Origin of the sequence: Mesorhizobium sp. B2-4-14 (genome assembly GCF_006442155.1) — a bacterium.
Classification (GTDB): Bacteria; Pseudomonadota; Alphaproteobacteria; order Rhizobiales; family Rhizobiaceae; genus Mesorhizobium.
The window spans coordinates 165939-222576 of the sequence record NZ_VFVA01000004.1; the positions used below are offsets into that span (position 1 = coordinate 165939).

The 56638-nt window shown below is 62.3% G+C and carries 52 protein-coding genes, 1 tRNA gene and 1 pseudogene (2 of these 54 only partly in view); 31 read left to right on the forward strand and 23 right to left on the reverse strand.

Annotation, left to right across the window (positions count from 1 at the left end; translation table 11 throughout):
* Together FJ938_RS05590 and FJ938_RS05600 are read left to right on the forward strand one after the other, a co-directional pair.
* Positions 1-337, forward strand: partial view of a 2,3-bisphosphoglycerate-dependent phosphoglycerate mutase gene (locus FJ938_RS05590; RefSeq protein ID WP_140691892.1) — the 3' portion only. Its footprint begins 284 nt before the window's first position; the window shows 337 of its 621 coding nt (coding positions 285-621); the start codon falls outside the window, past its left edge; its stop codon occupies positions 335-337.
* A 285-nt stretch (positions 338-622) separates the two neighbouring features.
* Positions 623-707, forward strand: a tRNA-Leu gene (locus FJ938_RS05600).
* Positions 708-1079: 372 nt separating this feature from the next.
* Here FJ938_RS05600 and FJ938_RS05605 read toward each other — a convergent pair.
* Positions 1080-1688, reverse strand: coding sequence for an SHOCT domain-containing protein (locus FJ938_RS05605; RefSeq protein ID WP_140691893.1), 609 nt, complete (start codon positions 1686-1688; stop codon positions 1080-1082).
* A gap of 85 nt (positions 1689-1773) precedes the next feature.
* Here FJ938_RS05605 and FJ938_RS05610 point away from each other — a divergent pair, with 85 nt between their 5' ends.
* On the forward strand, positions 1774-2001 hold the full coding sequence (locus tag FJ938_RS05610) for a helix-turn-helix transcriptional regulator (protein WP_140692078.1): 228 nt from the start codon (positions 1774-1776) through the stop codon (positions 1999-2001).
* Between the two features lie 79 nt (positions 2002-2080).
* Here the strand turns inward: FJ938_RS05610 and FJ938_RS05615 are convergent, their stop codons facing one another.
* The gene (locus tag FJ938_RS05615) at positions 2081-2464 is read right to left on the reverse strand and encodes a hypothetical protein (protein ID WP_140691895.1); all 384 of its coding nucleotides are present in this window, start codon (positions 2462-2464) and stop codon (positions 2081-2083) included.
* Positions 2465-2618: 154 nt separating this feature from the next.
* Here FJ938_RS05615 and FJ938_RS05620 point away from each other — a divergent pair, with 154 nt between their 5' ends.
* Both FJ938_RS05620 and FJ938_RS29325 read left to right on the forward strand, forming a co-directional pair.
* The gene (locus FJ938_RS05620) at positions 2619-4124 is read left to right on the forward strand and encodes a TadE/TadG family type IV pilus assembly protein (protein WP_140691898.1); all 1506 of its coding nucleotides are present in this window, start codon (positions 2619-2621) and stop codon (positions 4122-4124) included.
* 312 nt (positions 4125-4436) lie between these two features.
* Positions 4437-4577 carry a hypothetical protein gene (locus FJ938_RS29325; RefSeq protein ID WP_181169010.1) on the forward strand — a complete coding sequence of 47 codons (141 nt, stop codon included), beginning with the start codon at positions 4437-4439 and terminating at the stop codon, positions 4575-4577.
* Between the two features lie 153 nt (positions 4578-4730).
* Here FJ938_RS29325 and FJ938_RS05625 read toward each other — a convergent pair whose 3' ends face one another.
* A complete protein-coding gene (locus FJ938_RS05625) occupies positions 4731-5618 on the reverse strand; it encodes a hypothetical protein (RefSeq protein ID WP_140691901.1) in 888 nt (295 codons plus the stop codon).
* A gap of 26 nt (positions 5619-5644) precedes the next feature.
* Here FJ938_RS05625 and FJ938_RS05630 point away from each other — a divergent pair, with 26 nt between their 5' ends.
* Positions 5645-5995, forward strand: coding sequence for a hypothetical protein (locus FJ938_RS05630; RefSeq protein WP_140691904.1), 351 nt, complete (start codon positions 5645-5647; stop codon positions 5993-5995).
* Between the two features lie 556 nt (positions 5996-6551).
* Here FJ938_RS05630 and FJ938_RS05635 read toward each other — a convergent pair.
* The 3 genes from FJ938_RS05635 to FJ938_RS05645 form a co-directional block, all read right to left on the reverse strand.
* The gene (locus tag FJ938_RS05635; protein ID WP_140691907.1) at positions 6552-7643 is read right to left on the reverse strand and encodes a hypothetical protein; all 1092 of its coding nucleotides are present in this window, start codon (positions 7641-7643) and stop codon (positions 6552-6554) included.
* Positions 7644-7648: 5 nt separating this feature from the next.
* The gene (locus tag FJ938_RS05640; protein WP_140691909.1) at positions 7649-7927 is read right to left on the reverse strand and encodes a helix-turn-helix domain-containing protein; all 279 of its coding nucleotides are present in this window, start codon (positions 7925-7927) and stop codon (positions 7649-7651) included.
* Positions 7928-8473: 546 nt separating this feature from the next.
* Positions 8474-9667: a site-specific integrase gene (locus FJ938_RS05645; RefSeq protein WP_140691912.1), complete on the reverse strand. Its 1194-nt coding sequence runs from the start codon at positions 9665-9667 to the stop codon at positions 8474-8476.
* Between the two features lie 481 nt (positions 9668-10148).
* On the opposite strand from FJ938_RS05645, the gene FJ938_RS05650 reads away from it, so the two are divergent.
* The 3 genes from FJ938_RS05650 to FJ938_RS05660 all read left to right on the forward strand — a co-directional run bounded on the left by FJ938_RS05650 (position 10149) and on the right by FJ938_RS05660 (position 12941).
* Positions 10149-10691 carry a cytochrome b gene (locus FJ938_RS05650; RefSeq protein WP_140691914.1) on the forward strand — a complete coding sequence of 181 codons (543 nt, stop codon included), beginning with the start codon at positions 10149-10151 and terminating at the stop codon, positions 10689-10691.
* A gap of 179 nt (positions 10692-10870) precedes the next feature.
* On the forward strand, positions 10871-12568 hold the full coding sequence (locus FJ938_RS05655; protein ID WP_140610636.1) for a cyclic nucleotide-binding domain-containing thioredoxin-disulfide reductase: 1698 nt from the start codon (positions 10871-10873) through the stop codon (positions 12566-12568).
* Positions 12569-12632: 64 nt separating this feature from the next.
* Positions 12633-12941, forward strand: coding sequence for a UBP-type zinc finger domain-containing protein (locus FJ938_RS05660; protein WP_140691917.1), 309 nt, complete (start codon positions 12633-12635; stop codon positions 12939-12941).
* Between the two features lie 36 nt (positions 12942-12977).
* Here the strand turns inward: FJ938_RS05660 and FJ938_RS05665 are convergent, their stop codons facing one another.
* Both FJ938_RS05665 and FJ938_RS05670 read right to left on the reverse strand, forming a co-directional pair.
* A complete protein-coding gene (locus tag FJ938_RS05665) occupies positions 12978-13154 on the reverse strand; it encodes a hypothetical protein (RefSeq protein WP_181169011.1) in 177 nt (58 codons plus the stop codon).
* A gap of 97 nt (positions 13155-13251) precedes the next feature.
* Positions 13252-15240 (reverse strand): BTAD domain-containing putative transcriptional regulator, encoded by a 1989-nt coding sequence (locus tag FJ938_RS05670; protein ID WP_140691920.1) that lies wholly within the window; start codon positions 15238-15240, stop codon positions 13252-13254.
* 255 nt (positions 15241-15495) lie between these two features.
* Here FJ938_RS05670 and cysK point away from each other — a divergent pair, with 255 nt between their 5' ends.
* The 9 genes from cysK to FJ938_RS05720 all read left to right on the forward strand — a co-directional run bounded on the left by cysK (position 15496) and on the right by FJ938_RS05720 (position 26174).
* Positions 15496-16584 (forward strand): cysteine synthase A, encoded by a 1089-nt coding sequence (gene cysK, locus FJ938_RS05675; protein ID WP_140691923.1) that lies wholly within the window; start codon positions 15496-15498, stop codon positions 16582-16584.
* A 13-nt stretch (positions 16585-16597) separates the two neighbouring features.
* Positions 16598-18085: an aspartate aminotransferase family protein gene (locus tag FJ938_RS05680; RefSeq protein WP_140691925.1), complete on the forward strand. Its 1488-nt coding sequence runs from the start codon at positions 16598-16600 to the stop codon at positions 18083-18085.
* A gap of 71 nt (positions 18086-18156) precedes the next feature.
* Complete coding sequence (locus FJ938_RS05685; protein ID WP_246673194.1) at positions 18157-18510, forward strand: hypothetical protein; 354 nt, start codon at positions 18157-18159, stop codon at positions 18508-18510.
* Between the two features lie 128 nt (positions 18511-18638).
* Complete coding sequence (locus tag FJ938_RS05690; protein WP_140691930.1) at positions 18639-19010, forward strand: hypothetical protein; 372 nt, start codon at positions 18639-18641, stop codon at positions 19008-19010.
* Positions 19011-19122: 112 nt separating this feature from the next.
* On the forward strand, positions 19123-19749 hold the full coding sequence (locus FJ938_RS05695; protein ID WP_140691933.1) for a CDGSH iron-sulfur domain-containing protein: 627 nt from the start codon (positions 19123-19125) through the stop codon (positions 19747-19749).
* Between the two features lie 95 nt (positions 19750-19844).
* Positions 19845-20240: an endonuclease domain-containing protein gene (locus tag FJ938_RS05700; RefSeq protein ID WP_140691935.1), complete on the forward strand. Its 396-nt coding sequence runs from the start codon at positions 19845-19847 to the stop codon at positions 20238-20240.
* Positions 20241-20401: 161 nt separating this feature from the next.
* A complete protein-coding gene (locus FJ938_RS05710; RefSeq protein WP_140691940.1) occupies positions 20402-22444 on the forward strand; it encodes a hydantoinase/oxoprolinase family protein in 2043 nt (680 codons plus the stop codon).
* Between the two features lie 278 nt (positions 22445-22722).
* The gene (locus FJ938_RS05715) at positions 22723-24894 is read left to right on the forward strand and encodes a malate synthase G (RefSeq protein WP_140691943.1); all 2172 of its coding nucleotides are present in this window, start codon (positions 22723-22725) and stop codon (positions 24892-24894) included.
* Positions 24895-25205: 311 nt separating this feature from the next.
* The gene (locus FJ938_RS05720) at positions 25206-26174 is read left to right on the forward strand and encodes an FkbM family methyltransferase (protein WP_246673196.1); all 969 of its coding nucleotides are present in this window, start codon (positions 25206-25208) and stop codon (positions 26172-26174) included.
* 1080 nt (positions 26175-27254) lie between these two features.
* Here FJ938_RS05720 and FJ938_RS05725 read toward each other — a convergent pair.
* From FJ938_RS05725 to choX, 3 genes are all read right to left on the reverse strand, one after another.
* The gene (locus tag FJ938_RS05725; RefSeq protein ID WP_140691946.1) at positions 27255-28787 is read right to left on the reverse strand and encodes a YifB family Mg chelatase-like AAA ATPase; all 1533 of its coding nucleotides are present in this window, start codon (positions 28785-28787) and stop codon (positions 27255-27257) included.
* 226 nt (positions 28788-29013) lie between these two features.
* Positions 29014-29343 carry a hypothetical protein gene (locus FJ938_RS05730; protein ID WP_140691949.1) on the reverse strand — a complete coding sequence of 110 codons (330 nt, stop codon included), beginning with the start codon at positions 29341-29343 and terminating at the stop codon, positions 29014-29016.
* A gap of 433 nt (positions 29344-29776) precedes the next feature.
* A complete protein-coding gene (gene choX, locus FJ938_RS05740; protein ID WP_140613573.1) occupies positions 29777-30715 on the reverse strand; it encodes a choline ABC transporter substrate-binding protein in 939 nt (312 codons plus the stop codon).
* Between the two features lie 99 nt (positions 30716-30814).
* On the opposite strand from choX, the gene betI reads away from it, so the two are divergent.
* The gene (gene betI / locus FJ938_RS05745) at positions 30815-31414 is read left to right on the forward strand and encodes a transcriptional regulator BetI (RefSeq protein ID WP_140613574.1); all 600 of its coding nucleotides are present in this window, start codon (positions 30815-30817) and stop codon (positions 31412-31414) included.
* Entirely contained in the window at positions 31411-32787 is a 1377-nt protein-coding gene (locus FJ938_RS05750; protein ID WP_140691957.1) for an amidase, read from the forward strand. Before betI ends, FJ938_RS05750 begins: the two co-directional genes overlap by 4 nt.
* Positions 32788-33158: 371 nt before the next feature.
* On the opposite strand, the gene FJ938_RS05755 is transcribed toward FJ938_RS05750, so the two are convergent.
* The 8 genes and pseudogenes from FJ938_RS05755 to FJ938_RS05790 all read right to left on the reverse strand — a co-directional run bounded on the left by FJ938_RS05755 (position 33159) and on the right by FJ938_RS05790 (position 42322).
* Positions 33159-34496 carry an HlyD family type I secretion periplasmic adaptor subunit gene (locus tag FJ938_RS05755; protein ID WP_140691960.1) on the reverse strand — a complete coding sequence of 446 codons (1338 nt, stop codon included), beginning with the start codon at positions 34494-34496 and terminating at the stop codon, positions 33159-33161.
* The gene (locus FJ938_RS05760; RefSeq protein WP_140691962.1) at positions 34493-36217 is read right to left on the reverse strand and encodes a type I secretion system permease/ATPase; all 1725 of its coding nucleotides are present in this window, start codon (positions 36215-36217) and stop codon (positions 34493-34495) included. Before FJ938_RS05760 ends, FJ938_RS05755 begins: the two co-directional genes overlap by 4 nt.
* Positions 36218-36368: 151 nt before the next feature.
* Positions 36369-37121, reverse strand: coding sequence for a hypothetical protein (locus FJ938_RS05765; protein ID WP_140691964.1), 753 nt, complete (start codon positions 37119-37121; stop codon positions 36369-36371).
* A gap of 600 nt (positions 37122-37721) precedes the next feature.
* A complete protein-coding gene (locus FJ938_RS05770) occupies positions 37722-38360 on the reverse strand; it encodes a hypothetical protein (protein ID WP_181169012.1) in 639 nt (212 codons plus the stop codon).
* Between the two features lie 217 nt (positions 38361-38577).
* Positions 38578-38955 (reverse strand): annotated as a pseudogene (locus FJ938_RS05775) (magnesium chelatase domain-containing protein); the annotation flags it as partial.
* 184 nt (positions 38956-39139) lie between these two features.
* Positions 39140-40084, reverse strand: a complete 945-nt coding sequence (gene gshB / locus FJ938_RS05780) for a glutathione synthase (RefSeq protein ID WP_140612624.1) — start codon at positions 40082-40084, stop codon at positions 39140-39142.
* Positions 40085-40259: 175 nt separating this feature from the next.
* The gene (locus tag FJ938_RS05785; RefSeq protein ID WP_140691968.1) at positions 40260-41339 is read right to left on the reverse strand and encodes an AraC family transcriptional regulator; all 1080 of its coding nucleotides are present in this window, start codon (positions 41337-41339) and stop codon (positions 40260-40262) included.
* A 23-nt stretch (positions 41340-41362) separates the two neighbouring features.
* Entirely contained in the window at positions 41363-42322 is a 960-nt protein-coding gene (locus tag FJ938_RS05790) for an AraC family transcriptional regulator (RefSeq protein WP_140691970.1), read from the reverse strand.
* A gap of 221 nt (positions 42323-42543) precedes the next feature.
* Here FJ938_RS05790 and FJ938_RS05795 point away from each other — a divergent pair, with 221 nt between their 5' ends.
* The 4 genes from FJ938_RS05795 to FJ938_RS05810 all read left to right on the forward strand — a co-directional run bounded on the left by FJ938_RS05795 (position 42544) and on the right by FJ938_RS05810 (position 45907).
* On the forward strand, positions 42544-43338 hold the full coding sequence (locus FJ938_RS05795; RefSeq protein ID WP_140691972.1) for an SDR family oxidoreductase: 795 nt from the start codon (positions 42544-42546) through the stop codon (positions 43336-43338).
* 117 nt (positions 43339-43455) lie between these two features.
* Positions 43456-44016: a TetR/AcrR family transcriptional regulator gene (locus tag FJ938_RS05800; RefSeq protein WP_246673198.1), complete on the forward strand. Its 561-nt coding sequence runs from the start codon at positions 43456-43458 to the stop codon at positions 44014-44016.
* 320 nt (positions 44017-44336) lie between these two features.
* On the forward strand, positions 44337-45104 hold the full coding sequence (locus tag FJ938_RS05805; RefSeq protein WP_140691977.1) for an alpha/beta hydrolase: 768 nt from the start codon (positions 44337-44339) through the stop codon (positions 45102-45104).
* A gap of 119 nt (positions 45105-45223) precedes the next feature.
* Complete coding sequence (locus FJ938_RS05810) at positions 45224-45907, forward strand: alpha/beta hydrolase (protein ID WP_140691979.1); 684 nt, start codon at positions 45224-45226, stop codon at positions 45905-45907.
* A gap of 211 nt (positions 45908-46118) precedes the next feature.
* Here FJ938_RS05810 and FJ938_RS05815 read toward each other — a convergent pair whose 3' ends face one another.
* Positions 46119-46493 (reverse strand): GtrA family protein, encoded by a 375-nt coding sequence (locus tag FJ938_RS05815; RefSeq protein WP_140691981.1) that lies wholly within the window; start codon positions 46491-46493, stop codon positions 46119-46121.
* 3 nt (positions 46494-46496) lie between these two features.
* The gene (locus FJ938_RS05820) at positions 46497-47498 is read right to left on the reverse strand and encodes a glycosyltransferase (protein WP_140691983.1); all 1002 of its coding nucleotides are present in this window, start codon (positions 47496-47498) and stop codon (positions 46497-46499) included.
* 161 nt (positions 47499-47659) lie between these two features.
* Here FJ938_RS05820 and FJ938_RS05825 point away from each other — a divergent pair, with 161 nt between their 5' ends.
* From FJ938_RS05825 to FJ938_RS05855, 7 genes are all read left to right on the forward strand, one after another.
* Positions 47660-49453: a GtrA family protein gene (locus FJ938_RS05825; protein ID WP_140691985.1), complete on the forward strand. Its 1794-nt coding sequence runs from the start codon at positions 47660-47662 to the stop codon at positions 49451-49453.
* Between the two features lie 210 nt (positions 49454-49663).
* Positions 49664-51013: an EAL domain-containing protein gene (locus FJ938_RS05830; RefSeq protein WP_140691988.1), complete on the forward strand. Its 1350-nt coding sequence runs from the start codon at positions 49664-49666 to the stop codon at positions 51011-51013.
* Between the two features lie 256 nt (positions 51014-51269).
* A complete protein-coding gene (locus FJ938_RS05835) occupies positions 51270-52037 on the forward strand; it encodes an SDR family oxidoreductase (RefSeq protein WP_140691990.1) in 768 nt (255 codons plus the stop codon).
* Complete coding sequence (locus FJ938_RS05840) at positions 52034-52978, forward strand: 2-dehydro-3-deoxygalactonokinase (protein WP_140691992.1); 945 nt, start codon at positions 52034-52036, stop codon at positions 52976-52978. The genes FJ938_RS05835 and FJ938_RS05840 overlap by 4 nt, the downstream gene beginning before the upstream one ends.
* Positions 52975-53616 (forward strand): 2-dehydro-3-deoxy-6-phosphogalactonate aldolase, encoded by a 642-nt coding sequence (locus FJ938_RS05845; RefSeq protein WP_140691994.1) that lies wholly within the window; start codon positions 52975-52977, stop codon positions 53614-53616. Before FJ938_RS05840 ends, FJ938_RS05845 begins: the two co-directional genes overlap by 4 nt.
* The gene (locus FJ938_RS05850; protein ID WP_140691996.1) at positions 53613-54488 is read left to right on the forward strand and encodes an SMP-30/gluconolactonase/LRE family protein; all 876 of its coding nucleotides are present in this window, start codon (positions 53613-53615) and stop codon (positions 54486-54488) included. Before FJ938_RS05845 ends, FJ938_RS05850 begins: the two co-directional genes overlap by 4 nt.
* Before the next feature lie 138 nt (positions 54489-54626).
* Positions 54627-55709, forward strand: a complete 1083-nt coding sequence (locus tag FJ938_RS05855; protein WP_140691998.1) for a D-alanine:D-lactate ligase-like protein — start codon at positions 54627-54629, stop codon at positions 55707-55709.
* A 176-nt stretch (positions 55710-55885) separates the two neighbouring features.
* On the opposite strand, the gene FJ938_RS05860 is transcribed toward FJ938_RS05855, so the two are convergent.
* Both FJ938_RS05860 and pyrF read right to left on the reverse strand, forming a co-directional pair.
* Positions 55886-56173: a DUF1330 domain-containing protein gene (locus FJ938_RS05860; RefSeq protein ID WP_140692000.1), complete on the reverse strand. Its 288-nt coding sequence runs from the start codon at positions 56171-56173 to the stop codon at positions 55886-55888.
* A 29-nt stretch (positions 56174-56202) separates the two neighbouring features.
* Positions 56203-56638, reverse strand: the 3' portion of a protein-coding gene (gene pyrF / locus FJ938_RS05865; RefSeq protein WP_181169015.1) for an orotidine-5'-phosphate decarboxylase. 248 nt of this gene lie beyond the right edge of the window; 436 of the gene's 684 nt are visible here — the last part of the coding sequence; the start codon falls outside the window, past its right edge; it ends in the stop codon at positions 56203-56205.

Sequence of the window (56638 nt, forward strand, 5' to 3'; positions counted from 1 at the left end):
CGGCCTCAACAAGGACGATGCGCGCAAGAAGTGGGGCGAGGAACAGGTGCATGTCTGGCGCCGCTCCTACGACGTGCCGCCGCCCGGCGGCGAGAGCCTGAAGGATACCGGCGCCCGCGTCTGGCCCTACTACCTGCACGACCTGCAGCCGCATGTGCTGCGCGGCGGCACCGTGCTGGTGGCGGCGCACGGCAATTCGCTGCGCGCGCTGATCATGGCGCTGGACGGCAAGTCCGGCGAGGAGATCGTCAAGCTGGAGCTCGGCACCGGCGTTCCGGTCATCTACACGCTGAACGCCGATTCGACCGTGGCTTCGAAGGAAGTGCTGGAGGGCTGACGGTCAGTCGCATCCGCCAATTATGGACGTGGCGCTGCCTCATTGCCCTGCCGGGCATTTCTCCCCGTGAACGGGGAGAAAGAAGCTGGCCGCGACGCTGGCGCCATTTCTGCGACGCTGGCGATTGGCGAAATCGCCGGTGAGAGCGCCCCTCGCCCCGTTTACGGGGAGAGGATGCCGGCAGGCAGGTGAGGGGCAGCGCCGACGTTAACAGCGTAGGAGCCGGCTACCCTTGAAAAAAGCGCGTTGACAGCAATCGCTTGCCCGCTTATTGAGCCCGCACCAGCCCAGATGGCGGAATTGGTAGACGCGCACGGTTCAGGTCCGTGTTCCGCAAGGAGTGGAGGTTCGAGTCCTCTTCTGGGCACCATTTTTCTCCTGAAAACGCTTTGTTTTCAGCTATATAGGCGAAGAGGGTGGACGAGTATCCACCCACCAACCCACCTTAAATGCTTCGTTGGGGTCGTTTTTCCTGTGCGGATTGCTTCATTATCGGATGCACCTCCCATTTGCCTCAACACAAGTTTTCCCATTGTTTGGTCTTGATCAGGTCACTAGTACCAACTTGGACGGCCGATTCCGACGGGCGGGTCCTTCCGCCTTCTGGCGGTGCTTAAGATCGTCGCCCTTGGCTTGAACACAACTAGATAGGTTTGTTTTCGTTAAAAATTGAAAGAGCAAATCCTGTCCGGCTCCTCCTGGGAATCGAATTGACGAACGCACATTCAGCGAGCCAATTCACCTATTCAGTGAAGCACCTATCGCTTGCTGCCATTTCAGGGAATCTCCTGCAACTCCAGAGGGAACGGCCTAGTGACCAGGAGTAAATCTGCGACCTTGCTTGCTCCGGGGTCATAGGAAGGTCTTTCCCCATGTTTCTATCGTCGTCCCAAATCCCCACGATGCAACCGTTCACCCCGTACGGACTACGTACTTTGCAAATCCGTTTAGCAATGAGTTCATACCTCATCGGATCAGCGACTTCTTTCGTTACTGTGAGAAAGAAAGTGGCCCCTCCAACCTTAAGCACGGTTTGCACGTCATCAGTCGCGTCCTCAGACTGGTGGCCCTTGTTCCTGTCTCCACCCGACAGAGTGTAAAGACCGAAAGCTATAGTGAGGCAGATAATAGCGGCAAGCGTGATCACCCCACTTAGCATACTGCCTTTGGAACAAGCCGTGTTCCTGTAAGTGACCGGTCGCGTTCTTCCTGGACCGGCGCCCTGCCGCTGATCGATCGCGTGCTTTTCAGCAACGATGCGGCGCGCCATGTCGAATTCGGTCTGATTTATCTCACCCCGAGCCTTCATAGCGGCCAGCTCCGCCATCGCTTCTTTCGGCGTGTTCGGCATTGCATGGTCCCCCCACTGACGCGCTTCCGGTCTTACATACTATAGTTGATAACCTTGGAGGATGCGAATTGCGAACTGGTTGCGCATGGATATGCGTCGGCTGGTTGGCAGGAACTTCGCCCGCTTGCGTCGGGAGAAGAACCTGACCCAAGAGGAGGTCCAGGCGCGTTCTGGCTTCAGTCAGCAGTATCTCAGTGGCCTGGAGCGCGGCCAGCGCAATCCGACTGTCATTACGCTATACGAATTGGCTCGGGCGCTTGGTGTCAGCCATGTGGAACTTGTAAAGCCGGACGACCAAACGCTCCCAAAGTAGCAATGCGGCCTTAGACGACCCTGTCGTTGCGGAGAAAGCCCGACAATGGCCAATGAGCGATCTGCCGTTGGGGGAATGCCTACAATCGGTCATGCCGCTCAGCGGTCAAATCTCCTGCGATTAGCCGGTGTGAGAAGTCAGAAAAATTCTGGCGCGATTTCGAAGCAAGGTCACTCCAGAAGGGTACCCCTCCCCAGCCGCAGATCGGGATCTGCCCCTCCCGAGTTGGCGGCTCGGCACGCGCGTGTGCCGCACCAAAGTTGTCCATGTAACCACCGCAAGCATGATCTACGGCTGTGCCGATGTCGACGCGCTTCGGGCTGCTTAGGTTCTCCGCCATAGTCTTCACGGTACAACTGCGGTAGTCCTTGATTGCGCCGGTGATGATGGCGCCGGTACCTTTGTCACCGCTGGCAGTTGAACAACCAGCAAGCGCACCTAGGCCGAAAAGTGCGGAGAGCAATCCCGTATCCAGGACGAGAGAACGAAGGCGGCGCTTAAGGACGTACTGGGCAGCAATTAACCGCTTCCCACCGGCACACTTGCCTATACCAGCAACTCATATTATCGTTCGAAGACGAGGAAATATCTGCGGCATTGGCAAGGGGGGCGCTGCGATGTTTCGTATTCTTCGGAATTTCTGGAATGATCAGCGCGGGATGGCGCTGATCCTAGTGAGCATAATGCTGCCGGTCATCATCGGCTTTTCGGTTCTGGCGATCGACATGAGTCGAGCCAACAATCTTCACAATGATTTGCAAAAGGGCGGCGATGCAATGGCGCTCGCCTCGGCCGCCGAACTCGATGGCAGACCAGACTCCATAACCAGAGCCGATAGGGCGTTGGCGAATCTGGTGGCTAATCACTATCGCTTCTCGGGGCCTACTGGAGAGGATCAGGTTCTCCAAGCCTCCGGCGTGACAAGGCGATATCTTCGCTCGCTTCCCGCCTCCGACGATATGCCAATCACCAGCGCCAATGTCATCACCGATGAAGTAGCCGGCGCTGTAGAGGCGCAGTATATCGAGGTTACAGTGATACCAGTCGGCTTTTCGTCGATGTTCCCGATCTCCTTCATAAGTGGCAACTCAGGCGATAACTCGTTCAACGTTGGAACGGTGTCTGTTGCTGGCTTATCGCGCAGCGTCTGCGATTTCACGCCTGTCTATATCTGCAACCCATACGAGGGTTCGGCGGACAGTCTCTATGACGTCGCCGCCGATCCGGCGAAGCGCCGTCGGCTGATCGAATTGCGCCAGCAAGGCGGCAACTCGGCTCAAAACTCTCCAGGTAACTACGGATTCCTGCAACCGCCAGATGGTTCCGGTGGCGCAAATGGGATCAGAGACATGATCGCCAAGACGAAATCGCAAGCCTGCTACAACTCACGCGGCGTGTCCCTGCGACCGGGTTTCATCGCGACGGTTCGCGACGCGCTCAATGTTCGGTTCGATGTCTATAACGGATCGATGAACGGCAACAAGAGCGACCCAAACTATGCTCCCGGCGAAAACGTTCGCAAGGGCTACAAGAGCCAGGGCAACGCCTGCAACGCCGACGTCGTCAGCCCGGCGGACCCCAACAATTTCGAGGCCTTCCCGCGCGACGACTGCTCTGCTGGATGTCCCATAGCCAATGGTCGCGTCGGCAACGGCAATTGGGATTTCAATCAATATTGGAGCACCAACTTCGCGACCGCGACCAACCCCGTGTCAGTGCCGAAGCCGCTTGGAGCGGACGGCGCGGGTCCAGCCAGCAATACCAACCAGCCGACCCGTTACAGCGTCTATCGCTATGAGATCGCACAGGGGATCGTCGGTCACCCATCAAACGGAGGGGAAAGCGGCACGCCAGCCTGCTCGCCAAATAGAGTCTCCAATCCAGATCGCCGGCTCATCTATGGTGCCATCCTGAACTGTCAGGCCCTGGCGGCGGCAGGCTTGATGGGCGGCGGTAATTCATCGCCGCCCCTTCCGGTCGAGGCCTTCGGCAGTTTCTTCATTACTGAAACGGTGGAAAGCGGATCCGATCAGACCATCAGGGTAGAACTTGTCGATGTTACCGGCGGCGGACAGGGCACGCTTGACAATTTTATCCGTGATGAGGTCCAGCTTTACCGATGAGAACTCTGCTTTCCGCCCTGCTTATTGTCACAAGCCAGGCAGCGGCTCAGACCGTGAGCCCTGTGGGCTGCGACGCGCTCAGCGCTTCATCTCAGAATGCCGCCGCAGCGATAGACAAAGCACTTGATCAAATGCAGGGCGAGGCCTTCCGACAGGCAATGCCAGTCATGCCAGCGAAGGTGAAGCCGGCGGCGGACGACGTCGAGGAGGCTAGGATTTCTGCCGTGGCGGCGATGCGCGAGTATACTCATTCCCTGCGGGACTTTGCAGCCTTGATCAAGAACTGTGGCCAGTAGTGTCGGAATAGGAGACTTGGTCGCAATCATCGCCACGGTGATCAAGCGCATCGATGACCGGGTGACGCTGCACATCCCCGGCTACAAATTCCCCATCTCCATCATCGACCCCGCAGCAAAGCCGAAGACAAGATTCGCCTCAAGTGCGAGGTGGTGAGGGTTGACGATGAGGATGACATCGTCACCGTCAAAGGAGACTGAAAGGAGTACCCCCCTCCCTCCGCAAATCGGTACCTCCCCTCCTCGCCCAGACACGGCCGCCACCAAGAGCAACGGTGCTGCCGGCTATTGCCACTGGTTAAGTGCCGCACTAAGATCCGCTGTCCAGGGGCCAAGCGGGTAGTTCTCGCGCGCTCCAGCCCCGCCCCCCATCCTTAAGCGCGATCGACGCAGAACCGATCGCGACCGCCAATAGGGTATATGCCAAGAACTCTATCACCCTATGCGGCCAAGGTGATGGTTGTGGTTGCGGTTTCTGAACCCACTCGCCGTATGGGAACTGGCTATTTGGCGCTCGTGCCGCAGCACGTCTTTCCGCCCTCCGGGCTCGTTTCATGTCCAGGCGTTGCTGCGCGTACTGCTGCCGGGTCTGTTCTGACGAGGTAAGTGAATTCGCCTGCAACCAAGCCTTGAATTTACCTGCGTGGACCCGGACTCTAGTGGCGAACAAGCCCTGGAGTCGCCAATGAGTTTCAGATTCTTTGAAATTGGCCCACCATTCCTCCCAGGTTGGCGGCAGATCGGCCACTTCTGAAAGCTTGAGCAGGAGGGGATAGTCATGGTGAGCGTAAATAGGGTTGGCCGGCCATTTGTCGGCAACCGCTGTGTTACCAGAGCGCTCGACGTAAGCTGCTCGTGCGGCAACGCGCGCATCCAGGATCTCTTGGGCATAGATCTGTCTGGATCGCTCTGAAGCCACCTGTGATTTGGCGTCGAGCCAAGCTTGGAACAGGTCGGGTCGAATGCGCACCCGCTGGTACCTACCCCTTCGGGCCCTGGCGCGCTCGATCATTGTTGCATCAAAGAGCCTGGCCCATTCATCCCAGGTCTCGGGCAAATCGTCGGCGCCAGCAAACCTCCTGATGAGGGAATAATCTTTCTGGGTATAAACTGGAATTGCCTCACGGGGGGCGGTCAAAGCCTCCTGTTGTCTCTGCCAGCGCTCAGCTTGGCTGGTACCTTCGCTGTCTTCCTCCACGACGGGTTCCCTCCCCGACAGGGAAAATGCGTCTGCAGGATCAAAGAGTCCAGATGCGTGAAAAGCAACGTGGTTTCTACCACCAACCCCTTTATTGGAGTCCACCCGGCAATGCGCTTGTGGGTTCGGTTGCTGATGAGCTCGATTTCAGCCAGGTAATTTCCGGGGCCAACGGTGGCGCGATTCAACGTCACGGCAAAGCCAGTCTTGGTCGCGAAATCAGCGTTGACGAACGTTTCTTCATCTACAGTGGCGGTGGGAGTTCCATCAACCGTTCCAACACCAAAGACGATCCCCCGCCTTTTCTGCCTCTAACCATTTGGCCATGCATTCGTCTTGCGTCTCCGCACATGCAGCGGTCGACGCAAGAACCATAGTTGGCAAGCGTTACCGGTGTAGGCGCACCCGTCAAGCGCGCAGCGGCATTGTCCGGTCATTTTTGTCGGCCCATGACACCGCCAACAGTCAGCAAAGCCACCAGTGCTATACCGGTCCTTTCTGAAGCGCGGCGCAGCAGAGCAGGGCCTAGAAGCCCGAAGCGGTTGGCTAGGGCATTGCCGGCTGGCATGCCCCGTTTGCAGCTGTATGGCCGTTTCTCGGCTTTGTTAACACTGATCCGTCGGCAAACTAAGGACACCGGCGAAAAGAGCACTGTTCCACAAAGGACTGAGCGTCAGGCTGACAACGGTGGTTTGCAAGCCAGACCTCTTTCGTTGCCGGCATCATCATTTTCACAGGATGATTCTTTTCTTTCTTGGAAGGGGAAATTCCATGCGCCACGGTGGTCGTGGTGACGTTTAGCAGGTTTTGGTCGGTGTCCTAGTGGTGGTCGTTTCTATGGGTGTCGTAGTTGTTTTATCTTACTGACAACTCGTACGAATTTGGTTGTAGCGGTGTCTATGCCATACATTAGGGTACGTTTTGCCGCCATTTTCACAGCCCTATGCGGTTCTTTCCCACCAGACGCACGCGGTTCTTTCTCAAAGGAATCGTCGTGAAGCATTCTGCCAGCTTCTTCGTGGTGAGCGCGTGTCGCCTGCGGCGTCGCTTCGTGGTGTTTTTTGAGGGGCGCTTTGCCTTCATCGTCCGAATGGCATCACGAAGCCTGCCTTTTATCTGAGCCGGCGATGATTGCCAAATTTCTTCAGGTACATCACGACGTGCTTTTATCTGTCGCCCTCCACGCTGTTCCAGCACCTTGAGCGCAAGGTGGGCCACTCGGCCTGCTCGGAAGTCCACTTCGCGGAAAAGCGCGGCTACAGGAGGGGTGTTCGCCCGGGTGGTGATCGAAGTACGCTTTGATGGCCGCATGACGGTCTTCGGTGCAAGCAGCTTACCGAGTTTGACGTAGTCGATCTGCTCCAGAACCAGGAACCGGTGAAGGTAGCTTTCCAAGTTGGCGTTGATCAGATCGGAAATTTGGTCGCCGCCAAAATGAGCCCTGACAGCACGGCTGCGCTTCGATGTCCATTCTAGGCGAACAACGGGCGATCCAAACTGTCCCTGTGCCAGCTTCCTTCGACGAATGTAGATTTTCAGGTTGTGGGCCGATTTATCGTGCTCAAAGTAGATCGTGGGGTGCCTGAAAAGCCCCCGGTTCTCTAATTCTTTGTCCGTTAGCGGCCGCCCCTTTTTGCTCTCGCTGACGAAGGTGATGTACCCGCGCTCATGATTTACCTTGCCAAGCTGACGGAGTAGGGAGTCTCGTCCGACAAGGGCGGATTTCTCCGAACTAGCGTCTATGTCAAAGGCCGCTTCGACCTTGGTCGCCCGATAGGGCCCAAGGGCATGTTCGTGTTGTTGCAGGAGTTTCAGCGCCTCTTTGTCGGGCAGGCAAACGATCTTAAGCCGGCTGCCTCGTTTCCCGCGCCGCTTCTCAAGTTTGAACGCGTGACTACATCGCTCCAGTTCCTCAATCGGTAAGAGTTGCCGTAGCTGAGCCTTGGGTACGTCGGTGCAAATGCTGATTGCGTCGAAGGTCGGCTGAAATGTCCCAGTTTCAGGTATGGTCAAGACCGCTGCCATAGCCCTTACCTCCCACCGCTTCTTTCAAGCTGCACACGGGTACGCTTGCTTTCGGTCGTCGATGCCGATGCCGGCGGCTCTGACACATTTACGCGCGTCAGGCGGGTCGCCATTTTCTTCTCAATCACGGCAAGCACTTCCGCCTCGATCCACCAAGTGTGGCCATCGATCCTTATCGGTTCCGGCAGCGTGCCGCGCTGCGCATAGCGCCAGACGGTCGCGACTGACACGTGCATCATCACCGCTACTTCCCTGACGCTCAGAAATTTCACGGGCTGAGCCATCACCTAACTCCTGTGCCACGGCCACGGGGCAGGTCCGCTTTCATGAGTAGCACGTCGCGGGTCAGAAATAGGCGTCGCCCCTTTATCTCCAGTAGGTCTATTTCTGGCGCGTGTTTTCGGATGAGCTTGCGGAATTGGGCGGTGCTGACGCCCAGCATGTTGGATGCCACGCTTGCCGGAACATACCGGTGCTCCCAGCCGAAGCTCGGGAAGCCTAACGCGCCGCGCTGGCTCGGGGACAGGTGTTCGTCCCGCTCGCGGTCTGTCAGTTCTTGCCAAGTTCCTGCCCGGTCAGAAGCCGAGTAATGCAACCTTACCCGTGGTGCCTTCGCAATCTTTTTGTCCATCGGCGCAACCTTTCAATTTGAAAGATGCCGGGCACTATCACCTCATGGGCAGATCGACCAGAAATGCGAATCCTGCACGTTGGCACTCAGCTCTGTCGCGCGCACGCCCACACGCGCGCGCAAACAGCCAGAGGAAAAATTTTCTACGTTTTTCTTCAAATAAACCTTACGGCGCTTATCCGGCCTGCTTCTCGTGTACTCAGAGCCTCACCCGCCTGCGGTAGTTTTTCCCAACGTGGCTTGTGAGATGGGTAGCCCAACGATCCATCAACTCACGCCTTTGGTCCAAAAAGTCGGTTCGGCGATAGGCCCTCTCAACGCTTGAGCCTATCGTGTGGCCAAGTATAGTTTCCGCAACTTCGTGCCGTGCGTCGGTCGCTTCCGCGAGCCAGTCCCGCAAAGACGACCTGAACCCGTGCGGTCTGTACTCGAACTTGGCGCGTTTCATATGTTGGCTCATGGACATGTCGCTGATGACGCCTTTCTTCGGATTGGCGAAGAGGTAGCCGTCACGTGCAAACTCCTGGGCCTTCTCAATCACACTGAGCGCTTCCGCTGACAACGGCACTCTGAAGTCCGTCGTGGCGTCTCGCCGCCCCTTCATCGCCTCAGCCGGCACCGTCCATACATCACCTTCAATCTGGTCCTCGTGAATGAATCTGATAGGTGCCGACCTCACTCCCGTGAGAATGAGCAAGCGCAAGGCCAAATGCGTGGGGCTGTCATCCTTAAGCGTAGCGTAGAATGCCGGGATATGAGACCAAGGCATGGCTGGAATGTTTTCGGCTTTGTGCCGCTGCTTCCCCAGCAAGGCCCTTGCCTTATCGGTAGCCTGTAGGTCCACCTCCAGACCAAGCGCGGCGGCATGTCTCAAGCATATGTTCAGCCGATTCATCGCCTTCCGTGCCGTGTCGGCCTTGGTGTGCCAAATTGGGGCGAGCGTATCGCGAATGTCTCGCTGATCTATCTCCCCGACCGGGACCTTTCCTAGTTTTGGCAGAACATGCAATTCTAACGGCGTGAACCACCGGCCAGCCTTCCCGTCGCCTTTCAGTTCTGCCTTGCGCGACTCAAACGCATCTTTGGCGATGTCCACCAAAAGGTGGAGGTTGCGCGCGGCTTCCCGCTTTTCGTGGTCGCGTACCCGGATGGGGTCTTTTCCGGCCCGCGTCACCGCCCGCCATTTGTCGGCACCTTCGCGCGCCTCTTTGAGACTGACGTCCAAGATAGAGCCAAGGCCCATTTCCCGCCGCTTGCCATACGTCGTGTAGCGGAAGAACCATTGGCCTCCTCCATCGTCGCGCCTGAGCAACCAAAGCCCACCTCCATCGGCGTATTTCCCTGGCGTCAGCTTCCTAACTGCAACTGCACTTAGACGGTTCAGGGCGCGCATCGGATCACCTTTTCCAACTGTCAAAACCGATTATCACAATCCACCATAGAATCCACCTATTTATCTATGATAGGTTGCAACAGATTGCGACAGCGTGAGGCACGAGGACCTATTAAGTGTCTGCAAATGATGCGATTCTGATATGACGTGATACACGCTGAGGTCGTACGAAAATGCCTCTTCTGGGCACCAAATTCCCGTTTCGAATCGTTCGACGGTTCAGAGACCCAAAGAGAAAACGCCCGGTTCGCCGGGCTTTTTCTTTGTCTGAAGCGTCGTTGCCGGACCGCCACCGACTGTCAGCGAACTGACAGGTCCCCTGTTCCAATGTTCGTCCGACCGCGATCACGGTTTCCGATCCTGCAACACTCGCAGGCAGGATCGCCGCTCGTCGTTCAAGTACGGCCAAAGGGCTCGGCACGACAAAGCTTTGACATGATCGCGGCTAGTTTGGAAACGATGCAGAAATCGGAAGGCTCGAATGAACCCTACCTACACAAGCGCGCAGAAGGCCATGCATTGGGCGGTGTTTCTGCTGGTCATCGGCCTTTATGGCCTGACCTATGTGGCGGACGTCTTTCCACGCGGCGATCCCGGCCGTGCGCTCGTCTGGTGGCTCCATATCTCGTTCGGAATGTTGCTGTTCGCGCTGGTGGTGATCCGCCTCGGCCTGCGCCTGGCACTGGGAACGCCCGGGTTGCCGGGGGAAATGTCAGAGCTGGAACGATGGGCGGCCAAGGTCGCGCACCTGCTGCTTTACGCGCTGCTGGTGGCCATTCCGGTCCTCGGCATCCTGCTCACCTGGTACAGGGGTGACGCGCTGAGCTTTTTCGGCCTTTTCACCGTTCCGGCTCCGGTTGCGCCCGATCGCGACACGGGCCGGTTCATAAGAGAGTTGCACAGCCTGTGCGCCAATCTCATCCTCATTCTTGCCGGACTGCATGCGGCGGCGGCGCTATGGCATCATTTCATCCGCAGGGACGATGTGCTCAAGCGCATGCTGCCGGAGACGGCGGGCTCCTGAATGCGGCGTCAAATCCCGGGCGATTGTTCTTCGGCTGCGAATCGCGACGTTGGTTTCAAGTCTCCCCGATCTCGTCATCGCGGCGCGACGGCTTGGCGGCCAGCAACCAACCTCCCCTCCCGGCTAGGCGCTGAACAAACCGCTTCAAACCGTCCTGGCGAGGCGCTACGCTCGCGGCCATGTCGCAAGCCACCAACCCGATCTTCTCGACCCGTCGCGATCAGGCGTTTCCGACGCTGGCCGAGGCCGACATCGAACGCATGCGCCGGTTCGGCGAGGCCAGCGCCTATGCCGCCGGCGAGCACATCGTCAAGGCCGGCGACGTGGCGCCCGGCCTGATCGTCGTCCTGTCGGGCAGTGTTGACATCACCCAGGATGGCGGGCTCGGCCGGCGTGAAACGCTCATCACCCACGGTCCAGGCAGCTTCGTCGGCGAGTTGGCGCAGCTTTCGGCCCGCCCCTCGCTGGTCAATGCCGAGGCCGCCGAGCCGGTCGAGGCGTTCGTCATCCCCTCGCGGAGGCTGCGCGACCTGATGGTACAGGAGGCCAATCTTGGCGAGCGCATCATGCGGGCGCTGATCCTGCGCCGTGTCGGACTGCTCGAAAGCGCCACCAGCGGGCCTATCATCATCGGACCGCTCGACAATGCCGACGTGTTGCGGCTGCAAGGTTTTCTGCGCCGCAGCGGCCTGCCACACCGGGTGCTCGATTCCGGCAGCGACCCCTGCGCGAAAACCCTGGTCGAGCGCTTCAACGTCGATCCGCATCATCTGCCGGTCATACTGTGTCCGAACGGCAGGCTGCTGCTCAACCCCGGCGAGAAGGACCTCGCCCGCTGCATCGGCCTGGTCAGGCCGATCGATGCCGACACGGTGTATGACGTGGCCATTGTCGGCGCCGGGCCGGCCGGGCTCGCTGCCGCGGTCTACGCGGCGTCCGAAGGGCTGTCGACAATCGTGCTCGATTGCCGTGCCTTCGGCGGACAGGCCGGCGCGTCCTCGCGCATCGAGAACTATCTCGGCTTCCCGACCGGCATTACGGGCATGGCGCTGATGGCGCGTGCCTACAATCAGGCGCAGAAGTTCGGCGTCGAAATGGTGATCCCCGACGAGGCCAAGCTGCTGAGCGCCGCGCCCGACATGTCGGGCGCCCGCTACCTGCTCGATGTCGGCGACGGCGAGACCGTGCGGACGCGCAGCGTGGTGATCGCCAGCGGCGCGCGCTACCGCCGCCTCGATGTCGCCAACCTGTCGCGGTTCGAGGGAACGTCGGTGCATTATTGGGCCTCGCCGATCGAGGCGCGGCTTTGCGCCGGCCAGGAGGTGGCGCTGGTTGGCGCCGGCAATTCGGCCGGACAAGCGGCCGTCTACCTAGCCAGCCATGCGCGCAAGGTGGCGCTGCTGGCGCGCGGCGGCAGCCTCGATGCCAGCATGTCGCGCTACCTGGTCGAGCGCATCAAGGCGCAGCCGAACATCGAGGTGCTGACCGAGACCGAAATCGAGGCGCTGGAGGGCGAGGAGGGCAACCTTGCCAGCGTGCGTTGGCGCAACCGCGTCAGCGGCGAGGGAACGACGCGCCCAATCCGCCATCTCTTCCTGTTCATCGGCGCCGACCCGAACACCGACTGGCTCGCGCAATGCAACGTGGCGCTGGATGCCAAGGGTTTCATCCGCACCGGGTCGGAGTTGGGAGATGGGCACGGCCTGATGGAGACCAGCCGCAGCGGGGTGTTTGCCATCGGTGACGTCCGGTGCGGCTCGGTCAAGCGCGTCGCGGCGGCTGTCGGCGAGGGTGCCCAGGTGGTCGCGGCCTTGCATGCTTATCTGGCGCGAGACGGCAGTCATGCCACTGAGAGCAATTCCAGGGAAAGCGCGTAGCGCCGCTTTCCCTGGGGATTTGCGCAAAAGAAATGATTGAGCCTCAACTGGCCAGGAGAGTGTGATGGCGGACGAATGCAAACATGCGGCTGGGATCAAGGACGTGACGCCGAGCGCACTCGGTTGCGAGGAGTGCCTGAAGAGCGGATCGTGGTGGGTGCATCTGCGGCTCTGCCGAACCTGCGGCCATGTCGGCTGCTGCGACGATTCGCCCAACCGCCACGCCACCAAGCATTTTCATGCCACCAGTCACCCCGTCATCGAGGGCTATGATCCGCCGGAAGGCTGGGGATGGTGCTATGTCGACGAGATCTTTCTTGACCTGGGCGACCGCACCACGCCGCAGAACGGACCGATCCCGCGGTTTTACTGAGGTTTCGAAGAGCCAGGAAAAACGGTTCGGCCTGATTTATCGCACCGAGCCGGTGACCGTGCGGTCGACGTCGGGAACGGATTTGCGGTCGTTGCCGGCAAGGGCCGCGATGAGCAGCAGGCTGGCCACGACCGGGACGAACAGGACGGCGATTCGGGCCTGGACATGAAGAATGGCACGCCATTCGTTGCGCTTTTCGGGGCTGTTGCTCATCATACTCACTTTGTCATGCCCCCAAGGCGTCACATAACCGTGAACGGTTAAGCAACTCCTTCCGGCTTTGTTAACTGGTTGGGACTCAAGCCCGGTCTCAGCCCAGCCCGATCCGCCTCGCGCCCTGCCGGAACAGCGCTTCCGCGTCGGACTCGAAACGGAACGTCCCGATAAAATCCTCGCTCGAATAGTGCGGCAATGCCTTGCGGATTGCGGCGGCAAAGCCGCGCGCCTCGTCGAGCCGGCCGGCCAGCGCCAGGCAGTGCGCGGCGATCGCCAGGATGATGGTGTGCGCATTGGGCCGCGCCGCTGCCTTTAGCGCCCATTCGGCCGCTTCCCCGAACTGGCCGAGCCGGACATGCGCCATGGCTCTTGCCCCCAGCATGCCGAACAGAAGCGGGTCGAAGGGGCTCAGATGGCGCGAATGGTCGGAGGAGCCGATCGCCGCCCGCGGATCGCCCGACTGCGAGTGGACGAAGGACAGCGCATAATGGCCAAGCGCGAAATTGGGGCTGAGATCCACCGCCCGTTGCAGTTCGACGAGCGAGCCGTCCTGCGCACCGCGCAGCCATAGCGCTCGCCCCATGGCCCAGTGCGCGGCCGGATTGTGGTCGTCGACCAGCAGGCTGTGGCCGGCGCTCTCGAAGGCCAGCGCGCTCTCCCGGTCGCGGTCGCCCCAGTGCTGGAACGCGTTCTGCCAGTGGGTGAAGGACAGGCCGGCATAGGCGCGGGCAAAGGTCGGGTCCAGTTGCAGCGCCCGGGCGAAGAAATGCCGCGCCTGCTCGTTTTCCGCCTGGGTGAAGCGGTACATGTGCCAGAGGCCGCGATGATAGGCTTCCCACGCGTTGAGCGAATTGGGCGCCTTCAGCATGGCGCGGTTGCGCTCGACCGTTTCGATCTCGGCCGATATCGACGAGACGATGCTGTCGCCGATGTCGTCCAGCACCGCGAAGATGTCGTCGAGCCGGTGCTCGAATGTCTCGGCCCAGACGATCCTGGCCGTGCGCACCTCGACGAGCTCGACGCCGACGATCACCCGGCCGGCCAGGCTGCGCACCGTGCCGGTGGCGACATAGTCGACGTTCAGTTTTCTGCCAGCCTCCTCGGGCGCGATGGCCTTCTCGGCCAGTGCGAACACCGATCCGCGCGCGATGACGAAGAAATCCCTGAGCTTGGCGAGACGGGTGATGATGTCGTGTGTGAGGCCATCGGCCAGTCCGCCGCGCGCGCCGCTTTCCTCGGCAAACGGCATGACCGCCAACGACGCATGGCTTGGTTGGACAGGGCCATCATCACCTGGAGTGGCGACAAGCTGCGATGCCGAGGACAGGCAGGCCGGCTGCGCTTGCTGCGCGGCGCTTGCCCGTTGGTCACGGATCGCCCGCCAGGCCGCGCGAAGCGGTGCGAAATCCAGTTGCTCGGACCGGAACAGCTGTTCTGTTGCCGCCAGATGCTGCTCGGCCGCGCCGATCTCGCCACGTCGATGCAGGCTGGCCAGCAGAGCCAAATGCGCGCGCCCGTCGAACGGCGCCAGTTCCACCCACCGGTCGAGATGGCCGATCGTCTCGTCGCAATCCGGCGGCAGGGTTTCGACGAGCTGTTCCAGCACCGCCGCGTGGCACGAGTTGAAGCGGCGGCGCTGGGCGATCAGCCAGCTGTTGAAAAGCGGGCTGCGCTCCAGCTCCAGGCCGTCGAGCAAATCGCCGGCGAAGAGCCCGGCCAGCGCCCGCAGCCGCTCCCGACCAAGCGTGCCGATTCCTTGCGCCGTGGCCCGGCTGATCTCCAGCGCGTCGACGAGGCAACCGTCCAGATCGAGCGCGACCATGTCGCCCTGCGTAGACACCCGGCGCCGCTCCGGCGCGTCGAGCACACCGCGCAGCTTGCTCAGGCACCAGCGCAGCTCGCCGCGAGGATCGTTGGGCACATCCCAGAACAGCTCGCACAGGCGGCTGCGCCCGACCGGATGCGGCGCCAGCGCCAGATAGGCCAGCAGCGCCCGTAGTTTGCGCGATGCCGGCAGTGCCACCGGCACGCCGTTGCGGGAGATCGTCAGCGATCCGAGCAGGCGCACGGACAGGTCCGGCATCTCGCCGTCCTGCCTCGACCGGGCGGATTCCACGTGCGTTTCCACGCCTGCTCCCACGCTGGCCTGTCGGCCTCTTGTGTATCACTGAAACCGACAACGCGCATCCGAAGGCGGGTTTCCCCGCTGGCTGCGGCCATTGCCGCATCGCCGGCACGTCAGTCCTAGCGTGGCAAGGTCTCGAAAACTCGCCGCCCAAACCGCCGGTCTGTAACCGGCCCGTGAAATTGAAGACGATCAGGATCGAGGAGATCAAAGATGTTGAATAAACAAAAGATCAGGACCACCGCTGGGCGCGGCAGGCTGTTCGACAGCATCCTGGACACGGTCGGCGACACGCCGGTGGTGCGCATCAACAACCTCGCACCGGCGCACGCGACGATCTACGTGAAGGCCGAGTTCTTCAACCCGGGCGCCTCGGTGAAGGACCGGCTGGCGCTCAACATCATCGAGGAGGCCGAACGCAGCGGCGCGCTGAAGTCTGGCCAGACGGTCGTCGAGGCGACCAGCGGCAACACCGGCATCGGGCTTGCCATGGTGTGCGCACAGAAGGGTTATCCGTTGGTCGTCACCATGGCCGACAGCTTTTCGGTCGAACGCCGCAAGCTGATGCGCATGCTGGGTGCCAAGGTGGTGCTGACGCCGCGCGCCGAAAAGGGTTTCGGCATGTACAAGAAGGCGGTCGAGTTGGCCGAGGCCAATGGCTGGTTCCTCGCCCGCCAGTTTGAAACCGCCGCCAATGCCGCCATCCACGAAGCGACGACGGCGCGCGAGATCATCAATGATTTCGCCGGCTCGCGGCTCGACTGCTTCGTCACTGGCTATGGCACCGGCGGCACCGTCGTCGGTGTGGCGCGCGTGCTGCGCCGCGAGCGGCCCGACATCCGCATCGTACTCGCCGAACCGGCCAATGCGCAGCTGATCGGCAGCGGCAAGGCGCAGCAGCGCGGCGCCGATGGCGCCCCCGCCGCCAGTCATCCGGCTTTCGAGCCGCATCCGATCCAGGGCTGGACGCCGGATTTCATCCCCAACGTCCTGCAGGAAGCGATCGACGCCAGCCTCTATGACGAGGTGATGCCGGTTGCCGGACCCGAAGGCATCAAATGGGCCAAGGCATTGGCGCGGAAGGAAGGCATCTTCACTGGCATTTCCGGCGGCGCCACCTTCGCCGTGGCGCGGCAGGTTGCGGAGAAGGCGCCGGCCGGATCGGTGATCCTGTGCATGTTGCCCGATACCGGCGAACGCTACATGTCGACGCCGCTCTTCGACGGCATCGAGGCGGAAATGGACGCCGAGGAGACGGCGCTGTCGCGCTCGACGCCCGGCTGCCAGTTCCCGGCGGCGTGACAGGAGGCCGGTCATGGATGTCGCGCGGCAATCGCTCGAAATACTGGACGAGGAAACGCTCGATCCCTCCGACTGGACCGAGGCGCAGGCTCTGTCTCACCGGATCATCGACGATGCTGTCGATTATCTGCGCGGCGTGCGCGATCGCCCGATCTGGCGGGAGATGCCGGCGGATGTGCGAGAGGTCTTCGCGGCAAGCCTGCCGCGATCGCCGGCGCCGCTGGCCGCTGTCTATGACGAGGTCTCCCGCACCGTGATGTCCTACCCGATGGGCAACATCCACCCGCGCTTCTGGTCCTGGTATATGGGGTCGAGCAACTTCACCGGCGCGCTCGGCGACTTCCTCGCGGCAATCCAGGGCTCCAACCTTGGCGGCGGCAACCATGCCGCCGCGCTGATGGACAGCCAGGTGGTCAACTGGTGCAAGGAAATGCTGGGCTTTCCCGCGTCCGCTTCCGGCACGCTGGTCAGCGGCGGCTCGATGGCCAACATCATTGGGCTGACCGTGGCGCGCAACACTAAGGCCGGCATCGATGTGCGCGAGCAGGGCGTCGCGGCAATCGAGAAGCCCCTGCGCTTCTATGGCTCGGACCAGATCCATTCCTGCCACCGCAAGGCGATGGAAGCACTCGGCCTTGGCAATCGGGCATTGCGCCGAGTTCCGACTGACGCGAGCTTGCGCATCGACATCGATGCCTTGCGCGCGGCGATCGCCGAGGACCGCGCGGCGGGTTTCGAACCGGCCTGCGTCATCGGCAATGCCGGCACGGTGAACACCGGGGCGATCGACGACCTGCGCACGCTTGCCAAGCTGGCGCATGAGGAAGGCCTCTGGTTCCATGTCGACGGCTGCATCGGCGCGCTGATTGCCATTGCTCCGCAAAACGCGCATCTGGTCGCGGGCATCGAATGGGCCGATTCGGTCGCGCTCGATCCGCACAAATGGCTGCACGCCCCGTTCGAGGTCGGCTGCGCGCTGGTCAGGGATGCCGCCGCGCATCGCAAGACATTCGCGGTGACGCCCGAATATCTGGAATCGACGCCGCGCGGCCTAGCCTCCGGCGAATGGCTGCACGATTACGGCCTGCAGACGACGCGCGGCTTTCGTGCGCTGAAAGTGTGGATGGCGTTGAGAGAACATGGGGTCGACAAGTTCGGCCGCCTGATCGACCAGAACATCGCGCAGGCCCTCTATCTCGCCGGGCGGATCGAGGCCGAGCCATTGCTGGAGCTGGCCATGCCGCCAACCATCAACATCGTCTGCTTCCGCTATCAGCCAGGGATTGCCGGCGAGCCGCTGAAAGCGCTCAATACCGAGATCATGCTGCGGCTGCAGGAACAGGGTATTGCAGCACTCTCCGACACCACCGTGCACGGCGAGCACTGGCTGCGCGTCGCCATCGCCAACCACCGCACCCGGCGTGACGATCTCGATCTTCTGGTGCGCGAAACGGTGCGGTTGGGACGCGGGATCGCGGCGGAAGGGTCATCCGGGGATTAGCTCCAAAACGCGAGCGACAGGCATGGGCGGCCATGCGATTCTGTGGCCGTGATTCGGGAGATCCGACCGTGATGCTCTTTCGTATGGCCGTGCTCGCGGCCCTGGTCTGTGCCACCTCGGCCGAGGCCGCCGAAATGGCCTTCTTCGTCAAGAACCTGCGCAAGCAGGCGGTCGCGGTCGAGCTGTTCAGCCGCGACCGCGAGACGGTCTGGCCGGGCAACGACCAGGTGTTCCTGATCGATCCGGGCTCCCGGAAATCGGTGCCCATCTCCTGCAATCAGGGCGAGCGCATCTGCTATGGCGCCTGGGTCGACGGCGACGACAGCATCTCCGCCGGCGTCGGGCCGGATAACGACCAGCCTTGCGATACCTGCTGTTTCATCTGCGTCGAACATTCGACCGAAACCATCGACCTGGTGCCATAGGGAGCAGGCAAGGACCCGTCGGACCCAAATTAAGTCGGGGGTCGAGGCACCAGCCCCACTTTCGCGACTCAACACAGCGTGCCATGGTCGCGTCGCGGCCGGGTGGGCCGCTTATCCAGGGGGTTACCATGTTCCACGCCTACGCGCGCCGCACCTTGGCCGCGCTTTCACTTGCCATGCTGATCGCGCCGTCGGCGCATGCCGGCGATGTCACCTTCGCCATCAAGAACAGCCATCCCAACGCCATGCGCGTCGAGCTCTACAGCCAGGACCGCGACTATGTCTGGCCGGGCAACGGCAAGGATTTCTATCTCGATGACGGCGAGACCAAGTCGCTGCCGATCTCCTGCAACGAGGGTGAATCGATCTGTTACGGCGCCTGGGTCGATGGCGACGAAGGTACCTATTGGGGCGTCGGCCCCGGCAACAAGGAGAAATGCGAGGATTGCTGCTACACCTGCAGCGGCGGCGAAACCGAGGAGATCAACCTGGTCCCCTGACCGGTTTGCCAGCTTGACGGTTTTCCCGTTCGAGCCATAGCTTGCCCAAACACCCAATGCGCGCCGCGTCTGTCGTTCGGACGCGGCGCGCTCCAGGCAAGGGAGCCCAGCGATGGCCGACATGGTCGAAAGCGACGAGATCGATGTCGGGTTTTCCGGCAAGCGCTGCATCCATTCGCGCAATTGCGTGCTCGGCGATCCGCATGTCTTCGTGCCCAATGCGCCGGGGCAATGGATCCATCCCGAGGCCGCCAGCGTCGAGAAGATCGTCGCCATCGCCGAGAGCTGCCCCTCGGGCGCCATCACTTACATCAGGAAGGATGGCGGACCGCAGGAGCAGCCGCCCGTGGTCAACACGGTGCGCGTCCGGGAAAACGGCCCGCTTGCCGTTCACGCCCAGATCGTGCTCGACGGCGAGACGTTCTTCCGCGCCACGCTCTGCCGCTGCGGCGCGTCGGAAAACAAGCCGTTCTGCGACGGCAGTCACACCAAGGCAGGGTTCACCGCCACCGGCGAACCGGCGCTGAAGGACACGCCGGCCCTCGAAGCGCGGAATGGCCCGCTCAATGTGACGCCGACGACAAACGGTCCGCTCAAGATCGCGGGCAATCTCGAAATCGTCACCGGCACCGGCCATACAATCGACCGCACCACGGTCGCGTTCCTGTGCCGCTGCGGCCATTCCGCCAACAAGCCGTTTTGCGATGGCAGCCACAAGAAGGTGGGGTTTGCGGGGTAGGTGAGTAGCCATCTCCCCCCTCGTGGGGGAGATGTCCGGCAGGACAGAGGGGGGCGCCGTCGAGCGCTAACTTCAACACCCAGCGAACAGTGACAATGCCTCATACGCCATTGCCTCCAAGACATCGCGCAAACGCCAGATCGATGCGCAAGGTCATGACATTAGCCGAGTTGAAGCTCTGGAACGAGCTTCGCGCACACCGGTTGATGGGGCTTGGCTTCCGCCGACAATTTCCAATCGCCGGTTACATTGTCGACTTCGCTTGTCCGGAGAGGAAACTTGTCATCGAAGTCGATGGCTCCCAGCATGCGGAAGCCGATGTGGTCGCCAGCGACGAAGCAAGGACGTCGCGCCTGGAGCAAGACGGCTGGACCGTCCTGCGCTTCTGGAACGAGGATATCATTCGCGACATCGACAATGTCTGCCAGCATATTGTGATTGCGGCCGGGCTTGATGGCCCGTCTTCAACAAATCGGCTGGAGGTGCTGTAGTCGCGGTGAGGCTGGCGGGACAGCGCCCCCCTCTGGCCTGCCGGCCATCTCCCCCACGAGGGGGGAGATTGGCTCTCCTGCCCTTGGCCTATCTCTCTCGTCTTTATCGTCAGGGCCGTATCGGCTAAGGGGCGTGGCAACAGAATTGCCCGGATCCAACCATGACCGCAAAATCCAAACCCAAACCTCTCTTCCTCGGGATCGACACCGGCGGCACCTATACCGATGCCGTGCTGTGGTCTGAAACCGAAGGCCCGCAACACGGACCCAACAAGGGCAAGGTGCTGGCCAAGGCCAAGGCGCTGACCACGCGGCATGATCTGGCCGTCGGTATTTCCGGCGCCGTCGACGCGGTGCTGCAGAAGGCCGGCACCGATCCGACCGCCATCAAGCTGGTCTCGATGTCGACGACGCTCGCCACCAATGCGCTGGTCGAGGGCCAGGGCGGCCGCGTCGCGCTGGTCATGATCGGCTTTTCCGAGGCCGACCTCGCCCGCGATGGGCTGAAGACGGCGCTCGGCACCGATCCGGTGGTGTTTTGTCCAGGCGGCCACGATGTGCATGGCAATGCCGCTAGGCTCGACCTGTCCGGGCTTGAGGCCGCCTTGCCGGAACTGGGCGCCTCCGTGTCCGGCTTTGCGATCTGCGCCTATTTCGCCACCCGCAATCCAGCGCACGAGGTCGCCGCCCGCGAGCTGATCCGCGAGAAGACCGGTCTGCCGGTCACATCAAGCCATGAATTGTCGGCCAAGCTCGGCGGCCCGCGCCGGGCGCTGACGACGCTGCTCAACGCCAGGCTAATCTCGATGATCGACCGGCTGGTGGCGGCGACCGAGGGCTTTCTCGATCAACGCGGCATCGCCGCCCCTTTGATGGTGGTGCGCGGCGATGGCGCGCTGGTCTCGGCGGCGTTTGCCCGCCAGCGGCCGATCGAGACCATACTCTCCGGCCCCGCGGCCAGCCTGGTCGGCGCCCGCCACATGACCGGGCTCGACAATGCCATGGTGTCCGACATTGGCGGCACCACCACCGACGTGGCGGTACTCGACGAAGGCCGGCCCAGGCTTGATCCGGAAGGCGCCACGGTTGGCGGCTTCCGCACCATGGTCGAAGCCGTCGCCATGCGCACCTTCGGGCTCGGCGGCGATTCCGAAGTGACGCTGGAGGACGGCGCGCTCAACCCGAGGGTCCTGCTCGGGCCGCGACGCCTGGTGCCGCTGGCGCTTGCCGGCATGGCGCATGGTGAAGCGGTCAAATCGGAGCTCGAACGCCAGCTGCGCGCGCCCAACACCGGTCGCATGGATGGCCGCTTCGCTGTCCGCACCGGCGTGCCGGACAGGCTTGCCGCGGGCCTGACCGCCCCGGAAGCACGGCTCTACGAGGCGATCGGCCCGACCCCGCTTGCCCTCGACCGGCTGCTGACGTCGAATGCCCAGAACGCCACCTTGAACCGGCTGGTCTCGCGCGGGCTGGTGCACATTTGCGGCTTCACCCCGTCGGACGCGGCACATGTGCTTGGCAAGCAGGCGAACTGGGATGCCGCCACCGGCCGCCTCGGCGCCGAGCTGTTCGCCCGCAGGCGCGACGGCCGTGGCCAGCCTATCGCAGCCTCGCCGGAAGCCATCTCGGAGCGGGTGCTGGTGACGCTGACGCGCTGGTCGGCCGAATACATCCTCGAAACCGCCTTTGCCGAGGACGGGCTCGACGGCGCCGCGACCGTGGCGCATGCGCTGGTCCAGCGCGCCGTCGACGCGCACCCCGGCATCGCCCGCCTCACCGTCGCGCTCGACCGCCCAGTCATCGGGCTGGGCGCTTCCGCGCCGCTGCACTATGCCGGCCTGGCGCCATTGGTCGGTAATGACTGCGTGGTGCCTGAGGACACCGATGTCGCCAACGCGCTTGGCGCCGTTGTCGGCCAGGTCAGGGTTTCGGCGGAGGCGCGGGTCAGCCAGCCCAAGGAAGGACTGTTCCGCCTTGCCTCCGGAGAAACCGTGCGCGACTTCCTCGACGAGGCGGCGGCGATCGCGGCGGCCGAAGCCGATGTGCGGGCGATAGTCGCCCAGCGGGCCCGGGATGCCGGCACCGACAGCGCCGAGATCGACGTCGCGACCGAGTTTCGTGTCTCGACCGTCGAAGCCCAGCGCCTGTTCATCGAGGCGCATGTGGTGGCGGTGGCCTCGGGCAGGCCAAGGATCGCGGTATAGTGCGACGGTCGAGAGGCTAATCTCCCCCCTTGAGGGGGAGATGGCCGCGAAGCGGCCAGAGGGGGTCGGTTCGACCGGACGCCGACGTCCTGCGGCAGATGAAGGTTGGCGCCCCAGGCGCGGCGACCCCCTGTGGCCTGCCGGCTATCTCCCCCTCAAGGGGGGAGAGACGCAGTTCCGCGGCGGCAAAATGCGGCACCTTCACCCTTAGCCGAATTGACCCTTGCGCCCTGACATGCCAAAGGCCCGCCCAAGCCTTTCGCCTGGAGAAAGCCCTGATGACTGATCGCGTCGAAATCGCCGGATTGCGGATTGCCCGCGAGCTTCACGACTTTGTCGCCAACGAAGCAGTGCCGGGAACCGGCATAGATGCGGACACATTCTGGAACGGCTTCTCGGCCATTGTCCACGATCTCGCGCCGAAGAACCGGGCGCTGCTGGCAAAACGCGACGCCATACAGGAGAAACTCGACGGCTGGTATCGCGACAATGGCGCACCCGTCGACATGGAAACCTACAAGGCCTTCCTGAAGGAGATCGGCTATCTCGTTCCCGAGGGACCGGCCTTCAGCGTGTCGACCGAGAATGTCGACCCCGAGATCGCGGTCGTCGCCGGGCCGCAGCTGGTCGTGCCGGTGATGAACGCGCGCTATGCGCTGAACGCCGCCAATGCGCGCTGGGGCTCGCTCTATGACGCGCTCTACGGCACCGACGCCATCCCCGAAACGGATGGCGCGCAGAAGGGCAAAGGCTTCAACCCGGCGCGGGGTGCCAGGGTCATCGCCTGGGCCAAGGATTTCCTCGATCAGTCCGTGCCGCTGACTTCAGGCAAATGGGCCGGCGTCAACGGATTGTCGGTGGCGAACGGCGCGCTGAAGCTCGGCGAAGGCGCCGGCTCCACCACGCTCGCCGACCCGAAACAATTCGTTGGCTATCGCGGCGACGCCGCCAATCCGCAAGCCTTGCTGCTGGTGAAAAATGGACTGCATATCGAGATCGTGATCGACCGCGACAACCAGATTGGCCGCACCGATCCGGCCGGCATCGCCGACGTCATCCTGGAATCGGCGCTGACCACCATCCAGGACTGCGAGGATTCGGTTGCGGCCGTGGATGCGCAGGACAAGGTCGTCGTCTACCGCAACTGGCTCGGTCTGATGAAGGGCGACCTGGCCGAAGAGATCACCAAGGGCGGCAAGACCTTTACCCGCAAACTCAATCCCGACCGTGCCTACACCGCGCCTGCCGGCGGCACGCTGACCGTGCCAGGCCGCTCGCTGATGCTGGTCAGGAATGTCGGCCACCTGATGACCAATCCGGCGATCCTGGACCGCGACGGCAAGGAGGTGCCGGAAGGCATCATGGACGCGGCCGTCACGGCGCTGATCGCACTGCACGATGTCGGGCCGAAGGGCCGCCGCGCCAATTCCCGCGCCGGCTCGATGTATGTGGTGAAGCCGAAGATGCACGGGCCGGAGGAAGTCGCCTTCGCCGTCGAGATTTTTGATCGGATCGAGGCCCTGCTCGGCATGGCGAAAAACACCATCAAGATGGGCATCATGGACGAGGAGCGGCGCACCACCGTCAACCTCAAGGAGGCGATCCGGGCGGCAAAAGACCGTGTCGTCTTCATCAACACCGGTTTCCTCGACCGCACCGGCGACGAGATCCACACCTCGATGGAAGCCGGCCCGATGATCCGCAAGGGCGACATGAAGCAGGCCGCCTGGATCTCCGCCTACGAAGCCTGGAATGTCGATACGGGCTTGGAATGCGGGCTCGCCGGCCACGCCCAGATCGGCAAGGGCATGTGGGCGATGCCGGATCTGATGGCGGCGATGCTGGTCGAGAAGATCGCGCATCCCAAGGCCGGCGCCAACACCGCTTGGGTGCCGTCGCCGACGGCGGCCACGCTGCATGCCACGCACTACCACAAGGTCGATGTGCACGCCGTGCAGGCGGCGCTGAAAAACCGGCCGAAGGCCAAGCTCGACGACATCCTGTCGGTGCCGGTGGCCGTGCGGCCCAACTGGACGCCCGACGAGATCCAGCGCGAGCTCGACAACAACGCGCAAGGCATTCTGGGCTATGTCGTGCGCTGGATTGACCAGGGCGTCGGCTGCTCCAAGGTGCCCGACATCAACGATGTCGGCCTGATGGAGGACCGTGCCACGCTGCGCATCTCTTCGCAGCACATCGCCAACTGGCTGCGCCACAAAGTGTGCTCGCAAATCCAGGTGATGGATTCCCTGCAGCGCATGGCGGCCATCGTCGACCGCCAGAATGTCGGCGATCCATTCTACCAGCCGATGGCGCCGGATTTCGACAATTCCATCGCCTTCCAGGCAGCCTGTGATCTCGTGTTCAAGGGCACCAGCCAGCCCAACGGCTACACCGAACCGGTTCTGCACGCGCGCCGGCTGGAACTGAAGGCGAAAGAGCGGGCCTGAAAGGATCGGGCGGTCGGGAGCTCCGGCGCCCCTTAAGGGGAGGCCCGGGGTCAGGCGTGAAGTGCGCCGACTCCCATTCCAACCACGCGCCCTGGAAAGCGACGCAGGATCAGGTGTTTTTGCGCCTCGGATTTGCCCTCGGGCCCGGTTTGCCGGCCACGCGCTCGGCGCCGAGAAGGGCGCACTCGCCGATCGCATGGACTTCACCGTCAGTCGTGAAGTTGACGGGCCGTTGCGCCTGTCACAGCACATTCATTGTATCGGCGTAACCTAATGGAACGTCGGGTTTCGACCGCTATGCAGGAAGCGCCATGCCTGTTTCCCCCGAATATGATGCCGGTTGCTCCAAAACCTCCGTGGAACTGTCGGAGGGCTTTGAGGGCTGGTTTGCCCGCGTATGCGAGGGCGGCCAGGAAACGTTCCATGAATTCAGGCGCGAGCGCGATGCAATTGCCTTCGCACACACCCAACGCATGCGCCTCGGGCTGCCCTGTCCGCCATTGGAGCGCACGGCATACGGCTCCGGTAAGGCGATCAGCAAGATCAACCAGATAGCAGATGTGCTGAGAACCAGGAGGCTCGGTCGGTTCCTCCAGTTGTCGGCGCTAGCGCTAAGTGAGCCGATTCGGTCGCAAAGGCTCCGGCATCGCGTCGCGAGCGATGCAAGGCAGGCATTGTCCAAGCTCAAGGCGGCAACGCGAAGTCGCGGATTGTTTATCGATTGCGGATCTAACATCGGCCAGGGGTATAGGTTCTTTTCCCGGTACTACACGCCCGACCACTTTGATTACGTTCTTGTCGAGCCAAACAAGAATTGCCTGGAGTATCTTCAGGGTTTGCGCTCGGAAAACGGAGCCATGGAGATCGTGGCCAAGGCTGCGAGCGTGAAAGATGGCTATGCCGAACTGCTCGGTCCCCCGCCAGAGCACTCGGACCCTACCTACGAAGGCTGCTCTATAATTCCCGGCCACAACGGAGGCTTGTACCAGTCGCAGCGATTTGCGCCGGAGCTCGTCGAAACGTTTTCGCTGTCACGGATGATCCAAGCCAAGCGCAGCCTTTACGAAGTGATCGTTCTCAAACTCGATGTCGAAGGGGCGGAGTATAAGATTCTGGACGACATGATCCGTTCGGGGCTGCATCGTGATCTCCATGCCGCTTATGTCGAGTTCCATTCCACCTACATGAGGAACTCGGAAGGACGAAGGACTGCTGCCATGGAACGCGAAATTGTCCGTGAGTTCCTGGAGGTGGGCACGCGTATAAGCAGATGGATATAAGCGTCCGCTATCGGAATGGACTTGTTCCGCGGATCCGCCCCGGCCTCAACATGAGGATCAATTCCAGTCCGGAGTTACTCGACGCCCGCTCGCCTGACGCGGAACAGGGTTCAGTGGTTGACCTGGAATGACCACCCGACTGGATTCGAGCCCGCAACTTCTGCCTTGCGAGGTGGGCGACGACTGTCATCTTTGCGTCACTGCGCCACCGCTATATTAGATATTAGCAATGTCTTGATGAGCCCATCATCTTGATGGTGCGTCGGAGTGGTCGAGCATGTGTGAGCATTCCAAGCTACACCCTCCCAATTGCCATTGAGCCTCCGAGGAAAGCGAAGCCCGGCGAAAAGGTGGCGATAACGGGGTACGTGACGCGCGTTGATGATGAGGCAGGTAAGGTGACAGTCAAGATTACCGCTCGGGTCATCGTTGAGATCGACACCGCCACGGCCCAAAGGAAATCGTACCCATCCGAGCGACAGAAACCGTTTCGCGACGGATGGGAGTGAACAGGGGTCCGAGACCGCACAGACACTTTGGCGCGGGGGACCACACAACAGGCTGCCAATGCCAGGGAAGCGTTGTTTTCCGACACGCGCGCGTGGGTGGAGATGGGTTCCAAACGGAATATATCGAATCATTTTTCCGACGATCCTATAATCGCCGACGATATCGCGTATAGGGTCTCAAAGGCGCTCGAGAGCGGCACAATTCAACGGCTTCATAGGGTGGGCAGATCGCCACGAATTGCAGAAACAAGATGCAGAATCGGGACGGTTGCTGGCTCAACCTGTCAAGATCGTGGCCGACCTCGCCGCCGACCTCCTTCCCGCCCCTCTGCTTCTTGGATTTTGTTCGTAACGTTGAGCCGGCCTTCTATTCGGACTCTGGCAGGATACTCCATCCTCACGGCGCTGGTGGGGGCCGCTATATGGGCTGGCGTTCGCAACTACCCCAGGTATCTTCTGAGACGGCTTCTCCCACGCCGCCAGCGGGACTTCTCGACGGTTGAAGCCCGGAAGGCAAATCCGCCCTTCAATTCCTTCAATGTGGACGGATCTGTGTTGCAACGGCTGCTTGCTACGCCGCCTGCGCCATCCGCTCCGAACTCATGCGATAGGAAATCGCCTCGGCCAGATGGATGCGGCCGACGGTTTCGCTGGCGTCGAGATCGGCCAATGTCCGCGCCACTTTCAGCACGCGGTGATAGGCCCGCGCGGAAAAGGCGAGTTTTTCGCTGGCATCCTTGAGCAGCGACAAGGCCGCGGCATCCGGCATGGCGATCTCCTCGATCATCGCCGGCGCGCAATGCGCGTTGGTGGTGGCGCGGGTGGCGCCGAGCCGCTCGAAGCGTTCGCGCTGCAGTGTGCGGGCACGCGCCACGCGCAGCGCCACATCGGCACTCTTCTCAGCGCGGTCCGGCCGGATCAGGTCGCTGGCCGAAACGGCCGGCACTTCGATCCTGAGATCGATGCGGTCGAGCAGCGGACCGGAAATGCGCGCCTGGTAGTCGGTGCGGCAGCGTTCGCCGCGCAGGCAGCGATAGCCGGGTTCGCCGGCCATGCCGCAGCGGCACGGGTTCATCGCCGCCACCAGCTGGATGCGCGCCGGATAGGTGACGCGATGGTTGGCGCGCGCGATCATGCAGTCGCCGGTCTCCAGCGGCTGGCGCAGCGCGTCGAGCGTCTGCGGCGTGAATTCGGGAAATTCGTCGAGGAACAGCACGCCGTGATGCGCGAGCGACACTTCGCCGGGCCGCGCCCGCAACCCGCCGCCGACCATCGCCGCCATCGAGGCTGAATGATGCGGGGCGCGGAACGGCCGCCGGTCGGTCAGCTTGCCTTCGCCGAGTTCGCCCGCCACCGAGGCGATCATCGAGACTTCCAAAAGTTCCTTCGGCGCCAGCGGCGGCAGAATCGACGGCAGCCGCTGCGCCAGCATCGATTTGCCCGAGCCCGGCGGGCCGACCATCAAGAGATTGTGGCCGCCGGCCGCCGCCACTTCGAGCGCGCGCTTGGCCGTCTCCTGGCCCTTGATGTCGGCGAGGTCGGGCAGGTCGCGCGCCGAGGCGTGGATGCCGGCTTCGGGCCGCGACAGCACCTGCGTGCCGCGGAAATGGTTGGCGATCGCGATCAGGCTGCGCGGCGCCAATATGTCGAAATCGCTGCCGGCCCAGGCGGCTTCCGGTCCACAGGCGAACGGGCAGATCAGGCCCTTGCCTTCGGCATTGGCGCCGATCGCCGCCGGCAAGGCGCCGGCAACGGCGGCAATCGTGCCGTCGAGCGACAATTCGCCGAGAACGACGTAGCCGGCCAGCATGTCGCCCGGAATGGCGCCGAGAGCAGCCATCAGGCCAAGCGCGATCGGCAGGTCGTAGTGGCTGCCCTCCTTCGGCAGGTCGGCGGGCGCGAGATTGACCGTCACCTTCTTCGACGGCATCGACAGGCCCGACGCATGAAGTGCCGCCTGCACCCGCTCGCGGCTTTCGGCTACCGCCTTGTCGGGCAAGCCGACGATCTGCATGCCGACCTTGCCCGGCGCGACCATCACCTGCACGTCGACCGGCACAGCCTCGATGCCCTGGAAAGCGACCGTGCGAACCCGCGCCACCATCGTGTTGCCCCCGGATACGGGCTGGCCTCAGCCCGTGCGATCAGGCCCGAAATGGCCTCTTCGGCAGACAATCACAATTTCTTGATCAAATCAAGAACATTACAGGAACAAGCCGCCGTGGAAGTTGCAACGGACTTGTAGCCGATTGGCTAGATGCTAGACGGCCAGTCCATCGTTGCGGCATGCTCCCCTGCGTAGCGCAACCTCATGCGCGAGGCATATTTCATCACATCGGCCATCCCTTGGTCACACCTTCAGCCTGTATTTCGAGCAGCTGCTGCTCACTGATTCCTTGCTTGGCAACTAGATCGGCTTTGAACTTCTCGGCCAGATCCACTTCGAGCTTGGTCTGCGCCATCGGTTCGGTGTTCGGGACGCGCTCCATGGCTTCACGAGTCGCCCTGGCTTCCGCCTCGCCGCTTTCCTTAAAGATCGCTCTCCGCATTTCCTCGGAAAAGCCAAAGCGGTCCTCCGGAGCAGCGGAGAGCGCGGCGAGACGGCCTTCCTCGATGACTACCTTCGGATCTCCTGTGTCGCCATAGTTTTTCGCGAGCATCGCAATCCACAAACCCTGCCCGGCGCGGGCCTGTTCCTCGCTTCCATACACATAGAGGTAAATGTTGTTGGGGAGCTGTGATACCGGAAAGCTGTGCGTTGTTCGGCGGCCCGATACCGCTTCAAAATTTCCGCTTCCAATTCTTCCTTTGTGGGAACACCCGAGGCAACGATGTTCTGTGAAATCTGGGTCTTGATAGGCGCGTCGTAAATTTCCTCATCGATGAGCGAGAACTTTTCACTTTTGGCTGCATCGTCAGGCCCACATTCGGTCAGGAATGCAAGGACGGCCAAGTCGAGGGAAGGGCGGCGGCACCATTTGCTGATATTCCAGTCACGCATGGTTCCCAGAGCTCCCCCGTCGGCACTTGGGCGGGGGAGGTATCGTCCCGAGGCTCGTCAATGCCCGCAGATCACCGATCAGGCGATGATGGTCAGTTTGTGATCACAGCTGCCTTGACTGCAGCATAACCGTCCTTGCCGTCGAACGTCTTCACACCATCCAACCATGCGGTCAGCTTGTCGGGGTACTGCTTTATCAATTTGCGCGCTGCGTCTACCGGCTCGACGCTGTTGGTCATGATTTCGTTCATGCCATTGTTCTCATAGTCGATGTCGAAGTGCAGGTTTTCCAGGAACTTGGTCACGTTCGGGCATTCCTGGCGGTAGCCCTTGCGCGTCAGCGTCCGAACCGTCGCCCCACCAAAGTTGGGACCGTATTCCTTGTCGCCGCCACTCAGGTAAGTCAGATCGAACTTGAGGTTCATGGGATGTGGCGCCCAAGCCAGGAAAACGATCCATTCCTTTCCCTTGGTCATCTTGTCGACCTGGGTCAACATAGCCGCCTCGCTGGACTCGACGACATTCCAGTCCTTGAGACCGTGCCTTCCGGCGGAAATCATATCGAGCAGCGGCTGGTTTGAGCCCGCTTCGATGCCGTAGATCGTTGAGTTGAATTTGTCAGAGAATTTCGAAAGATCATCGTACGAGGTCACCCCCGCCTTCGCGACATAGGTCGGCACGGCCAGCGTGAACTTGGCGCCCGTCAGGTTGGTGGTGAGGACATCGACATCGCCGTTGTCGATGTATGATTTGAATTCCTGTTCCTGGACGGGAAGCCAATTTCCCAGGAAAACGTCGATATCCTTGTTTTTCAAGCTTTCGAAGGTCACCGGCAGACCCAGAATGGTCTGTTCCGGTTCATAGCCCAAGGAAGTCAGTATGACGGACGCCGTCGCATTCGTCAGCGAAAGGTCCGTCCAGCTGAGGTCGGAGAATTTCACCTTCCGGCAGCTCTCGGGATCGGCGTGCGCAGGTGCGGCGGCCATGAAGATGGTCAGCGCGGCGCTTGCATAAAGGGCAAAGGCTTTCATCGGAGTTCCCCTGTTTTTGTTGAACGCTCCAACAATCATATCTTTTTTGTTGGCGTGTACAATAAAAAAATGCAAGATGGCGCTAACAGGAGGGAACCGATGCCAAAAGTGGGAATGCAACCTATTCGGCAGAAGCAGATCATTGAGGCTGCCATTGACACCATTCACGAGCTTGGCATCGAGCAGAGTTCGATCCGCCAGATCGGTATGAAGGCGGGAATCTCGCCTAGTCTTATCACCCACTATTTCGGCAGCCGGGACGAGCTCTACACGCTTGTCCTGCGTCACCTGAACCGTGAGTTGTCACGCGTCACGATCGCCAGGCTGCGGACGGCTTCGACGCCGATGGAGCGCCTTCTGGCCATCGCCTCAGCGCAATTCGATGCCGAGCAGTTTCAGCCGGCGGTGGCAACGGCGTGGTTCGCACTTTGGGCCGCTCTGCGCGGCAATCACGAAATGATGCGCTATCAGGCAATTTACGAAAAGCGTCTGGCGAGCAATATCGCCTACTGCCTTCGCTCGCTCATTCCAGAAGGGCAGGTGGACTTTGCGGTCAACTGTCTCCTGGCAATGATCGACGGGCTCTGGGTCAAAGCGGCTCAACCAACCAGCCGAGTGACCACTGAGAATGCCCTGGCCATTTTCCAGAACTACGTCGTCCAGCTGGTCAGTCAGTTGGCGCGTGGGGGTGCCGAATGAATGTGTCGGACTATGTCGCTCAAGACGGCGTTGGTTTGGCGTGTCTGATCGAACGAAAAGAGGTTTCTCGGCGCGAAGTGATCGAGGCTGCGATCAGCGTCATTGAAAGCAGGGATGCCGCTCTCAATGCAGTGATCATGCGTAATTTCGACCCGAGCTGTTCGAGGTCCGATACCGGTGCTGCCAGTGCATTGCGCGGTGTGCCCCTCCTTCTGAAGGACGTGAACCTCTATTCGTCAGACATGCCGACGACCTTCGGTTCGGCGTTCTTCAAGGGTGCGCCAGCAAAGCCTGACAGCATCATGGTCGATCGGTGGCGCCGTGCTGGCCTCGCTATCTTGGGCAAGACAAACACGCCGGAATTTGCTGCCGAGTTCGTCACGGAGCCTCGGGCGTATGGCACAACGCGCAACCCACGGGACCTCAATCTGACGGTGGGCGGAAGCAGCGGGGGGGCGGCCGCTGCGGTTGCTGCGGGAATGGTGCCGATTGCCCACGCAACGGACCTAGGTGGCTCGATCAGAATACCGGCTGCGTGCTGCGGCGTGTTCGGGTTCAAGCCGACCGGGGGTTTCAATCCCACAGGGCCGTACTTTGATGAGATTGCAGGTGGGCTGAACTCCGATCACGTTATCACGCGCACCGTGCGCGACAGCGCGGCATCGCTCGACATCACCGCCGATTTCTCTCCACAGCGCCATTCCTATCTCGAAGGCCTCGATAGACCTGTACGGCAGATAACAGTCGGGGTCTGCTGCACTGACCCGGCAGGCAGACCTTGTGGTCCGGACCAGCAGGAGGCAGTGAACCGGGCGGCTCAGGTTCTGGAATCATTCGGGCACCGCATTGTTGAATATCGCTATCCAGAGGGTCTCGACGCGTCCAATTGGTTCGATCACCTGTGGATTTTCGACCTCGTGCGCCTAGTCGAGGAACGCTCACGCGAACTCGGCAGAGCCCCGGCAGCCGAGGAGCTTGAGCCGTTGACGTGGCATCTTCTGGAAAAGGCCAAGGCGGGGGGAAATGGCGAACATGAGCGGGCACGCTCCGCCCGCGAGATCTATACCTCACGCTACCTGGGTTCGATGGAATCGATCCATGTCTGTTTGACGCCGACGCTGGCGACCGACCCTCCGAATGTCGGATCCTTGAGCTTCAGGGCATTTGGAGATGTCGAGGCCTGGAACGCGGCGGGTTACAGGTTCGCTCCCTACTCCATCCCATCGAACATCTCAGGACAGCCGTCCGCGTCGTGTCCGTATTTCAAAAATAGTTCAGGGCTCTCGGTCGGTGTGCAAATCAGCGGCAAGCCGGGCGATGATCTCCTCGTCTTGCAACTATGTGCCCAGCTGGAGCTATGTCACGCGGCATGAAGGTTTCCGCCAGGCCGCACTTGGATTGCCGCTTCGAGCGTAAATTGCCATGGCAGGTCGAATGTCCGCAAGGATCGTTCCCTGCCAGATGCTCGCCCATTCAACAGGCGATCAAACACGCCGCCATTGCTCGCTAATTAATGTAGCACAATGTCAACCCAAAGGACCCGCCAGACATTAGAGAATATTGATGGCGGCAATGGGCGCAGCCGATTTCAGTCTGAGCCCGAATGTCAGCTGTCGAGAGCTGGCGGTTTCTCCTGTTCGGTCAAGGAGACGAGACGCTTCGAAGCTGTGCGGACGGCATCAGTCTGTCAGTGATGATCCCGTCCAGGACTGGTGGCCTACGCGCCATGTCGCATTATTCCGACTCAGTCCTCCCTGAAGGCGTGAGCAAAGCTTTCGGCCAAAGGCTGATAGAGATATTCGAGCATCGTGCGTCGTCCCGTCACGATGGAGACATCGACGGGCATGCCTGGATAGAGCTTCACGTTCGGCAGCTCCTTCAGCTGATCGGCGTTCACCTCGACGGTGGCGCTGAAATATGTTGCTCCACTGCGTTCCTCGACCAAGGCATCGGCCGAGACGCGGGTGAGGATGCCTTCGACCGTCGGCGTCACTCGCTGCTTGAAGGCGACAAGGCGCACAGTCGCCGGCAGACCCGGGCGGACGACGTCGATATCCAGCGGCTGGACTTTCACCTCTAGGACCATCTTGTCCTGGACAGGCACCAGGTCGAGAATGTCGCCGCCCGGCGCAATTACCCCGCCAGGCGTGAAATAACGAAGGTTCATCACCACGCCGTCCTCTGGGGCGTGTATGTCCCGGCGATCAGCACGGGCACCAATCTTCGCAAGCGTCTTTTCGAGTTCGAAGCGCTTGGTCTGAACGTCGCGAAGGTCATCGGAGGCAGTCTTGACCTGCGAGGCCTTGACGTTCTCGATCTGCGCGTCGGCCTCTGCGATCTGCTGCCTGAGGCTTTCGATGCGCGCCCGGTTTGCCCCGGCATCGCCCTCGCTGGCAGCGATCTGCCGCTCCAGGCCGAGCGCACGGGACTTCACGCCGAAGCCCTTCTTCAACAATATCTGGGCACCGTCCAGCTCCTCCCGAAGCGAGGGTATCTGGCGCTCGGTCGCGTCGATCTGCGAAACAAGCGCCGAGATCTGAGCTTCGTACTGGGCACTCCGCTGTTGCCAGACCTCGACCTGTGACTTCAGCACTTCGGCCTGGTCCGAAAAAATGCGCTCCTGTCCGGCGAGCGCCTCGGCGACATTCGGTTCGCCCCGCCGGGCGAGCAGTTCCGCCGGGAACGCGATCTGAGCCAGGCTGTCGCGCTGGGCGGTGAGGCGGGCTTCGCTGGCCAGCAGTGCATCAAGCTGGTCGCGTATGGTATCACGGTCCGACCCCGCATCAAGCCCGTCGAGCCGAACCAGCACCTGCCCTTTTTTGACCGCATCTCCCTCGCGAACAAGGATTTCCCGAATGATACCGCCTTCCAGGTGCTGGATGGTCTTGCGGTTGCTGTCGACCTTGACGACGCCTGGAGCAACTGCGGCGCTCGTCAGCGGAGCGGTCGCCGCCCAGCCGCCGAAGCCGCAGAACATCAGTCCAATCACGGCAAGGCCGCCCACCACATGGCTGCGAATGGGCGGATATGCCGGCGGTGCCGCTAGTTCCAGTATTGCAGAAGGCAGGGCAGCATTCCTCACGACGCACTCCTTTCTGAAGACACCACCCTGACCTGCGGCGCGGCGATTGAAGGCTCGGGACGACGCAGTTGGGCAAGCACCGCATCGCGCGGGCCGAACATCTGGGTCTGGCCCTCGTTGAGCACCAGCAGCGAATCGACATGTGCCATCAGCGACGGCCGATGGGCAATGATGACAACCGTCGAGCCGGCCTCCTTCACCGCTGCGATTGCCTGGTTCAGCGCCTCTTCCCCGGCCGCGTCCAGACTGGAATTCGGCTCGTCGAGCACCACCAGCGCCGGGCGGCCGTAAAGCGCCCGCGCGAGGCCGATGCGCTGGCGCTGACCGCCGGACAGGATGGAACCGTGCTCTCCGATGTCGGTGTCGTATCCCCTGGGGAGCCTGAGAATCATCTCATGCACCCCGGCCATCTTGGCAGCGATCACGACCGCCGCCGGATCGCCTTCCTCCATACGGGCGATGTTCTCGCGAATGCTCCCCGGAAAGAGCTCGACATCCTGCGGCAGGTAGCCGACGTGGCGGCCGAAATCGGTCCGATTCCAGGAAAACACGTCGGCACCGTCGAGGCGAACCTGGCCGTGCTGCGGCGAAGCCATGCCGACAATGAGCCGAGCGAGCGTTGATTTGCCAGCCGCCGACGGGCCGATCACCGCAAGCACATTGCCGGGCGAGAGCGAGAAGGTGACGTTCCTTAGTACTGCTCCCCTGGAGCCCGTCGGCGAATAGGTCACTGCTTCGACGGCAAGCTGCCCCTGCGGTCTTGGCAATTCCATACCCGCCGGGCGCAGCTGCGGAGCCTCGAACAGTCGGTTGAGCCGCCCCCATGCCTCGCGCGCCCCTGTCGTCTGTTTCCAGGTGGCGATCGCCTGTTCGACCGGAGCAAGCGCCCGTGACATGATGATCGACGCGGCGATCATGGCACCGGGCGAAACCTCGTGGCGCAGAGAAAGCCAGGCGCCAAGGCCCAGCACCGCGACCTGCAGAAACATCCGGAACGGCTTTGTGAAGGCGCTGATCAGGCCGGCGCGGTCGCTGGCGCGCGACTGCAGCGAAAGCACATGGGCATTGGCCGTGTCCCAGCGCTGCATCAGTGCGCCGCCCATTCCCATGCCGTCGACCACCTCGGCGTTGCGGAAGGCGGCATCGGCCCCCTGGTAGGCGCGCGCCGAAGCCATGTTGGCCTGCTTGAGCGTGACGGCCGTCAGTGCGTTGTTGGCGAGCGCGAGGCAGAAGAGGACGACGGCGCCGCCGAGCGCCAGGAGCCCTAACAGCGGGTGGAGCAGGAAAATAAAGACAAGGTAGATCGGCATCCATGGCGCATCGAACAGTGCCATGATGCCGCCGCCGCCGAGATAGCCACGCAGGGTGGCGAGGTCACGCAGGCCTTCGGTCCGGTAGGGGATGCCACGCAGCGCATTCTCGAGGCTGCGCCCCAGCACTTGCGGCGAGAGGACGCGGTCGATCCAGACGCCGAGCCGCACCAGCAGCCGGGACCGGAAAAGCTCCAGCGCGCCCATCGCCGCGAGCGCGCCAGTCGCAATCAGCGTGAGATAGACGAGCGTCTCGACGCTACGGCCGGGCAGCACGCGGTCATAGACCTGCAACATGTAAACGGAGGTCGACAGCACGAGCAGGTTGATGATGAGGCTGAACCCCGCCACCGCGACAAAGCCGCTACGGCAGCGGGCAAGCATCTGGGTGAGCATGTTGTCGTTTGGCATAGTAGCCCTGAACTGGACGAGAACCCGCAATGGGTCGGTTCGGGGACCGACTGTGCGTGCCCCGGCGGAAACCAGCCTGTGGTGTGTGTATCGGGCGGGGTTGATCAATCGGAGCGGCGGCCATCACGGCCGCCGCTCCGGAGACGATGCCTCAGGCTCCCGGCGCTGCCCAGGCGATGTGGCCCTCGACCGCGGACTGGTCCACACCGAGGACCACGATGTCGAAGCTTCCGATATGGATGACGGTGTCCGAACCGTTCATGGTGATCGTGCCGCCCGCCGCCGCAAAGGCATCGTGGGTGACGTCGAGCGCGATGCTGTCGTTGCCGTTGCCGAAGTCGTGGATGTAGTTCGTGCTGGTGTTCGTCGTGACACCGCCGCTCTCCAGCCAGGTGAACGAATTGTCGTAGTTGGCACTCCCGCTCTGCTGGTTCTTCGCGCCGAACGTGTAGTCGACATGGGTCGTGTCCGTGTTCACGTCGACGCCATGCGATGCCGCCTCAGCGGCCCTCCACTCTGCGAGGTTGGACAGGAACGAGTTCCAGACGCCGTTCGTGTTGGCGCCGGCCGTCTGGGTCGGAACAATTCCGTCATGGAAATATTCCGTGTGCAACTGCGCTTCCGACTGTTGCAAGTTGATGTTGAAAACGAACTTGTCGTTCCCATATCCGCCCGAAAGGTTGTTTGTGCCTTGGGACTCTACGATCGTGTCGTTGTCCTGGACGAGCTTTGCGTCACCGTGGTTGTTGGTATAGTATTGTTCGGTAGCAGGACCAGCAATGATGGTATCATTCCCACCGCTGCCGATAATGATGTCGTTCGTGTTGTGGCTGACGCCATCGGTACTGACTTCACCCGATAGATCCAGCGTACCCCCGCCTAAGGGCATTGTATAATCAGTCATTTACGTCTCCGTCCTGTTAAGTGCGTTTTCGCACTTCCTGTAGATAACCGCGACGCCCCCCTTGCCGCCGCGATTGCGGGAACAGGCGTAATCGGTGGCCGGGACCCTATATTAGCGTTTACCGATTAGAAACCATTTTTTATAATAAAGAGGCGCTTAACCTTAACAACGTGGCGAAAGCTTCGTCTGTTAACTGGCAAAAAGCCGGGCGGTCTCTCGCTACGCGCCTACACGCCTTGCCTTCGTGTATTCTCCAGCGAGCCCATTGAGTTAGAACCGCTCGGGTGCGGCTGAATTGGAATAGCCGGATCTGCGATCAATCGCCAGCAAGGTCCGAAGGCTCCTCTTACCTTGACCGCTTCGTCAGCCCCCGGGCCATCATCGGAGCTTCGTATCTCACTGTCGTCGGGGGCGTGTGTTGGAGCAGGTCGCCATCGCCTGGACGAACCTGAAGGTAGCCCGCTCAATGGGCGATCGATGTTAATTAATGTAGCATGACGTCAGCAAGTGCGCCCCGCCAGAGATTAGGGGAATACTAACGTTGGCAAAGGACGGATGCTACCCATGCAGGTGCCGCAACAGGTTGAAAGCGGACCTGGGTCACGACTTAACGCGGCCCATTCTCTCTCGAAAATTCAGCAGTGCGCGCCCTAGCCAGTTAGGAAGCCCTACGTCCTCGGCCATGGCAATCATGCCCTCTCGATGACGCTCCAAAGCCGCGTGGTCGGTCCAGTAGTCAGGCGCAATTGCTAGCTTGCGTTCGATCCTCTGTAGCAAATCCCCGTTTTGCGGAATCTTCAGCGCGAACGCCCTTTCTTGGCGGATACAGACCCTCTCGACGCGGGAACGTATCTCCTCTGAGTAGCCGATGTTATGCCTGATTAGCCTGCCGTGGGTTGCTTCATGAACGAGGGTGGATGCAATAATTTCTGGAGTGGAGGTAAGGACATACTTGTTGTCGATCAGGCACCGTCGCAGACTTTCGACGAAGCAAGCCGTTTTGACGGGGAGCGGATGCGACCAAATTCGATCGATCTCTTTCAATATCCTTCGATACCGATACATGTCATACGCTTTGATGAGATGAAGAGCCTTCTCAAGCTTGCAAAGCGCTTCGGTGTCGTTCTCGTCAGCGAAGACACCGACCCAAAGACCGTCAATGCAGATATTACGCGACAGGTGCATAAATACCCGGTCGATAAACCGTCTAATAACTGAGGGTGGACGCGAACTGGTCATAGGGCGGCCGATAGATTTCACAACCAAGTATCATCATCTCGATTTCACCGAGTTGAATAGCAGCCCATAGCCGGGAATAGCTGAAGTCACCGTCAACGATGACACTCGAATTTGAATGACGACCAAGTCGGCGCCAGCCATTCCGCGCCGGAAGTCGCCCGCTTCATCGGACGGCTGAATTCGCTACTTTCAAGTGTCGATTAATGTGGCACAACGTCAAGAGATTGTGGCCGCCGGCCGCCGCCACTTCGAGCGCGCGCTTGGCCGTCTCCTGGCCCTTGATGTCGGCGAGGTCGGGCAGGTCGCGCGCCGAGGCGTGGATGCCGGCTTCGGGCCGCGACAGCACCTGCGTGCCGCGGAAATGGTTGGCGATCGCGAGGTCGGCGGGCGCGAGATTGACCGTCACCTTCTTCGACGGCATCGACAGGCCCGACGCATGAAGTGCCGCCTGCACCCGCTCGCGGCTTTCGGCAACCGCCTTGTCGGGCAAGCCGACGATCTGCATGCCGACCTTGCCCGGCGGGACCATCACCTGCACGTCGACCGGCACGGCCTCGATGCCCTGGAAAGCGACCGTGCGAACCCGCGCCACCATCGTGTTGCCCCCGGATACGGGCTGGCCTCAGCCCGTGCGATCAGGCCCGAAATGGCCTCTTCGGCAGACAATCACAGTTTCTTGATCAAATCAAGAACATTACAGGAACATCTATTCGTAGAAGTTGCATGGCGACCGTGCCCGGTTGCGACAGCGGAACATGGTTAATACAAAATGAAAACGGCTACTTCCGCCTTTTGTCCTCGACCGCATCCCAGAACAGGCTGGCGATGTCGGCGCCGCCGAAGCGGGCGACTTCGCGCACGCCGGTGGGCGAGGTGACGTTGATCTCCGTCATATAGTCGCCGATGACGTCGATGCCGACAAGAATGAAGCCGCGTTCCCTGAGCGACGGCCCGATGCGGGCGCAGATCTCGCGTTCGCGCGCCGTCAGCTCCGTCTTCTCGGCACGGCCGCCGACATGCATGTTGGAACGGGAATCGTGCTCGGCCGGCACCCGGTTGATGGCGCCGACGGGCTCGCCGTCGATCAGGATGATGCGCTTGTCGCCCTTGCGGACGTCCTTGAGGTAACGCTGCACGATATAGGGCTCGCGAAACAGCTGGCCGAACATTTCGAGCAGCGAGGCGAGATTGCGGTCGGCTTCAAGCAGATGGAAGATGCCGGCGCCGCCATTGCCGTAAAGCGGCTTGATGATGATGTCGCCGAACTCCTTGCGGAAGGCGGCGACTTCCAGCGGATCCTTGGTGATCAGCGTCTCCGGCATCAGGTCGGAAAACTCGGTGACGAAGATCTTTTCCGGGCTGTTGCGCACCCAGGCCGGATCATTGACCACCAATGTCTTCGGATGGATGCGCTCCAGCATGTGCGTGGTGGTGATGTAGTTCATGTCGAAGGGCGGGTCCTGGCGCAGCAGGACGACGTCCATCTCGGACAGGTCGGTGCGCACCTTCTCGCCCAGCGAGTAATGATTACCCTTCTCGTCCCGCACCTGCATCTCCTCGATGCGGGCAAACACCTTGCCGTCGCGCAGCGACAGCCGGTCGGGCGTATAGTGGAACAGCTGGTGGCCGCGCCGCTGCGCTTCCAGCGACAGCGCGAACGACGTGTCGCCGGCGATCGACACGCTGGAGACATGGTCCATCTGGACGGCGATTTTCAACTTCATGGTGGCTCCCCAGCGCAGTCGACGAGAGCGATATAAGGGCCGCCGCGCCTTCTGCCAATCCGGCCAGCGCCCTAACGGTTGAAAACCAGCCTGGAATAGCCAGCGGCGGCATGGCCGGCCTGGCAAACGGCAGCCTCCGGCGCGGGATCGAAAGAAGGCGCCAGCCGGCCGCCGCCTAGTCCGCCACGGCGTCGGCTCCCTGTCTCCATAGGCGGGGCGTTCGGCCCACGCTACTGCGAAACACCCGCGTCAGGTGGCTTTGATCGACGAATCCACAGGCCAAGGCCACTTCGGAAATGCCGAGCCTGCTTTGGCGCAGCAACGTCTTTGCCTTCTGGATGCGCTCGTTCATCAGCCACTTGTAGGGCGGAACGCCAACGGTCTGACGAAAGGCGCGGGCGAAGTAGCTGACCGACAGACCGCAGGCCTGGGCGATGTCGGCGATGGCGATGTCGCCGCTCAAATTGGCCAGCATCATCTCGCGGGCCCGCTGCATTTGCCATGGCGCCAAGCCGCCAACGACTCTGGCAGGCCCGTGACCGGGGGCGTAGGTCCTAACGAGATGGGCATGGAAGGCCAGCGCCACTTGATCGATGAACAACTGGTCGCTCGATCCGTAGTGAGCGGCCTTCGCCTCCAGGGCGCGGCTCAGGCCATACAGGATCGGATCGTTCACGCCGCCCAGGATCGTTCGCAGACCGACAGGCGGCCGCTCGCCAGAGTCGTATGCGAGATCGTGCAGGGTCCGCCTCGATATTTGCAGGCGCAGAAAGTCCACGGATTGATGGAGATGCGCGATCGGAGACGCCTCCAGGTCCAGAAGCACCACATCGCCGGCATTGACCTCGGGATAGTTGACGTGACGACCGTCGATCCAGCCCTCCATCCTGGCTATTGGCGACAGGTAGACGATCACCGCGAATCCTGGCTCGGGTGCCACCGCGCGGGTGAGGCATGGCCCAGCCTGGAGGCGGCTGATCGCGATCGGGTCCTTCGAGATCGTCTTGGAGAAAAAGGCAGTCTGGACCGGGGCCTTATACCGAAATGCCAGGTACGATTTGAAAACCGCCAGGTCCATATTCTGACGCGGCACTGAGGCTTCGTCCGAGGCGTCGACTGGTTCGCCGTCTTCGGCGTCGCTTTGCAATGCAGAGCCTTCGCCGGCGCCGAACATCCCGCGCAGAAACGTCTGACGCTGCCGCGCGTGCTCCGGTGACAGGTCTTCCGGGCTGAACGAACGCGAACCGAAAGTCATGGGATGCCTACTCCAGCCAAGTCTCAGGGCATCGCCGCCGCTTGGAAGCGGGGCAGATATTGCCTTGGGTCGTCGAGGCGCAACCGCCGCCACCGCGCAGGGCTCTTTCCTTCAAGTTGCGAGAATATGCGCGTGAAATGGCTTTGGTCGGTGAACCCGCAGGCGACGGCGACCTCCGCTGCTGGCATCTCCATGTTCAGGAGAAGGTTCTTCGCCTGTCTGACGCGCTCCTTCATCAGCCATTTGTGAGCGGGGATCTCGGCCGTGCGCCTGAAAGCCCTGGCAAAGTAATTCACGGAGAGTTCGCAGGCCTCCGCCAGTTCCGCGAGTGTAACGCCTTCCGCGATCCTTGCGGACATCAACTCGGTGGCGCGCCGGTATTGCCAGGGCGCCAGTCCTCCCCGCAGAGGCTTGATGCTGCGGAGTTGGCCGTAGGTCTGGGCAATGTGAAGCTGAAAGGCGAGCGCCACGTGGTCAAGGAATAGAGCGTCCTCATCGCCGAACATCTGCGTCTTCTTCAGCATGGCGGTGCCTAGCCCGAAGAGAACCGAGTCCTCCGCGCCGAAGGTGGGACGCAGCGACCCGATCGGCGGCCGGCCGAACTCATCAGCGAGATCATCCAAGCTGCGCTGCGACATCTGCACCCGCAGGGTTTGCATTGGATCTCGGATCAGAACCCTTGGGAAGGTGCTGAGGTCAAAGATACAGATTTCGCCGGCTCTCATCGCCCCCAAGGCTTCTTTGCGCCCGTCCATTCGCGCTTCCAGTCTCGGCAAGGGCGTCAGGACGATATGGACCGAAAAGGCCGCTTCGGGCTCCGGCTTTAACGTCCATGCGCCCGAAGGTTCGGGTACGGCGACATGCGTGAATATCGTTGGGTCTTTCGAGATGCCCTTGGCGAAACAGCTTTTGGTGGAGGCCGCACGGAACCGACGCTGTATCAGGGCGTCGTGGTGGTCGATTTGCGTGGCCGGATCATTCATCGATCTTCACCATCTGAGCTGACCTTGCGCTCTGCGGCCTCCGATTTCCAGAGGCTCTTACGAAGGGGCGGTATCCGCACGGCCAGCGAACCGTGCTCGGCCGCCGCTCGCAAACACAAGAGATACCTTATTTTCGTTGGCGTAGGTGTTATGGACAAATTTGTCCATAACGCCTACGCTCAATTCCGTGTGATCAATGGAAAAGCGAGGCAAAGAAGCTGATGACCACCACTGTCTTCATCACCGGCGCGTCACGAGGTGTCGGGCGCGCTTGTGCGACAGCGTTCCTCGACGCTGGCTGGAATGTTTTCGCGACTGCTCGAGATCCCGACCAGATCGGCATATCTCCAAGCCAAAGGCTGGCAACGGCGAAATTGGATTTGAGGGATGATTCATCGATCTCGGCGGCCGTGGAGCACGCCATCGGCCGTTTCGGATCGATCGACATTCTACTCAATAATGCCGGGATCGGCCTTGGCGGTCCTGTGGAAGCGGTAAGCCGTGAGGAATTCCACGGCTTGCTCGACGTAAATGTGGTCGGCGCGGCGCTTGTCACGAAAGCTCTGCTCCCGACGATGCGGCTGAAGGGGAGCGGCCTGATTATTAATGTAGGATCGCTGGCCGGAGCCGTCGGCCTTCCATATCTGGCACCTTACTGTGCAAGTAAATTCGCATTGGCAGGCTTGAGCGAGGCCATGCGGTATGAGCTTGGACCTTTCGGCATCCGGGTAAAGTTAGTCGAATTGACTGGAAGTCGGACGCAGTTCAAGCAGCCAATTCTTCACCACGAGGCCTATGCAACGAAGGCCGCCGCGATTGAACGGCGTCTGCAGGAAGGGCTGGCTTTAGCCACTCCTCCTGACACTGTTGCAAAGGAGATTTTGCGGATCGCGGGCTCGAGTTCCGATCGGTTGCGATATGTGGTTGGAACCGGGGGCCTTCTAGCGAGGATAAGGGGGTTCCTGCCCGATAGGATGATTAGCTCGATGTTGGCACGCGCATTCGGCTTGATCTGAAACCGCGAGCCTGCCTCGTCTCGACCGGGACGAGGCCGAGCCGCCCCTATATTTGGATTGTGAGCCCGGAAGGAGCAAATCGTGGCCAGGCCCCGGCAATTCGACCATGACGCCGCATTGAACGAAGCGATCAAAGTCTTCTGGATCAACGGATACGCCGGTACGTCAACCGATGATCTGAGAAAGGCCATGGGATTGGGCCGCCAAAGTCTCTACAACGCCTTCGGAGATAAGCGGCAGCTCTATCTGGAAGCTCTTTCGGCCTATCTGCGACGCACCATCTCTACACATCTCGATCGCCTCGGTTCGTCTTCATCGGCCTTGGCGGGCATTCGAGCGCTGCTGCTGGGAGTAATCGCCGAGGACCAATTTGAGCGAGAGCTTGGATGCCTGGGTGTAGTATCTGCCAGCGAGTTTGGAACGCGTGATCATGAACTCGCCCAACTGCAAAGCAAAGCAGGTGCCGCGTTGTCTGCCAGACTGATCGAACGGGTAGGCGAAGCTACAGCCAGCGGAGAAATTGACCCGCGGGTGAACGCCGAGGATGGAGCGTTCTTTATTCAGATGACCATGAACGGATTGCAACTCGCGGCCCGCGCTGGCGCGCCCGTGAATGTACTGCGCACCATGGCAGATTTCGCTGTCGAGCGTTTGCAGGCGCGACTGGCAACCGAATAGGGGGCCTGACGCGAGTACGAGAGTCCATGCAAATTGGGCTAGGAAATCGCGCTCGCGCCAGAGCAGTGGACGGTGCTCAGGTCAAAGATGCCGATCTCACCGGCTTTCATTGCCCCAAGGTTTCCTTGCGCCCTCCATTCGCTTCCAATCTCGGCAGGGGGGCAGCACGATATGGGCCGAAAAGGTAAGCCTCGGGCAGATTGGGCTAAGCCCGTCCAAAACACGCCATGAATCTACCAGCGGCAGCGGGCGCCTTTGTCCATCGTCAGGACGTCGTCGAAGTTCTCGGCGCCTCGACATGGCTACAAGGAGCTACTCACATGACCACGTTATCAGTTGTCTTCCGGCGGATTCACATTGTTGCGGCCGCCGTTTTCAGCCTCTCCATCATACCGGTGGCCGCCTCGGCGCAGTCCGCGCAAAACGTCATTCTCGTGCACGGCGCCTGGGGCGATGGAGCGAATTGGTCGAAGGTCATTCCCATCCTTGCCGCAAAGGGTTTGAACGTCACCGCGGTCCAACTACCGCTGACTTCGCTCGCTGACGATGCAGCGACGGTGAAACGCGCGATCGACCTTGTGGACGGGCCGGTCGTGCTGGCGGGGCACTCCTATGGAGGTGCGGTGATCACCGAGGCCGGAAACGATCCCAAGGTTTCCGCGCTGGTCTATGTCGCCGCGTTCGCGCCCGATGCTGGTCAATCCGCGGGATCGTTGAACGCGACCGTAGCCCCCACGCCGCTGGCGGCGGAAGCCAAACCCGATGCGGAGGGCTTCATCAAGCTGACGAAGACGGGCGTCTACGACGATTTTGCCCAGGATGTGACGCCGGCCGAGAAGCAGCTTCTCTACGTGACGGAGTCGCCAACCAGCGTGAAGTCCCTGGGAGGCAGCATCACCGACGCCGCCTGGCACAACAAGCCCTCCTGGTACATCGTGGCTTCTCATGACCGGGCGATCCAGCCGGCGCTGGAGGCGGAAATGGCCAAGGCGATCAAGGCGAAGACCACGACGGTCGAAGGCAGTCACCTGATCATGCTCTCGAAGGCCTCCGCGGTGGCTGCGGTGATCGAGCAGGCCACCCACTAATCCTCAGCTGAGCGGCATCCCGAGGCGCCCGCGGTCTCAGTACGCGGCGAACCGCAGATGCCGCTCGGCCTGACCTGCAATTGCTGCAGTCCCATCAACGCGAATGTGGAGTTTCTTCCATGACTGCGAAATCTGTTATCCTGGTACACGGGGCATGGGCGGACGGATCGAGTTGGAGCAAGGTTATTCTCGAGCTCGCAGCCGAGGGGTTGTGGGTGACGGCAATCCAGATGCCGCTTACGAGCTTCGGCGATGATGTCGCCACCCTGCGCCGCGCCCTTGCGCTCGTCGAAGGCCCAGTCATTCTTGTCGGACATTCATACGGTGGTTCGGTCATTACCGAGGGAGGCAATGACAAGAAGGTGGCCGCGCTTGTATTCATAGCCGCCTTTGCGCCGGACAGCGACGAATCTGCTGCCTCGCTCGGGGAGAGCGTAGATCCCCCTCCGATGGCCGTTGAGGTTCGGCCCGACTCAGCGGGATTCCTGAAACTGACCGAGAGCGGAATCCGCGATCACTTCGCCCAGGATCTTTCCGATAGTGAGAAGACGGTTCTGTTCGCCGCCCAGGCGCCTACCGCCGTTGCGTCCTTAACAGGAAAGATCACGGAACCCGCGTGGCAATCGCGCCCAAGCTGGTATCTGTTGGCAACCGAGGATCATGCCATCGCGCCCAAACTCCAGCACATCATGGCGAGCCGGATAATGGCCAAGGTCACGGAAGTCGCTTCGAGCCATGTGGCGATGCTGTCCCATTCCGACCTGGCCACCCGTCTCATCCTCGAGGCCGTTCGCGCGGTCTGAATTCAGCCAAGCCGGCTGATTGCCCAAGACGCGGCTGGCCGCGTCGTGATCCATGCAAACAGCTTTCAAGCGATCACCTTGAAAGAATCCAGGGACCGCGAGTCCGCCCTCGCACTGAGCCGAGGCCCGAGCTTCGCGATCCCGTGGATTGCGGGGGCAAGCTCGCCTCGGGCCGGTCCGGGGCGGGCTCTTTGCCAATCCGGCCAGCGCCCTAACGGTCGAAGACCAGCCTGGAATAGCCGACGAAGGAGAGCGCCATGGCCGCCAGCGAGGCCGCGGCGAGCGCAGCCAGCGGCGGCATGGCTGGGACGGCAAACAGCAGGGCGCAGTAGACGAGATAGTTGGCGACGCTGGTGGCGATGCCGACGCCGCCATAGCGGGCGCCCTCTCGCGCAAGGCCGCGGCTCGATGGCGCGAAGGTCAGGCGGCGGTTGATCTGCCAGGTGACGCACAGCGCGAAGCCGATCGACAGGATGCGGGCGCCGAAAGGCCCGAGCGGGGTGACGGCCAGCAGCAGCCACAGCGCGGCGGCATCGGCGACGAAGCCGATGCCGCCGGCGAAGACAAACCTTGCGACACGTTGCATCTCTCAGGCCGCGCGCGGGGTCTTGCCCGTTTCCGGCTTCTGCGCCACCGCGCCGGCGCGGCGCTCGGAACGGCCCGAGGGCATGGAGAGGTAGAAGATGCGCTTCTGCTCGGCCCGGCCTCGCGACACCGAATCCAGGATCAGCCCTGTCACGGCCGCGAGCATCGACAGCAGCAGCAAGCCGACCGACAGCACCCAGGTCGGCATGCGCGGGACGAGGCCGGTTTCAGCGAACTCGACCAGTACCGGCGCCATCAGGAACAGGCTGGACGCCAGGAAGAAGAGCGAAAAGGCGCCGAAGAAGCGCAGCGGCTGCGTCTCCTTCATCAGCATGGCGAACATCCACAGGATCCTGGCGCCATCGCGGAAGGTCGATAGTTTCGAGGAAGACCCGACCGGCCGGCGGCCGTAGTCGAGAGCGATTTCGGCGACCGGCAGTTTGAGCTGCGAGGCGTGCACCGACATCTCGGTCTCGATCTCGAAGCCGCCGGAGACGGCCGGAAAGCTCTTGACGAAGCGCCTGGTGAAGACGCGGTAGCCCGAGAAGATGTCGGTGAAATCACTGCCGAAGAGCCATTTGTAGAGGCTGTTGAAGACACGGTTGCCGAAAGCATGGCCGGTCCTGCCGGCGTCGTCGATCACGCCGCGCCTGGTGCCCACCACCATGTCGCAACGCTCGGTCAGAAGCGTGTTGATCAGCTGGGGCGCGTCCTCGGGCGCATAGGTGCCGTCGCCGTCGGCCATCAGATAGATGTCGGCGTCGATGTCGGCGAACATGCGCCGCACCACATTGCCTTTGCCCTGGCGCGGTTCGCGGACCACGGTGGCACCGGCCGCACGGGCCCTGAGCGCCGTCAGGTCGCGTGAATTGTTGTCGTAGACATAGATGGTGGCGTCCGGCAGCGTCTCGCGGAATCGCTGCACCACCTCGGCGACGGTCAGCTCCTCATTGTAGCAAGGCAGGAGCACGGCGATGACCGGTTCATGGCTGATGGCTTGCGGCATTTTCGTCTCCGGATGCCTGGTCGACCACACGGTCGCGCGCCGGACCGGCCTCGTCCAGGCGGTTTTACTATTTATTGAAGCCGTTAAGGCTAGGTTTAAGGCCGACTTCATGAGTGTCGATTGGCCTTGAAAGGTCCGGCATTCCCGCCAGGGGCATCGGGATGGGCACAGCAAGGGGAACTTCCACCTGGAGGTCCGATATCGCGTTCGCGCTGCTTGCCGCCCTGCTGCTGCTGGCCCTCAATGCCCATGCCGGGTTCCCGCAACTGGCCGATCCGGCCGGCGACAATGACAGCCTGCTGCAACTGGTCGAAGTCCGTGACCTCATGGCCGGCCAGCGCTGGTTCGACCTGCACCAGTACAGGATGGGCCTGGAAGGCGGCTTCGTCATGCACTGGTCGCGGCTGCTCGACGCGCCGCTGGCGCTTGCCATCCTCGCCGTATCGGCCCTGACGGGCAGCCCCGCTTTGGCCGAACAAATCGTGCAGATCGCCTGGCCTGCCCTGCAGTTCTGGCTTGCTGTCTTCTTCATCATCCGCGCTGCGCGCGCTTTCGCCGGGGCTCATGCGGTGCTGCCCGCCGTCGTCGTCGGCGGGGCGGCCCTGTACTATATCGGCATATTTTCTCCGGGCGCGCTCGATCATCACAATGTCCAGCTTGTGCTGACCCTGGCAAGCCTCGCCTTGCTGCTCGAGGCACCCACGCATCGACTGGCTGCCTTCGTCGCGGGCATCTGCGCCACGCTGACCCTGGCCATCGGCATGGAAAGCGCTCCCTATGCCGGAACCCTCGGCGCCGTCGTCGCCCTGCTGTTCCTCGGCAATGGCGCCGGCGAAAGGCTGATCGCCAGGGATTTCGGTCTCGGCGTCGCCGCCGTCGCGGCTTTGGTCTTCGCCATCACCGTCCCCGTATCGTCCTGGGGTCAGGCCCAGTGCGATACGTTCTCGATCGTGCAGTTCGCTCTCGCCGCGCTCGCCGGCGCCGGTCTGGCGGTCGTCGCGTCATGGAAGGCCGCCAACGCCACGCTCGCCCGGCGCCTGATCTCGCTCGGCCTGCTTGCCGCCGTCCTTGCTCTTGTCGTGGTGTTCCTGTTCCCGCAATGCCTGGCCGCCCCCTATGCCAGGCTCGATCCGCGTCTCCAGCAGATGTGGCTCGGCCATATCGAGGAGGCGCAGTCGATCTTCCAGCTTGTCTTCGATGATCCGGTCAGGGTCGTGGCGCGTTTCGCCACGCCGCTGGTGGCGATCATCGTGATGGCGCTTCATTTCAGCCATGGCGGATGGCGGCGGCAGGACAGCCTCGTCGGCGCGCTGTTGGTGGTGGCGTTCCTGGTCAGCGCCTGGGAAGTGCGCGGCTCGACCTTCTCCATCGCCTTCGCGGTGATCCCGCTTTCGGCATGGATCGCCAAATGGCGGCAGCGGGCCGAGGCCAGCCCGTCCGGCGGCTCGGTGCTGAGGATGGCCGCGGCCTGGCTGATCTCGGTGAATGCCATCTGGTCGGGCGCCGCCGAGGCTGCATCGAGCGCCTTCGCAATCGGCGCACCTCCCAGGGACGCCAGTATCGATTCGCCCTGCAACAGCAGGGGTTCGTTCGCCGTACTTGGCCGGATGGCCCCCACCACGGTTCTTGCCATCTCCAATCTTGGCTCGCCGATCCTCGCCTTCACCGGACATCGCGTCTTCGCCGGGCCCTACCATCGCAATGTCGCCGGAAATCTGCTCGCGCTCGACGCCCTGCTGGGCTCCGCCGCCGATGCGAAGGCCATCATCGAAAGCCACCATGTCGGCCTCGTCGCGCTCTGCCGCGGCAACCCGGAAAGCCGGCTGTTGACGGCCAGCGCGCCTGACAGCTTCCTGGCCGGACTGATGCGCGGCAGCGTGCCGGAATGGCTGGAACCAGTGGCTGAGGCCCATGACGCCCCGCTCGAACTCTACCGCGTCAGGTCTAGAGGCTGAAAATTTCTGCAAAAACAAAGGCTTGATGAGCGGCCGCGCCGGTTTCGCGAAGGCATCCGGCCTCGTGTTCGGGCATCGTCTCCGGCGAAGACCGGAACCCATTTTTCGGGATCATGCTCCGGCTACAAAAAATCGTTTTCAGGATACGTTTCCTAAAGGGTTTGCTGCCAGTCTCGGAAACAAATCCGACGTCAAAAAACAGGGACACCGATGCAAACTCCGTTTGGCACCGGTCAGGCAAACAGGGAGAGCACGGATCTGGCCTTCACCGATCCGTTGACCGGGCTTGGCAACCATCGCCGCTTCTTCGACAAGGTCGATCGCCTGATCAGCGACCGTGCCGACGATCCCGCACCCTTCACCGTTGGCATCCTCGACCTCGACGGCTTCAAGCCGATCAACGATCTGTTCGGCCACAAGGCCGGTGACGATATCCTGATCCAGGTCGCCATGCGGCTGCGCGCCTCGATGGATGGCCATTCGACAGTCTGCCGTATCGGCGCCGACGAATTCGCCTTCCTCTATCCGCTGGTGTTCAGCGAGGAAGCGGCGGCGGAAAAATCCCGCATGCTGATCGAGATCCTGTCGGCGCCCTATGATGTCGGCGAACGCACCGCCAGGCTCTCGGCCTCGGTCGGCTGCTCGCTGTTCTATTCCGGCGACGAGACCACCGAGATCCTCATCAACAAGGCCGAAACGGCGCTCTACCACGCCAAGCGTTCCGGTCGTGGCCGCGTCGTCGTCTATACGCGCGAGATGGAAGAAGCGGCCAAGCGCGTCACCCGCATCGAACAGGCGCTGCGCCGTGCCGTTTCGGCCGGCGAGGTGGAGCCGCACTTCCAGCCGATCGTCGATCTCAACACGCGCCGCACCATCGGCTTCGAGGCGCTGGCGCGCTGGACCGATCGCGATCTCGGCACGGTGCCGCCGACGGTGTTCATTCCGATCGCCGAAGAGCGCGGCATCATCGGCCCGCTGTCGCAGCTGGTGCTGCGCAAGGCGACCGAGGCGGCGAGAAGCTGGCCGAACGATCTCTTCCTGGCGTTCAACCTGTCGCCCTCGCAGCTCGTCGACCAGAACACCGGCCTGCATATACTGGCGATCCTCGACCGCACCGGCTTCGATCCGCGCCGGCTGGAGATCGAGATCACCGAGACCGGCCTGATGAACGACCCGGCCTCGGCCGAGAAGATCGTCGAGGATCTGCGTCGCGTCGGCATCCGCGTCTCGCTGGATGATTTCGGCACCGGCCAGTCCTCGCTCGGGCGCCTGCGCGAATTCCATTTTGACAAACTCAAGATCGACCGCGCCTTCGTCTCTTCCATTCTCGAAGACCGCCCGTCCGAACACATCATCCGCGCCATTCTGGCCATGTGCGAAGGGCTTGGCATGGATGTGGTTGCCGAAGGTATCGAAGAGGAAGCGCAGGCCGACCGTCTGGTCCAGTTCGGCTGCGCTGGTGGGCAGGGTTATCTGTTCGGTAAACCGGCCGATGCCGACGCCACCCTCGGCTATCTCCGCGATTCCTTCCGCGGCGCCCTGCGCGCCAAGGCGATCTGACCTGCGATCCCGGCGCTGTCCACCCTCACGGCTTGCGTCCGGCGCGGCGCATTGTCGTTTTGTCTGACATAAGCACGGAAATCCGACGTTTCGGCCTTGCCCGCGCGACTTGCGTGGCTAGGATGCGCGCCATTCTGGCTACGGCGCCGCGCATCTTTCAGGACGCGCAAAGGACGCTGTAGAATTTTATTTGCGCATGATTCCTTTCCGAAAATCGATCCGATTTTCGGGGGGTCATGCGCGCGGAGAGAAAGATATGATGCCATCGGCGCATTTTCCCGACCTCGAAGGAGCTTCGGTGCTGATCACCGGCGGCGGGTCCGGGATAGGCGCCGCCCTGACCGAGGGGTTTGTGCGCCAGGGCGCCAACGTCGCCTTCATCGACTTCGCCGACAAGCCCAGCACCGCGCTTGCCGGCCGCATCGAGAAGGAACTCGGCCGGCGGCCGCTCTATCTCAAGACCGATCTGCGCGATATCTCAGCGCTGCGCGCTGCCGCGGCGACGGCCGCCGAGGCGCATGGCGATGTCACCGTGTTGATCAACAATGCCGCATGGGACGAGCGCCACGATATCGCGAACGTCACCGTCGAGTTCTGGGACAACAATCTCGCGATCAATCTGCGGCCGCATTTCTTTACCGCGCAAGCGGTGGCGCCGGGGATGAAGCGGGCCGGTGGCGGTTCGATCATCAACTTCACCTCGACATCCTACCTCATCAACCACCCCGACATGCCGGCCTACACCGCCGCCAAGGCGGGTATCCTCGGCCTCACCAAGGGCCTGGCCGGCAAGCTCGGGCCCGACCGCATCCGCGTCAACGCCGTTGCGCCCGGCTGGGTGATCACCGAACGGCAGCGGGAACGCTGGGTGACGGAAGAAGCGCTTGCCGCCCATGTCGCCAAGCAGTGCATCAAGGACGTCATGCGGCCGGACGACATGATCGGCACGGTGCTGTTCCTGGCGTCGGACGCTTCGCGCATGCTGACGGCGCAAATGTTGATCGTCGACGGAGGCTTCCTGTGAGCGCGATTCCGGCGGTAGCGGCGCTCGATTGGGGCACGACCAGGCTTCGGGCATGGCTGATCGACGGCAGCGGCAAGGTGCTTGCCGAGCGGCGCGGCGATGACGGCCTCCTCACCGCGCGCGAGAAAGGCTTCTCCAACGTGCTCGAAGGCCATCTTGGTGCCATGGGCGCGCCGGAAACGCTGCCGGTCATCATCTGCGGCATGGCTGGCTCCCGCCAGGGCTGGCTCGAGGCGCCCTATGTCACCGTGCCGGCGCCGATCGGTGCGATCCTCGGTGGCGCGGCCAGGGTGCCCGATCAGAAACGCGATATCCGCATCGTTCCAGGCCTTGCCCAGCATCTGGCCGACGCGCCGGACGTCATGCGCGGTGAGGAAACACAGCTTGCCGGCGCCGGTTTGCCGGCAAAGGGGCGGCATCTCGCCTGCATGCCCGGCACGCACTCGAAATGGGTCGTCGTCGAGGATGGCGCGGTTGCCGGCTTCGGCACATGGCCGACGGGCGAATTGTTTTCGGTGCTGGCCGCGCATTCGATCCTCAAGCATTCGCTGGGCGAGCATCCGGCCCCGGTCGCGGCGGACAATCCATTCTTCCGGCAATGGTGCGATCAGGCGCTTGGCGAGGGCGGCGACGTCACTTCGAAGCTGTTTGCCATCCGGGCCGCCGGGCTCCTGCAGGACCTGAAGTCGCAGGATGCAGCGGCCTGCCTGTCCGGACTTTTGATCGGCGGCGAGATCGCCTCGGCCAGACGCCGCTATGGCACCGGCGATGCGCCGGTCGTGCTGATCGCTTCCGGCGCACTGGCGGGGCTCTACCAAGCCGCGCTTGGCCTTGCCGGACTTGATCTTCGCACCGTCGACGCCGATGAGGCGGTGCGTGCAGGGCTCATCGAAGCCGCGCGCGAGAACGGCATGATCACCAGAATCGGAGCTTTGGCATGACCGAGACCGCCCCATTCCCGAAGCTCAAGCGCGGGCTTGTCGCGATCCTGCGCGGCCTGAAGCCCGCCGAGGCGATTGCCATGGGGCAGGCCTTGTTCGACGCCGGCATCGAGGCGATCGAAGTGCCGCTGAACTCACCCGAGCCCTTCTCGTCGATCGCCAGGATTGTCGAAGTGCTGCCGAAAACGGCGCTGGTCGGCGCTGGTACCGTGCTGACTGCGGCCGATGTCGACGGCCTGCACAAGGCCGGCGGGCGGCTCCTGATCAGCCCCAACATCGATGCCGAGGTGATGGCGCGCGCGATGCATCATGGCATGGTGACCATGCCTGGCGTGTTCACGCCCACCGAGGCCTTCCAGGCGATCCGTCTTGGGGCCTCGGCCATGAAATTCTTCCCCGCCAGCGTGCTCGGGGCATCAGGCATTTCCGCGATCCGGGCCGTGCTGCCGGCGCAGACCCTGGTCGGCGCCGTCGGCGGCGTTTCGGAAAAGGATTTTGCCGGCTACAAGGCGGTCGGCGTCACGGTCTTCGGCCTCGGCTCCAGCCTGTTCAAGCCGGGCATGAGTGTCGATGAGGTGGCGCTCCGCGCGCACGCCGCCGTATCGGCCTGGGATGCGGTGTTCAGAGACGCAGGATGAGCGAAGTTTCGGTTTTCTCCGATCATATATGCCAACTCGGCGAAGGGCCGAGCTACGATCCCGCCACCGACGCGCTGTTCTGGTTCGACATCGTCAACGGCCGTCTTCTGGAAAAACCGGTGTCCAGCGGCGCGCTGAAGATCCATGAGCTCGGCCAGATGGCGAGCGCTATCGCCATCATCGATGAGCAGCGACAGATGATCGCCACCGAAACCGGGCTTTTTGTCCGCGAGGTCGCGACCGGCAGGATGACGCTGCATACCCCGATCGAGGCCGACAATCCGGTCACCCGCTCCAACGATTCCCGTGTCCACCCCTGCGGTGCGCTGTGGACCGGAACGATGGGCAAGAAGGAGGAAAAGGGCGCTGGTTCGATCTACTGGTTCTTCAAGGGCGATCTGCGCCGCATGTTTTCGGACATCACCGTGTCGAACTCGATCTGTTTTTCGCCGGACGGTGCGCTCGCCTACTACACCGATACCTCGACCGGCCTGTTGATGCGTATCGCCTGTGATCGGGCGACCGGCCTGCCCGCCGGCGAGCCGAAAGTGTTTGTCGATCATCGCTCGGCCAAGGGCTATGTCGACGGATCGGTGGTCGACCGCGACGGCGTGCTGTGGAACGCCGTCTGGGGCGGCAAGGCGGTCAAGGCCTATTCACCCGACGGCACGCTGCTGCGCGAGCTGGCGATGCCGGTGACGCAGCCCTCCTGCCCGGCCTTTGTCGGCAAGAACGCCGATCGGCTGGCGGTCACGTCCGCCTGGTCGGGCAAGGATGAGAAACAGCGGCAGCTCGATCCGCAGGCGGGCATGACCTTCCTGCTCGATATCGACGTCAACGGCCGGTTCGAGCCGCGCGTGTTGATCGCCTGAACAGGCCGGGCGATCCGCGCCACTCATATCCTCTCGCGGTGCTGTCACGCAGGCGTCCGGCTTGGGTCGGTTTCGCGAAAGCTGTTTGCGTCGGCCGTGCGATGGTAGGCGATCACAGCGCCGGGAATCATTCACCTCATGTCGAGCCACAAGCCAAAGCTGATCCTTGTCTACGAGCCGGAAAAGGCTTGCTTCGATCGCCTGATCGCCGACGGTTTCGCACCGCAGCGCGCCACCGAAATCTCGTCGTATCTGGCGCAGTCGACCGATCTCGCCCCCGAATTCGAGGCGCTGGCTGCCGCCTGCGGGGCGCGGGGGCTGTCCTTTGCGCCGGTTGCGCTCGACGATGCGGCCCAGGCGCTTGACGGCGAGGATGCGCGGAACACGCTGGTCTGGACGCTGTCTGACGGCATCGCCTATTTTCGCGGCGGCGCCGCGCCCGCGCTGGCTCGGCTCAAGGGGTTGCGGACGGTCGGCGCGGATGATTCGCTGTTCGCGCTCTGCCAGGACAAGTTCCGCTCCGGTGCCGTGCTTGGCGCGCTCGGCCTGCCGGTGCCGCAGGCCGGTCTTGCCCGGGACGGCAAATGGCTGGTCCAGCCGCCGGCTTCCGCCGCCGGCTGGTTCGTCAAGCCCAACCGGCTCGGCGCCAAGATCGGCATCTGGCCGGATTCGCGTGCGGCTGATCTCCGCCACGCGCTGGAGCTCAGCCGGCGTGTCTTCGCGGCCTATCGCGACGACGTCGTCGTCCAGCCCTATGTCGCCGGCCGCAACGTGCGCGCCAGCTTCCTCGGGCTGATGCCGCAAGCCGGTGTCGAGGCGCTCGGCATCGCCTTCGTCGATTCGGGCGCGGATTTCCAGACCATGGCGGACAGCCTGGCGCTCTATGGTGAAACCGGCGAGGCGGCGAAGGCGGCCGGAAATTATGTCGAACCGGAACTCGTGGCGGTTGCCGATGCCCAGCCAGCCGCCGACGCCAGGATCAGGGAGATCGCCAAACGGCTGATGGATGGGCTCGGCCTACGCGACGTGTTTTCCATCGACCTGCGCGTCGAGCCCGACGACACCGTTCATCTGATCGAATTCGAGGTCTGCCCCGGCCTGCCCTGCTTCGATTTCCGCGCCTACTGCCGCTCGCAATGGGGGTTGAGTCTGGCCGACGCGATGGCTGAGACCGCGGCGAACAGGCTGGCCGGCAGGGAACGTCGCGTCGCAACGGGCTGACGGCTTGGTGAGAAACCGCCGGGCTTTTTGACGCGCTTCGGCCGGCTTCGCCTGCTTGACGCTTTCGGGCGTGCCTTTACTGTCGGGGCAGAGCCCTCGACGAAACCCCGAATTGCGTCAGGACAAGAGATGGAGCAGTTCGACGTTTCCGTGAAACGACCAACCGCTCCAACGCCTCAGATGCCTTCGACCAGCACGATCTCGCCGTCGGCGACCTTCTGGCGGATGGCCACGGCGCGCTGATATTCGGGCGAGTGATAGCAGTCATGCGCGGCCGCAAGCGATTCGAATTCGATGATCACGTTGCGTGCACGGCCGGGCCCTTCGGCCTTTTCATGCGCGCCGCCGCGCGCCAGGAATTTCGCGCCGAAGCGGTCGAAGGCCAGCTTCGAGGCGGCGACGTAGTCCTTGTAGCCTTCGGCGTCGCGCACATCGACACGAGCGATCCAGTATCCCTTGGGCATGCTTTTTCTCCGGGTTTGTATCGGGGGCGTCAGGCCGAGCGCATTTCATCGAGGATGGCTTCGGCCGCTTCGCGTTTGTTCACCGCGGCGACGATCGGCCGGCCGACAACGAGGTGGCTGGAGCCGTTCCGGATCGCCTGACCCGGGGTCACCACCCGCTTCTGGTCGCCATGGTCGCTGCCCACAGGCCGGATGCCGGGCGTCACCACAGCCATGTCGGGCCCGACGATGCGGCGCACCGCTTCGGCCTCAGCGGCCGAGCAGACGATGCCGCCCATGCCGGCATGCAGCGCCTGTTCCGAGCGCCTGAGCACGAGCGTGTGCGGATCATACTCATAGCCGACGTCGATCATGTCCTGCTCGTCCATCGAGGTCAGCACGCTGACGGCGAGCAGGCAGAGGTCGCTGCCCCTGGCCGCTTCCGCCGCCGCCTGCATCGCCTTGGGATAGGCGTGGATGGTCAGC

Bases quoted from the DNA above. Each gene is read 5' to 3' on its own strand.
- FJ938_RS05860 (WP_140692000.1), bottom strand. From the start codon at position 56,173: ATGCCCAAGGGATACTGGATCGCTCGTGTCGATGTGCGCGACGCCGAA.
- FJ938_RS05790 (WP_140691970.1), bottom strand. From the start codon at position 42,322: ATGAATGATCCGGCCACGCAAATCGACCACCACGACGCCCTGATACAG.
- FJ938_RS05695 (WP_140691933.1), top strand. From the start codon at position 19,123: ATGGCCGACATGGTCGAAAGCGACGAGATCGATGTCGGGTTTTCCGGC.
- FJ938_RS05825 (WP_140691985.1), top strand. From the start codon at position 47,660: ATGGGCACAGCAAGGGGAACTTCCACCTGGAGGTCCGATATCGCGTTC.
- FJ938_RS05610 (WP_140692078.1), top strand. From the start codon at position 1,774: ATGGATATGCGTCGGCTGGTTGGCAGGAACTTCGCCCGCTTGCGTCGG.
- FJ938_RS05660 (WP_140691917.1), top strand. From the start codon at position 12,633: ATGGCGGACGAATGCAAACATGCGGCTGGGATCAAGGACGTGACGCCG.
- FJ938_RS05785 (WP_140691968.1), bottom strand. From the start codon at position 41,339: ATGACTTTCGGTTCGCGTTCGTTCAGCCCGGAAGACCTGTCACCGGAG.
- FJ938_RS05830 (WP_140691988.1), top strand. From the start codon at position 49,664: ATGCAAACTCCGTTTGGCACCGGTCAGGCAAACAGGGAGAGCACGGAT.
- FJ938_RS05715 (WP_140691943.1), top strand. From the start codon at position 22,723: ATGACTGATCGCGTCGAAATCGCCGGATTGCGGATTGCCCGCGAGCTT.
- FJ938_RS05640 (WP_140691909.1), bottom strand. From the start codon at position 7,927: ATGGCTCAGCCCGTGAAATTTCTGAGCGTCAGGGAAGTAGCGGTGATG.
- FJ938_RS05725 (WP_140691946.1), bottom strand. From the start codon at position 28,787: ATGGTGGCGCGGGTTCGCACGGTCGCTTTCCAGGGCATCGAGGCTGTG.
- FJ938_RS05805 (WP_140691977.1), top strand. From the start codon at position 44,337: ATGACCACGTTATCAGTTGTCTTCCGGCGGATTCACATTGTTGCGGCC.
- FJ938_RS05845 (WP_140691994.1), top strand. From the start codon at position 52,975: ATGACCGAGACCGCCCCATTCCCGAAGCTCAAGCGCGGGCTTGTCGCG.
- FJ938_RS05635 (WP_140691907.1), bottom strand. From the start codon at position 7,643: ATGGCAGCGGTCTTGACCATACCTGAAACTGGGACATTTCAGCCGACC.
- FJ938_RS05650 (WP_140691914.1), top strand. From the start codon at position 10,149: ATGAACCCTACCTACACAAGCGCGCAGAAGGCCATGCATTGGGCGGTG.
- FJ938_RS05710 (WP_140691940.1), top strand. From the start codon at position 20,402: ATGACCGCAAAATCCAAACCCAAACCTCTCTTCCTCGGGATCGACACC.
- gshB (WP_140612624.1), bottom strand. From the start codon at position 40,084: ATGAAGTTGAAAATCGCCGTCCAGATGGACCATGTCTCCAGCGTGTCG.
- choX (WP_140613573.1), bottom strand. From the start codon at position 30,715: ATGAAAGCCTTTGCCCTTTATGCAAGCGCCGCGCTGACCATCTTCATG.
- FJ938_RS05760 (WP_140691962.1), bottom strand. From the start codon at position 36,217: ATGCCAAACGACAACATGCTCACCCAGATGCTTGCCCGCTGCCGTAGC.
- FJ938_RS05690 (WP_140691930.1), top strand. From the start codon at position 18,639: ATGTTCCACGCCTACGCGCGCCGCACCTTGGCCGCGCTTTCACTTGCC.
- FJ938_RS05730 (WP_140691949.1), bottom strand. From the start codon at position 29,343: ATGCTCGCGAAAAACTATGGCGACACAGGAGATCCGAAGGTAGTCATC.
- FJ938_RS05795 (WP_140691972.1), top strand. From the start codon at position 42,544: ATGACCACCACTGTCTTCATCACCGGCGCGTCACGAGGTGTCGGGCGC.
- FJ938_RS05665 (WP_181169011.1), bottom strand. From the start codon at position 13,154: ATGAGCAACAGCCCCGAAAAGCGCAACGAATGGCGTGCCATTCTTCAT.
- FJ938_RS05720 (WP_246673196.1), top strand. From the start codon at position 25,206: ATGCCTGTTTCCCCCGAATATGATGCCGGTTGCTCCAAAACCTCCGTG.
- FJ938_RS05605 (WP_140691893.1), bottom strand. From the start codon at position 1,688: ATGCCGAACACGCCGAAAGAAGCGATGGCGGAGCTGGCCGCTATGAAG.
- FJ938_RS05750 (WP_140691957.1), top strand. From the start codon at position 31,411: ATGAATGTGTCGGACTATGTCGCTCAAGACGGCGTTGGTTTGGCGTGT.
- FJ938_RS05810 (WP_140691979.1), top strand. From the start codon at position 45,224: ATGACTGCGAAATCTGTTATCCTGGTACACGGGGCATGGGCGGACGGA.
- FJ938_RS05850 (WP_140691996.1), top strand. From the start codon at position 53,613: ATGAGCGAAGTTTCGGTTTTCTCCGATCATATATGCCAACTCGGCGAA.
- FJ938_RS05855 (WP_140691998.1), top strand. From the start codon at position 54,627: ATGTCGAGCCACAAGCCAAAGCTGATCCTTGTCTACGAGCCGGAAAAG.
- FJ938_RS05620 (WP_140691898.1), top strand. From the start codon at position 2,619: ATGTTTCGTATTCTTCGGAATTTCTGGAATGATCAGCGCGGGATGGCG.
- FJ938_RS05815 (WP_140691981.1), bottom strand. From the start codon at position 46,493: ATGCAACGTGTCGCAAGGTTTGTCTTCGCCGGCGGCATCGGCTTCGTC.
- FJ938_RS05645 (WP_140691912.1), bottom strand. From the start codon at position 9,667: ATGCGCGCCCTGAACCGTCTAAGTGCAGTTGCAGTTAGGAAGCTGACG.
- FJ938_RS05835 (WP_140691990.1), top strand. From the start codon at position 51,270: ATGATGCCATCGGCGCATTTTCCCGACCTCGAAGGAGCTTCGGTGCTG.
- FJ938_RS05820 (WP_140691983.1), bottom strand. From the start codon at position 47,498: ATGCCGCAAGCCATCAGCCATGAACCGGTCATCGCCGTGCTCCTGCCT.
- FJ938_RS05680 (WP_140691925.1), top strand. From the start codon at position 16,598: ATGGATGTCGCGCGGCAATCGCTCGAAATACTGGACGAGGAAACGCTC.
- FJ938_RS05685 (WP_246673194.1), top strand. From the start codon at position 18,157: ATGCTCTTTCGTATGGCCGTGCTCGCGGCCCTGGTCTGTGCCACCTCG.
- FJ938_RS05630 (WP_140691904.1), top strand. From the start codon at position 5,645: ATGCGTCTGCAGGATCAAAGAGTCCAGATGCGTGAAAAGCAACGTGGT.
- FJ938_RS05765 (WP_140691964.1), bottom strand. From the start codon at position 37,121: ATGACTGATTATACAATGCCCTTAGGCGGGGGTACGCTGGATCTATCG.
- FJ938_RS05700 (WP_140691935.1), top strand. From the start codon at position 19,845: ATGCCTCATACGCCATTGCCTCCAAGACATCGCGCAAACGCCAGATCG.
- betI (WP_140613574.1), top strand. From the start codon at position 30,815: ATGCCAAAAGTGGGAATGCAACCTATTCGGCAGAAGCAGATCATTGAG.
- cysK (WP_140691923.1), top strand. From the start codon at position 15,496: ATGTTGAATAAACAAAAGATCAGGACCACCGCTGGGCGCGGCAGGCTG.
- FJ938_RS05670 (WP_140691920.1), bottom strand. From the start codon at position 15,240: ATGCCGGACCTGTCCGTGCGCCTGCTCGGATCGCTGACGATCTCCCGC.
- FJ938_RS05770 (WP_181169012.1), bottom strand. From the start codon at position 38,360: ATGACCAGTTCGCGTCCACCCTCAGTTATTAGACGGTTTATCGACCGG.
- FJ938_RS05655 (WP_140610636.1), top strand. From the start codon at position 10,871: ATGTCGCAAGCCACCAACCCGATCTTCTCGACCCGTCGCGATCAGGCG.